Here is a 57,671-nt window from a genome sequence, read left to right as displayed (position 1 = left end):
ATATTTATGCGCGTACATCGTTTGCTCCGAACCTGTTAACCATCAGGAACTGCTGGAATTCGCAGCGCTTCACCTTCCGGATTATATGGTTCCGCAGATCTTGGTGGAACTGCCAGCTATGCTGCTGTCTCCAAACGGCAAAATCGACCGCAAGGAGCTGCCGGAACCGGAGTGGACAGCGGATAACGGCACCCCCATTGTCGAGGCGGAGAGTGATATCGAACTGGAGATTACAGCCGTATGGCGCGATATCCTGCAAAGAGATGACTTCGGCATTCATCATCGTTTCTTCGATGTGGGAGGAGAATCGCTGCTGCTGGTACGAGCGCATCAACAGCTAGAGGAGTTGTATCCTGGCGCTCTCAGCGTAACGGATTTGTTCACCTATCCTACGATCGCATCGCTTGCGGCTTACCTGGAGTCGAGAAATCGTGAGCTCGCGAGCTGGAGCTGGTGCGGTCTGCCTGTGGCAGACGACTGCCTCAGTAACAGTTATGTTGCGGAGCGTATGGGTAGTATTCAGTTCCAACTAGACACGGCGGTTGCAAAAGGGCTTGCGGAACTTGCGGCATCTTGCGCGGTGGCCGTTGAAGCAGCCGCGTATGCCGTATATATGTACTTCTGGCGCGGCGAATCCGGCATAAGCCGGCTTGTTCTACCGGCGTTGACGGACATCGGGCTGATTGCTCCGAAGGAAATCGACTTTGCGGAGGTTCGCGATTTCGATACGCTGCTGCAGCATGCTGCTAAACGGGTGAGCGCGGGAGATAGCTATACCATACGGCAAATCAGAAAGCAGCAGCAAGCTGAAGCGGGATTTACCTTGTTCCCGTTATTTGCAGGCGCAGCGCAGCACGACTTCAAGGAACGGGAGGCGCTATTCGAACGATTCGATGTTGTGCTGTATATGAATTGCGATGCCGCACCAAGTGAGGCAGAGGTGTCTGAGCTTGGCGGGTTATGGATATACGATGCCCGGCGCATTAGCAAAGAAGCGGTGCTCAATTGGGCTTCCACGTACCTGGAGCTGCTGTCGAGCGTGGTCGAGCAATATCGCGCTGTAGTCGATAACACTGACTCGGGGACGTAGCACGGACAAGCGGGGTTGTCCAAAACCTGAACATCATCGGACAGAGGTTGTTTAAATAAGTTCTCATTGATAAGAAAACCCCTCGAAGCCAAATTCAATGCTGAACAACCGCGATTCTGAGATAGATGACAGAAGGAAGAAAGGAGTTTTTCTGTGAAAAAAGTGTTGTCCATGATAGGGAATATCGCACTATATCTCGGAGTTTTTTATGCGCTGCTCTATCTGCTTCGCTCTACTTACAACTATGAAGTGACGCTGTCCTTCGCCAAGTTTCTGGATCGCAACCCGGCCATGTTTATGGCCGTTCTCTTCACACTGATTACGCTCGTGTACATGCTCATCTTTCGAATCAAAGGATGGATCTGGCCCCATGCAGAGAAAAGTCTGTTTCGCGCGTCGGGCTTCAAACGGCTGAGGGCCTCGCGCGTAATGCTGATGATTGGCCTGGGCCTTGCCGGAAGCTTGTTTAGCATCGGCCTTATCGTCATTGACGATATTGCACGGCAATTTCCGTCCATACCCGCGCTGGTCGACGATTCGATCAGGGGGGATTCGATCTGGTACGTCATTCTGGGTGCCGGTCTGATTGGTCCGGCATATGAAGAAATATTGTTCAGGGGCCTCATTTTCAACGAGCTTCGCAGGGTTATGCCGGTTTATATTGCCTTGTTGCTGCAAGCCGCGGCTTACGCTTACTTCCAACCAAGCATGGCGCTTTCGGTCATCAGTATCGGTTCGGGTCTGATTTACGGAGCGCTGTATCTGCGCACTGGGTCGCTGTGGGCGCCTATTTTGGTACAGAATACGACCATGGGGACAATCTTTTTATTTAAATACATCGGTTTCTACGAATGGTTTGGCAAGCTGGGCGATGTTTGGCTGTATATCATCACTGTGCTTTGTCTAGCTGCGTTGATTGGAGGTACCGTCTATGTCTGGCGGACCTCCGGCAACGGCGGCATTGGTGTACGCGCAGGTCAAGGATTGCCGGATGACGCTCAGTCCGATAGCACAAAAGGGGGGCTGACCGTATGAAGGCATGGGGAATGATGCTGGCTCGCGTGGCTGTTGTTATCGGCCTCTATTTTGCATGGTTTATTGCCGCACAGAAATTATTTTTTAATTATGTTTATCCCAGAAGCACGTGGTTTGAGCAGAATACGGTAACCGTCATTATTTTGAACGATATGGTGGGTTTGCCGCTCATGCTGCTGGCCTGGAAATTTATATTCAAAGAAAATCTGTTTAAGGCGGCTAAGTTCCGTGTGATGGACGGCAAATCGGTAGCAATAGCTTTATGGATCGGGCTTGGAGCCGGCCTGTTTACGGTCGCATTCTCCCGCCTTCCTGCCATTGCATCGGACAAGTACAAGTTCTTTGAATTGTTTGATTACCTGAACCGTGCAGAATGGTATGTGTTTCTGGTCTTTCTGATTCTCGGAAATATTTACAAAGAGACGTTGTTTAGAGGCATTCTGATGAATGAGTTCAGACGGGTACTCCCGGTATGGATGGCGATTGTGATTCAGGGTGTGCTGTACGGGGCGTTGTTCTTTCTCGGAGATATTCCACTGTCATTGTACGGCTTTCTTGGCGCAGTTATTTTTGCACTCTTGTATGTCTGGTTTAAATCCATCTGGGCGCCGATTGCTGCGCAGATCGCCTGTCAGGGCAGCCAGTATCTGCTATGGCATTACGGGCCAAAGACGACGGACGTAACTCTCATGTCCATCGTGATGGCTGTGGCAGCTGCGATGATAGCAGTTGGCATATTCCTTGCGGTCAAGCATCGATCATCGATTACCGTTCCGCCGTCTTCCGAGGCGGTGACGCCGACGTGAAGGGATTGCGGATAGCTGGAAATACCGTCTTATATTTGGTCATTTATGCGGTAATTGTGATGCTTGTCAATCAAGTCCTTTACAACTGGGTCAGCGATCCGGGGCTGAAAGACTGGATTAGAGCCAATTCCGGCATTGTGCTGATCGTATCCAATATAATCGTGCTTGCGATCTATCTTCCACTTCTTCGCTGGCAAAAGATTACGCTAAAGGATTTGGGATTTGTTCCTACGCATGGCAGATCGCTTCTGCTGTCCGCAGGGACAGGCATCTGGCTCGGCTTGTTTATCGCCGTTTTTACTCGCCTTCCATGGGTAAAAGCGACCTTTCCGGCCATTTCGGATCTGGTCGCTTTTGTTGCTGGCGGCAGCCTGATCATTTTTGTGATCGGCAGCCTGCTGCTGGGGTCTTTACTTGAAGAATGGCTGTTCAGAGGAATGCTGTTCCATACGCTCAGTCAACGTCTTTCGGTTCTGTGGACAGTTCTGCTCCAGGCCGTATTGTTCGGCGCGGTATTTATGAATGTGACGGTTGGCGCATTTGCAGCGCTAGGTGCGATTATTTACGGCGTCGTCCGCGCAGGCTCGAATTCGCTTTGGGGGTCGCTGGCGGCTCATGTGTGCAGCACAGGCACCTTGTATATCGTACTGCGATGGGCGGACGATTGGCAGTCCGGTATGCTTGGATTATTAGCCCTGATCAGCGGACTCGGCATCGCGGCGCATGTATTGCTTCTGCTTCGCGGCAGCAGCGGCAGAGCGGTAAAAGAACAGAACGTCAGTGATTTCATTACTAGCTAGGAGGGAAGGACGCCATGTTTCAACTGGATTTGCTGGACACCAAAAAGGACACATCCACGCGGAAGCGCCCGAGCGGGGGCTCCATCTCCAAAGTTTCCCTCAAGGATATTGCTATTGTCGGAATATCCGCCAAGCTGCCGCGCGCGGAATCACACGAAGCCTTCTGGGAGCTTCTACGAAGTGGCAAGGACCTGGTAGGCGAGTTTCCGGATTCGCGTAAAGAGGAATTAAAGCCGTATTTGCGCCGCATGAAGGCTCAATACGGTTCTATTTCCTTTTTTGACGGCGCGTATATCGAGGATATCTCAAGTTTTGACTATTCATTTTTCCGACTTTCGCCCAAGGAAGCATCACTGATGAGTCCGGCTCAGCGTCTGTTCCTGCAGACCGCCTGGGGCGCGCTTGAGAATGCGGGATACGGTGGAGATGCACTGAATGGTTCGCGCACCGGCGTCTTTATCGGTTATAACGGCGATTCGCTTCATGATTACAAGCGAATTATCGAAACGCTGAACCCGGACGCCTTGTCCATGGCAGCGCCCGGCAATCTGAGCTCCATCATTCCAAGCCGAATTTCATATCTGCTTAATTTACGTGGACCGGCGATCAGCGTGGACACAGCTTGTTCCTCCTCCCTGGTTGCGGTCCATCTGGCATGCCAATCGATCCGGAGCGGCGAATGCGAGGCGGCGATTGCCGGCAGCGTCAAAATTAATGTGCTACCGCTGGATACCGGCATACGTCTTGGCATCGAGTCAAGCGACAACCGGGCCAGAACGTTCGACGCCTCGGCGGACGGCACGGGCATCGGCGATGGTGTAGTTGCGCTGCTCTTGAAGCCGCTCTCCCGTGCACAGGAGGACGGCGACCCTATTTATGCCGTCATCAAAGGCAGCGCGATGAATCAGGACGGCAGCTCGGTTGGCATCACCGCCCCAAACGCCCTCGCACAGGAAGACGTCATTGCACGCGCCTGGCAGGATGCGGATATTGATCCTGAAACGGTGACGTATATGGAGGCGCACGGTACAGGGACCTCGCTGGGCGATCCGATCGAAATCGATGGACTGACGCGCGCTTTCAGAAGATATACCGATAAACGACAATTTTGTGCTATCGGTTCTTTGAAAACAAACATCGGCCATCTCGACCATGCCGCCGGCATTGCAGGGCTGCTCAAGGCGATCCTGTCGCTTGTCCACAAGCAGCTTCCGCCCACGCTGCATTACCGCTCTCCGAACCGCAATATTTCGTTTGTAGAATCGCCCGTTTATGTCAATGATGAATTGACACCTTGGGAGACGGACGGCGAAATAAGAAGATGTGGCGTAAGCGCGTTCGGCATGAGCGGGACCAATTGCCATGTTGTGCTGGAGGAGGCTCCTGCCCCGGTACCTTCGGATCATTCAGACAGGGTGGAGTTGTTCTGCTTATCCGCCCACAGCATGACCGCACTGGAGCAGCTCGTTCTGCTGATGCGGAATTGTGCTATGCAGCATCGGGACGATGCGAGCTGTAATCTGGCCGACCTTTGCTACACCTTGGCCGTGGGCCGGGGAGACCATCGGTATCGACTGGCGATTGTGGTAAGCAGCTGGGAAGAATTAGCTCAGACCTTGCAAGCCGCGGCTGCAAGCGGTCTTACCGGCCTTACGCAGCCGAACGTCCTCTTTGGAACGGCTGATTCAGCTACGGCCAGTAATATACGGCAGCAGACCGTTTCTAACGGGCGGGAATTGGAAGCGTTGGAGCTGGGTCAATGTTACGTGGGCGGATACGAAATCGACTGGAAGGCAATCTACTTAGGGCAGCGCCGAAAGCGATTGTCGCTTCCTACATATCCCTTCGATTCTCTCCATTGCTGGGTGGAAGAGGGGAGCGCTGGATCGGTACTTCATACGCCATTTGCAGCCTGGAGTGGATACACCCTTGGTGAAGATATCCCAGAGGAGCTCCAGCAGGAAATGAACGAAACCTTCGCCAGGTGGCAGACCGAGCTGGAGCGAGGCGGCGGGGTGAACAGTCAGCGCCGCCGCAGCGTTGCGTTAACTGGGGAGCCTTCCGGCCTGGAATGGGAGCAGCGTGTAGCAGATGTCTGGGGAGAGCTGCTAGGTTATGACCAATTGACCGCGGATGTCGGTTTTTATGAGCTGGGCGGAGATTCCATTATCGCGCTCAAAATTGTAAACCGGCTCAGCGAGCTTGCAGGCGTTCGCATTCAAGCGGCCGATTTGCTGAGCCATGCTGATCTGCCTTCATTTACAGCGCTGATTGAGCGACGGGTCAAGGAGAGCAGCGCGGTGACAGCGCAAGAAACGACCGCCCAGCACGATGGACAAGGTGCTGATATTGGAACCAGCGAACACGTGGCGAACGTCAATCATGACAGACCAGCGATGAACGGCGGACGTGAAGGACAAGCTCCAGCAGGTACTCTTGACAGGGAAATGGGTGTCAGTGCTGACGAGCAATCCGTTGACGGGGGGCATCGCGGGCAAGCGATTGTCGGTAACCATGACGGGAAAATGGCTGACGGTGCTGGTGACAAGCGTGCTGCAGGTGATCTTAATGGCGTATTAGGGGTGGACAGCGAGCAAGACGGTCTTTTGACGGGCCAAGCGGCAGCTGGCGCTCATGACAGTCAAGCGGCGACCAGCGTGAATGAGGGTTCAGGAGCTTCAAGCTCTTTGTCCGGTGAAAAGCTGGAGCCAATTCCAAAAGCGGCCCCGCAAGATCATTATCCGGTATCATCGCCGCAAAAACGTATGTACTTGCAGCAGCAGGCGATCCCGGATGATCGAAGCTACAATTTGCCCGAATTGCTGCACTTGGATGGGGCTATTAATGCAGACCGACTGGAGGCTGTCCTGCAAGCCATCGTGGAACGTCATGAGACACTTCGCACCACCTTTCACGTCATCGACGGAGAGATCAGGCAGCGTATTCACGAGGCTATTCCTTTTCGCTTGGTACGCATGGAAGTCGATGAGACGGAAGTGGACAGCGTGCTGCAAAGCTTATTTCGGCCTTTCCTGCTTGATACAGCTCCGCTGCTCCGCGCAGCCTTGCTCACGATAGGGCCGGAGCGGAATGTTCTGTTTCTTGATATGCATCATATTGCATCTGATGGCATGTCTGCGGGCATTCTCCTATCCGATATGATGACTTTATATCAGGGCGGTTCGTTGCCGCCGCTGACGCTGCAATATAAGGATTATGCGGTATGGCAGGAGAGAAGGCCGCAATCCGGAGATGCCGAACGATATTGGCGCGAGCAATGCCGGGGAGACTGGCCGCTGCTTACGCTCCCGACCGATGCCCCGCGACCTTCCGTCAAAGGCAGTCGCGGCGAAACGTTCGATGTGTACGTTGAGGCGGGTTTGTTGACGGCAGTGCGCAGCTTAGCGGCTGAGTCGGACACGACTCTGTTTAACGTACTGTTGTCGGTATATTACACTTTCCTCGCCCACTATACAGGGGCCGAGGACATTGCCGTCGGCACACCGATTGCGGGACGGAACAGGCGCGAGCTTGAAGCAATCGCAGGCATGTTCACAGGCACGCTGGCGCTGCGCGCATATCCGTGCACGGACAAGCCATTTAGAACCTTTTTGTCCGAAGTAAAAGAGATAACGACTGGGGCTTACGCTCACGCCGATTATCCATTTGAGGAAATCGCACAGTGGATCGACAGAAGGGACGCCAGCCGGAGTCCGCTGTTTGACACGATGTTCATCATGCAAAATCTGGGTATTCCAAACGCTTCGTCAGAGGGATTGTCATATCGCCATGAGCGCTTTGAGCATGGCACGGCTAAATACGATTTGATGATTCAGGCGGTGGAGATTGGCGCGGAACTGCGGCTTGTCGTGGAATATAATGCCGATTTGTTTCACCGGGCGACAGCCGAGCGGTTCATGAAGCATTATGTGCAGCTGCTGCGCAGCGTCACACTCCGTCCAAAAGTCACGCTCGGCGAAGCGGAAATGCTGACAGAGGAGGAGCGCCGGCACATACTCGCACTGGGGAGACGCGAAGCGGACTTTCCGCCGCCTCACTGTCTGCACGATTGCTTCAAGGAACAGGCGGCGGCCGTTCCTGATCTGCCGGCCATATCTTGCGGCGGTGAATCCATGACCTACATAGAGCTGGATCGCCGCACCGATGCGCTGGCGCGAACTTTGTGCACCAAAGGTGTAGGACGCGGCAGCGTAGTCGGCATCATGGCAGAACGCTCCATCCCTATGCTGACCGCTATGCTCGCCGTTATGAAAGCGGGAGGCGCTTATATGCCTGTAGATCCGCATTATCCCGAGGAGCGCATCCGCTATATGCTCCAGGATAGCGGTGCGGAGCTGGTATTTACGGACGGCGCGCGTTGCGGAGCAGCGGACGTCTTGCCTGCCTCCTTGGAGGTGCTGGATATTGCGGATAAGGCACTGTTTGCCGGTGGAGAGGATGCCTTTGTCCCATTACCGCAGGATGCAACCGATCCAATGTATATCATCTATACCTCGGGTTCTACGGGTCAGCCGAAGGGCGTCATTGTGCCGCACACCAGTTTCTACAATTTCGGACACTCGCTCAGGACATTTTTTGAGGGGCAATACGGCCAGGGAGACCGCTGCCTCAGTCTCACCAATATTTCTTTTGACGTCAGCGTAGCAGAACTGTTTATGCCGCTTATGTTCGGCGCTTGCACAGTGCTTTACCCGGAACCGAAATTGCTTGATCCGCGGCGAATTGCCGAAGTGATTACGGAAGAGCGAATTACATTTGCTTATTTGCCGCCGTCCTTGCTGAAAGAGGTTGCTCGGCTGCTGGAGCAATCGGTTTCCGAGATAACGCTCGACAAAATGCTCGTAGGGGTAGAGCCGATCCAAGATGAAACGCTAGAGCTGTATACGAAGCTTAATCCTGAGATCCGGATTATGAACGGCTACGGCCCGACGGAGGCGACGGTTTGCTCCAATATGTACGTTTATAAGCCGGGCGCTTATCGTGGCGGCTATGTGCCGATTGGCGGGCCGATGCATAATGTCGAAATTTATATATTCGGCTATGGCGGTCAGCTTGCCCCTATCGGTTCAGTCGGAGAGTTATATATTGCCGGCAGCGGACTTGCCGACGGTTATGTGAACAAGCCGGATATGACAGCTGAGCGTTTCTTACCGCATCTGTACCATGAGGGCCGCTTCATGTATCGTACTGGCGATATTGCAAAATGGCTGCCGGACGGCAACGTGATGTATGTGGAACGGGCCGACCAACAGGTCAAAATCAGAGGCGTGCGGATTGAAATGAACGAGATTCAATCACAACTGATGTCCCTTCCGGACGTGGAGGATGTGGTTGTGGTCGTCCGCGAGCAGGCAAGCGGCGATAAGGAGCTGTGCGCGTACGTGGTTACTTCGGATAAACTCCCTTCGCGAGAATGGCGAAGAAAGCTGAAAGACAAGCTGCCGGAGGCGATGATTCCCGCCTATATCACAGCAATTGATTCGATACCGCTAACGCCGAACGGGAAAGTGGACCGGCGCGCCTTGCCGGAGCCGGCATTCGATTTTCGGGAGCGGGGACAGCCGGAGCTGCCGCGTGATGAGATGGAACAGCGTGTCGCCGTTGTTTGGGAGGAAGTACTGGGTAATACGGCCGGGCCAATCGGCATTCACGATGACTTTTTTGAGCTTGGCGGCCACTCCTTGAAAGCTGCCGTACTGGCTGGCAAGCTGCAGCAGATGACGGGGGCCATGGTTCCGCTCAGCGTTATATTCGAGCTTCCCTCCATTGCGGAATTGGCTGCCTCGCTGAAGGAGCGGGACGGCGCCACAGCGACGGCCGAACCGATCCCGAAGGCAGAGCGCCGCGAGTGGTATCCGATGTCGCACGCCCAGCATCGCCAATATATGATGCAGATGCTGGCCGGAGACGCCACCATGTATCATGTTCCGTTTGCGCTCCGCCTACAGGGCAGGCTGGATGTGGCGAGACTGGAACACGCGTTTACGGCACTGATCGGCCGCCACGAAAGCTTGCGGACGACCTTCCATATGACAAATGAAGAATTCAGCCAAGTGATTCATCCACCGTATTCGTTCAAGCTGGACGTACTGGACCTTGCAGTGTTGACAGGCGATGAAGTGGTACCGGAAGCAACAATGGACGCTACCGAAGTAACAAGGCTAATGGAAGTCTTCCAGCACCCGTTTCATCTGGACAAGCTGCCATTACTGCGGGCGGGGCTTCTGCGGGTGAATGAGGAAAATCATCTGCTGCTGCTGGATGTTCATCACATTATTACGGACGGAGTATCCTCCAGCTTGCTGGTGAATGAGCTGTCACAGCTGTATGCCGGACAATCGCTGCCGGAGCTGCGTGTGCAATACAGCGATTATGCGGTGTGGCAGGAAGCCGGGTTTGCAAATGCTGCTTATGCTGAGCATGAGCGGTACTGGATGGATATCTTCGAAGGCAAGCTTCCTGTGCTGGAGCTGCCGACAGATTGGCCGCGGCCATCTCTGCCGAGCTATAAGGGCCGGCGAATATCATTCCAGCTGGACGCGCAGACAACAGCCGCTGCGCGAAAACTGACGAGGGAAGCGAAAACAACGCTGTATACGGTGCTGCTGGGAGCTTTTGCCGCTATGTTGGCCAAATACAGCGGACAGGCCGAAGTGATTGTGGGTACACCCGCCGCCGGCAGAGATCATGCCGATACACATGGAATGATCGGCATGTTCGTCAATACACTGGCGCTGAGAACGAGGCCGGAGAGAGACAAGACGGTACAAACCTATATGGCGGAGCTGCATAACCATGTTGTAGATGCACTTTCGCGCCAGACATACCCTTTCGAGGAGCTGGTCGAAGGGCTGAAGGCAGACAGGGATAGAAGCCGTAATCCATTGTTTGATGTCATGTTTGTCTTGCAAAATATGGACCAGGCGGGAATGGAAGCAGGCGGTTTAGTCTTTGACGAGATACCGTTCGAGACGGGAACAAGCAAGTTCGACCTGACTTTGGAAGCGGTGGAGCGGCAAGAGATAATCGAGCTTCAACTGGAATACGCAACGGATTTATTTCAAGAGGAAACCGCGCGCCGCATGGCGGAGAGCTATACCGTACTCGTGCGGGAGATGTGCAAATCACAGGATCGCACGATCGGCGAGCTTGAGCTGATGAGTGAAAGCGAGCGGGACCAATTGCTGGCTCTGTTGGCCGGAGGAAGCATGCCGGTACAGGCTGCGAGCAGAGAGGGGAGCGAAGACAGGATGGAATTTCGAGCTGAGAAAGGCATGACTCAACGGCAAGGAGACGCGGTGGCGGCTTCCGTGCAAACAACAGTGGAATGGACAGGGTTTGTCCAGGAAGTGGAGCGCCAGGCGGCACGCACGCCGGATGCGGCAGCGATTCAATTCGGCGCGGAGACGGTAACGTACGCTGAGTTGAACGAACGTGCGAATCGGCTTGCCCATTCCTTGCGAGCGAAGGGTGTAGGGCCTGAGCGTATTGTCGCGCTGATGGCGTCCCGCAGCCCACTGCTGCTAGTTGCCATTTTGGGTATTCTGAAAGCCGGAGGGGCATATGTCGCTATTGATCCCGCTTACCCGAAAGAGAGGATCGACTGGATGCTTGAGGATTGCGGTGAAGCGCTACTGCTGACGGAGAAGGCATATGCAGGAGTTGTAACGCGAGCCGTTGCCGAGTGGTATCTGGACGATCCAGAGCTGTATGCGGCGGACAGAGGCAATCCGGAGTGTGTCCATAAGCCTGACCATTTGGCGTATGTGCTGTATACGTCGGGCTCGACCGGGCGTCCCAAAGGGGTGATGATTGAGCACCGCGGGCTGGCGCATTTCATCAGCGGCTTCCGAAGCCGAATTCCGTTTGGGAAAGGCCTAGGCATCCTGGCGATGGCATCAGTATCCTTTGATATTTTTGTCGTTGAAAATCTGCTTCCGCTCACGCAGGGCATGCGGATTGTACTCGCGAGCGAAGAGGAACGAGGCGACGCTGCCCTGCTGCAAGGCCTGATCGATACGCATAACGTCGATGTACTGCAAATTACGCCATCGCGCTTTAAATGGTGGATGAATCAGCAAGGCGAAACGGACGGTTTGCAAAAGCTTCGCATATTGATGATCGGGGCAGAACCGCTGACGGCCGATGTGCTCGGCAGGCTGCGCGCCGCTACCGGAGCCAGATTGTTTAATTTGTACGGTCCGACGGAGACGACGGTGTGGACCTCCATCCGGGAAGTGACCGAAGGCGAGGACATTTCGATTGGAACACCGATCGAGGGTTCCGTCATGATGGTGCTTGACGAAGGATTGAAGCTGCAGCCGACAGGCGTGACGGGCGAAATATGCATCGGCGGGCCGGGCGTCGGGCGAGGGTATCTGAGCCATCCTGAATGGGATGTCGCTTATGTGCCCAATCCGTATGCACCGGGCGAGCGGATGTATCGCACAGGCGACCTTGGACGCAGGCTTGAAAATGGGGAGTTTGCCTATGCGGGACGCCGCGATTTTCAGGTGAAAATCAGAGGCCACCGGATTGAGATCGGTGAAATTGAGCAGCAGCTGCTTCGTCATGAGCAGGTGAAGGAAACGGTTGTCACCGCGTTTCAGGAAGAGGATGGCGAATATGCGCTATGCGCGTATGTCGTAATGCCGAACGCCGCGACAGAGGATGCAGAGCAAGACGGCGCCGCGCCATCCGGCCAATTGACCGCGCAGCTGCGCGAATATCTTGGAGGCAAGCTGCCTTCTTATATGGTTCCGTCCTTCATGGTCATCTTGGATGCGATTCCGCTTACGCCAACGGGAAAAATCGACAGAAGAGCGCTGCCGAAGCCGGAACTGGCCGACACGGGTATACGCGAACTTGTTCCGTTGTCAACAGATACAGAGCGCAAGCTGGCCGAGATTTGGAAAGAGCTGCTCGGTACAGATTCAATTAGCGCTAAGGACAGCTTTTTCGAGCTTGGCGGTCATTCCCTAAAGGCCGCGGGCATGGTCAGCCGCATTGCAGAACGCTTTGGCATCCAAATGCCGCTGCGCGATATTTTTATGAATCCCACACTTGAGGGCTTGGCTGCCCATCTGGACACTAATGGAACTATGGCGGTCACGAGCATTCCGAAACAGCCGGAGCGCGAGCATTACCCGATGTCTAGGGCACAGCGCCGCCAATATATGATGGGATTGATCTCGGGCGAGGCAACGATGTACCATGTACCGTTCGCCGTGCATATGCAAGGCAAGCTCGATATAGAGCGGTTGGAGGAAGCTATCCTTGAGATGATACGCCGTCATGAATCGCTCAGAACGACGTTCCATCAAGAGGAAGACGAGTTCCGCCAGTGCGTACATGCGGAGCCGGTGTTTACGCTGGAGCATGGTGCCAGGCTGAGAATGGCGGCGGGCAAGCTGCTCTCAAAAGGCGGAGACGAAGGATTATTCAGCGGCATCAGTGGGTTAATGAAGCGATTTATCCGCCCGTTTGATCTCGGCAGCCTCCCGCTCTTCCGCGCCGGATTGATTCCGCTTGGCGAGGAACGCCACCTACTTCTGCTGGATCTTCATCATATTATTACCGACGGCGTCTCCGTCAGTGTCCTGCTGCAGGAACTGACCACTTTGTACGGCGGTGGCGAGCTTCCCGAGCTGAGTATCCAATATCGGGATTACACGGTATGGCAAGAGGAACAAGTCGGCAGCGAGATCTATAAAGAGCATGAGCGCTACTGGCTGGAGGCGTTTGAAGGAGAACTTCCGACGCTTACGCTCAAGACGGCCTTACCAAGGCCGGAGCTGCAAAGCTTCGAGGGTAGTCTGATCAACTTCAGACTGGACGAGGAGCTGACACTTAAGGTCAAAGCCTTTGCACGCGAGCGTGGCACGACGTTGTATACGGTTCTGCTCGGGGTTTATTCAATACTGCTGAGCAAATGGAGTGGTGAGGAGGATATCATTATCGGCACGCCAGTAGCGGGCCGCAATCATTCTCAGCTGGAAGGGCTGATCGGAATGTTCATCAATACAGTCGCGATTCGCAGCTTCCCGGAATCATACCGGACCATTGGCGATTATTTGTCTGAGCTGCACGAGGATGTACTGCGGGCGCTGGAGCATCAAAGTTATCCGTTCGAAGATTTGATGCAAAAGCTCGGAATCGAACAGGACCGCAGTCGCAATCCGCTGTTCGATACGATGTTTATTTTGCAAAATATCGACCGCGTCGCTTACCGTTCGGGCGGCATTGAATTCGACCCCAAGGAGTTTGATCCGGGCGTCAGCAAATTTGATTTGACGCTTGAAGCGGCAGAGCGGGACGGCAAGATCGGCTTTACGTTGGAATATGCGACAAGCCTTTTCCGCGAAGAGACCGCCTGGGCGCTGGCGGAGGATTATACGGCGATCATTCACGCCTTAGTCGAAGACGGAGCTAAGAAAAAAATCAGTGCTGTGCTTGACTCAAGCAAGCTTTCTTGAACTAACATTCTGAGCTTAAGGAGGCGGCGAACAATGAAGCTGTCGATGGAAAGAAAACCGTTTAACGAGTTTTGGATGAACTGCATGCTGAACCAGGCATTTTCCATTGCGGTATCGGTGGAACCAAGCTACAAGGATGCCGCGTATTTGAACATCTACCGTTACTTTCCTTGGGAGGCGGCAACGGACAAGGACTTCCGCTATCCAACAATTGATACGCTGTATTATTTGGACGATCCTGCCAGATTCCCGCTGTCGCAGGTGATTCGCTTAATCGAACCCGGTCATTTCCGAAGCAAAGAGACGGTGCTGGAGGAAATCAGGGGAATGCTTACGGGCGGACGCAACTTGAGTGTCAATGTTGATCTGTATGACTGGCTCCCGGGCAGCATGGCCTGGAAAAAATTCCATTGGTATCATTATTCGCTGTTTAACGGATATGACAAGGAGCGCGGCGTCTTTTATGTCATTGACGACACACTTGCGGGCTACGAGGAACATGAGGTGCCAGAAGAAAGGCTGCTCAAGGCGTATGGCAACTCGGAATACAATGTGAATCCGGACTATTTGGGGCCAGCCTACTACGTATATAACCTGCAGGAGAAAATTGAGCCCTACGAGCTCAAGCTCGGTGAAGTGGTAGAAAATGCGGAGCGGCTGACGAGGGAGCTGGGGAAATTCTCGGTAGAGGGCATGTGGAATGTAGATTCCGACCCGGAGAAGAAGCAAGCTCACTTAACCTATGGCCTAGTGGGAGTTAATATCATCTGCAATCGGCATATTGCCAATATGTCGCTGCTTCGCTCCATGCAAGAGAAGGAGCTGATAGACGCAGCACTGTATGATTCTCTGTCCAGTCAGCTTGATGCAGTGCGGGACGGTTGGGATCTACTAAAAGATCGCTTTGTGACGGGTGACTTCGATCGCGGAAGAGAGCTGGCACTCGCGGACGATTTGTTCGCCAAAGAAAAAAAGTTCTGGACGACACTTGTCGCTGGCGCGTAAAGACAGCTTACACCAACATGTTACTCGGGAGGCGGGTGTTATGACGGTATCTTTGATTTGTTTGCCATATGCAGGAGGCTCTGCACAAGTGTACAAGCGCTGGTCGAACAGGCTGCATTCTGCCGTTCGTCTGGTGCCTGCCGAATTGGCGGGCAGAGGAAGCCGTATGAGTGAGCGGTTCTATGCGAACGTGATAGAAGCTGTGGAGGATTTGCTGCCGCTGGTGAAGGAGACAGCTCTTGCCTCCGATTCATATGCTTTATTTGGTCACAGCATGGGCAGCCTGCTCGGATATGAGCTGCTGCATGCGCTTTACGAGGAAGGATTCCCACTGCCTTCAGCAGTCTTCCTCTCCGGCAGAGGGGCGCCGCATTGCGAGCAGGAGAAGGCTCGCCGAATCCATATGCTTGCAGATGACGAGTTTCTCGATGAACTGAAGAAGTATGGCGGCATCTCAGATGAGTTGTTCCAACATCGGGAGCTGGTGGATATGTTTATGCCGATACTAAGAGCCGACTTCAACCTTATCGGTGAATACGAGCATCGGATGCGGCCGCCGCTGCCGCTCCGGCTCACTATCTTGTGTGGCAAGGATGACGACTGCGTCAAGGGCCCGCTCAGTGAATGGGAGTATTACGCTACGGGAGGCAGTGAGACGGTGCTGTTTGAAGGTGGACATTTTTTTCTACATGAGCGAGAAAGTGAGATTGTAGAAATGATAAACAAAATGCTGACCGAGGCGCCTGCCCCGATCTGACCAGTAAGGAGCGTGAATGAATATGCTAAATAAACATGCGATATGGTTTCCGGGTCAGGGTTCGCAGCGAGTCGGTATGGGAAAAGCGCTCAGCGAAAGGCATGCGGTTGCCAAAGTGACAATAGAAGAAGCGAACGAAGTGCTGGGCATGCGCCTTGACAGCCTGATGTTTGAGGGTCCGTTGACCGAGCTGACGCGGACGGACAACGCCCAGCCCGCTATCCTTGCGCTTGGCGTGGCGATGTACCGCGTCTACAGCCAAGAATGGGGGTACACTCCGGCGTTGGCTGCCGGGCACAGCTTGGGCGAAATTACCGCTCTAACCTGCGCGGGAGCCATAACATTCCCTGATGCGCTTCGGCTCGTACGCCGACGCGGCGAATTGATGCAGGAAGCTGCTGCTGCGGGAATCGGAGCAATGGCCGCCGTTAATGGTCCGAGTTCTGATGTCGTCGCCAGCGTATGCTTGGAAACCAACGCAGGCTACGCAGAGGAGAGTCGCATTGTTGTAATATCGAATATAAATTCAGAGCGGCAAACGGTGATATCGGGCCATAAAGAGGCAGTCCAAGAAGCGTCTGAAAGACTATCAGCACTTGGGGCCTCAGTCATTCAGCTTCAGGTAAGTGCGCCGTTTCATAGCCCGTTAATGTTACCCGTAGCGGAGCGTTTTGCCGAAGTGCTAAGTCATGTCTCATTTGGAGAGTTGGATTTTCCCGTAGTTTCCTCATTGACAGGCCATCCATATGAAAACACAGATGAGATCACCGTTATGCTGGAAAGGGGATTGACGGACCCCGTCAATTGGCCAGCGGTCCTTGCATTTCAGAAAAGCATGGGCATTGCCACTGCCGTCGAACTTGGCCCGGGTAATGTGTTGAAACGGCTGGCTCCTCCAGACGGACTGCGAGTATACGCTTTTGACGACGAGGGGGATGAGGCACAACTGGTTGCTTCGAGTCAGCAGGCGGGCGTTTACTCCATTGAATTGCTTAATCGTTGTCTGGCTATCGTCACTTGCCTCCGCAACCGCAACTGGAACCCAGCGGAATATGAACAAGGCGTCGTTTTGCCTTACCGCGGCGTACAGACTTTGGTTGATCGACTGCGGGAGACGGGAGAGCAAGTAGCGGAGGCGCATGTTCTGCAAGCGTTGGAGATGCTGAAATCGGTGTTTCGTACCAAAGGCACATCTCCCCAAGAGCAACAGCGTCGACTTGAAAGACTACAAGGTGAGTTCGACCTGCGCGGCTTGCAAGGCGTAGTTACAGAAGACCAGCTATACTCGGGCAGTCTACTATAGTGCGTGTTTAAAATGATCGGTTTTCAGCACTTAAGCTTATTCTTCCGCTGTGTGTTTTTTCCAAAACGCAGTTAATGAACATCCTCTTATAGGAAGGAGCGGGGTCATGGGTATCGGGCTGGCCAATGATGAGTTGGAACAAGATGGAGCCCAGTGTTATGAGGAGCTGCCGTCTCCCGTGGAGATTTTGCAGGCATTGATCCGCTTCAACACAACAAATCCGCCTGGCGAGGAAGCCGCATGTATTATGTATATCCGGCAACTGCTTGATGAGGCGGGCATTGAGACGCAGATTGAAGCGCTTGATCCGGCCCGGCCCAATTTGTTGGCCAGAATCAAGGGCAGCGGAGATGCACCGCCGCTGCTGCTGTATGGTCATGTCGATGTCGTCGGTGTCGACAAACAAGCATGGAGCCGAGATCCCTTCGGGGGTGACGTCCACGACGGCTTCGTCTGGGGACGAGGCACGCTTGATATGAAAGGCGGCGTGGCGATGCTCGTATCAGCTTTCCTCCGCGCGCATGTCCGTAAGCTGCCCTTGCGAGGTGATCTCATTCTGGCGATTGTCAGTGATGAGGAAGCAGGGGGCGAATTCGGGGCTTCCTTCTTGGTAGAGCGGCATGCTGATTATTTTGCGGGCGTAAAGTATGCGCTCGGAGAATTTGGCGGCTTCTCGTTTCATGCACTCGGAAAAACCTTTTATCCGATTATGGTAGCGGAGAAGCAATTATGTTGGCTCAAAGCGACGATTCGAGGGGACGGAGGCCATGGTTCCATGGGCAAACAGGGGGCTGACTGCATGGGGCAATTGGGGAATATGCTGCAATCGCTTAGCAAGAATACCCTGCCGATACGTGCGACCCCAGCGGCCCGGTTAATGATTGAAGGCATGGCCGCCGCGCTGCCGCTGTTGCCGGCGCTGCTGCTGAGAGGGCTGCTGCGTCCACGGTTCAGCGCCCTCCTCCTGAAGCTGCTTGGGGAAAAGGGCGAGATGTTCACCCCGCTTCTACGTAATACGGTCAGCGCGACCGTCGTCCGCGGCGGCGAGAAAATCAACGTTCATCCAAGCGAAATTACGGTCGAGCTGGACGGTCGAACGCTGCCGGGCATCACTCCTCAGCAATTTATAGACGAGCTCCGCCGGTTCGCGATTGATGATTCGATTGGATTGGAAGTGCTGCGCCATGACCCATGCGCCGCAGCTCCCGACATGGGGATGTTCGATTTGTTATCCGATGTGCTGAAAGAAGCGGATAAGGAAGCCGTTCCGGTGCCGATGCTGCTGCCCGGAGGGACGGATGGAAGATTGTTTGCGAGGCTTGGCATCCAAACCTATGGTTTCCTGCCAATGCCGCTGCCCAAGGACATGCAGTTTACTAAACTGATTCATGCGGCGGATGAACGCATTCCCGTAGAAGCGATCGGGTTCGGCACTGATGCGATTTACCAGGTGCTGGAGAGGTACGGAGCGTAGTCGCTGTCATCGGATGGATAGGGCATCTTGCCATGCACATGCCGTGACCATTGACCAATGCAAGAAACATGTAAGTTGTGCGTAGAACAAGAACACAAGCTCACTAAGACTCTCGCTGGGACTAAGCCTATAACATGAGTATAATCACCAGCAGGAGAAAGCCTCCATGTCGTAAGATGCGGAAGATAATTTTGAGGTGTCTAAACAAATAAAAGTACAATCGTATAAGACGACAGGAAGTTGTATATTCAAATGATGCCGCGAAAGCGGCTTTTTTTTATTTAGAGATACAATATCTTGTCTTGCGAAAGGACGAAGACTTGTATCGCTAGCCGAAAGAGACAGAACATACCATGGTCATCCATAATTAATATATAGCTAATGGCTCTCACATGAAAGGTTCGAGTAATTTACCATGTACACATATCTCGTCTTTCCATTGCTAACACAGTAAGGTTCGGCTCCTTAATACCATCCTTCCTATAGTTGCTGTTGTTTACATTCTTATCAAGCTTTATTTCCGCTTAAAACCTAAAGCAGTTTCCTTTGATATGATAATTGGTGCGTTGGACTTTTATCGAATATATCTCATAATCTTATGGTTGATTCAATAACGAAATTTAGAAGCGACTTGGGATATACGCCTATTATATTTTTTTAGAATGATATAAAAAACCGAACTTTTTTTCCATCGAGCGACAATATAGGGTGTAGCTGCTTACACAGGAGGGCCCTCTGAATGCAAAGTGAATCTATGTACCACGAGCTCATAAAAATGATCGAAGGAGATCAGCAGGCGTTTCACACGTTATATGATGCCACCTATCGAGATATCTACCGGACTGTTTCTTTTCTGGTGGATCATCCACAGGATCGCGAAGATATCATGAATGAGATTTACATGCAAATGTGGACCTCGCTTCCCAACTACGACCTAGATCGTCCATTCCATTTCTGGCTGCACGGCTTGGTTATCCGACAAGTGCAGAGATTTCGAGTGAAAAGCTGGAGGAGATTTCGAATTTTTGATCGCATCCGTGTCTTTTCTCGGGAAGAGCTATATTGGGATCAGCCCAAGGAGACAACAGATGGGATAGACCCCGAAATATCAAAAGCGATGCAAAAGCTGACCGACAAACAGCGAACGGTGATCATCCTCCGCTTTTACCACGACTATACGCTGGAGGAGATTGCGACATTGCTAGATATTCCAGTGGGTACGGTCAAATCCAGATATCATGCCGGCATGCAATCGCTTCGAAAACACATGGGAAATCATTCTCTGGAAAGGATGGAAAAGAACAATGCCTATTGAAAGCCAAATCCGCGAGCACCTGCATCAAGAGGCAGAAACCTTGGAATGCCCCCAGGCCGTTTCCAAACGGATCGAACAATCCTATTCTCAATACTTAAAACAACAAAGGAGCAAAAATATTATGAAAAAACGACTAATCGGCGGCATCGTTGCTGCAGTAATTATGATTCCAACCGCAGCTTTCGCTGCTCCTCCCCTGATTGAAATGATGACAAGAACACCGATGACGGCTGAACAAATTAGGATGGATTCGGTTGGCCAAGCAGCGCTTGAGAAACTCTATCATTCTTATCCGGAAACCAAATCGTTTGTAATTACCGACGCCAGCCAGCTTGGAGTAGACCCCACAAATGTGAGTATGGGGAAAGCCATTCAAACAAGCATCGTGCTGGAGGAAAAAGGAGCTTACGGAAAAAAGGTCAGACTTGATTTAAATGGTATCACGGGTGAGATCGAACATGTAAACCAGGAGAATTGGGAGCCTCTAGGGAAGCCAGTTATCTCCTTAACCGATGAAGAGATCAAATTAAAAGTAGATGAGCTCATTAACAAACTGTTCGGAAGCAGTGAAAAGTACGAATACAGCATGGAACCAATTCAGAATCCAGACCAAAAAACGCTTATATTGAACTATGCCGAAAAGGGATCGACAACGCCGTATTATCAGGCATTAGTTCAAGGGAATACGATCAGTGTTTCTCTGATCGGAGGCGGATCTGCTCCGTCAGTGGAAGGCTATTTCACTACAAACGGTAAGCCTGACTATACTGCGGATGCCTTTTTAAACGATGAAAATCTCTTTTCTTTGCTTCAAATGAGTCCGGCTGAATTGAAACAAGAACTGGCAAAGGGTATATCTGTCGTCGAGATCGCGGCATCTAAGAAGATTTCTAAACAACAAGTATTAGATGTGATCGCAAGTACGCAGGCCAAAAAACAAATCCAAGCCGATCTGCATGGAAAAGCTTCTGATGACGAAACCTTGGAACAATTAAAACAAATATTAGCACCCAAAGTATCTCAAGTGATTGAACACAAAACGGAAACGTCATGGTAGGATAGCAGAACTGATCGTTATAAACAAAACAGCTTGTCGAGAAAATAAAACCGTTCCCCCACAAAGGAGGAGCGGTTTTATTCTTTACACTTCGATCACAAGCTCTGTGCCGTTCCTTATAAAACAACGTGAAAGGTTTTAATGGTTCCCCAAAATCTCAGTATTAAGAGTATCCTAGATAGTTGTACAAGGGACCGTTAATTCAATTCTTTAATATACCAAGCATCCATAGCAGAATGATCAGAACCTGGTAGTGGCTCTTGTAACAGAGTGAAACCAAATTTTTTATATAATCTGCAAGCAGCAATTAATTCATGCGTTGTTTCCAAATAACACTTTGCATAATACGCTGAGGCAAATGACAGTGCTGTTTCCATTAGCTTCTTTCCGAGTCCTAACCCTTGTGCTTTTGGACTTAAATATAGTTTTTGTAATTCGCAAACTTCCTCTTGTTCGTTAAACGGTGCTATGCCGACTCCACCAACAACTTCTCCGTCCATTTCTACGACCCAGTAGTTCGCATGTTGTAAATGCTTGTAATAGTGATGAAGATTGTTAAGTTGAGGATCAAAATACGCCGTTCCAGGGATTGCTAATCCAAGGGATTTTAGTGAATCTTGTATAATTTCTTTTACCTTTGCATTGTCTTCTTTTTTAATTTCTCGAATAATCATATACGATCTCCCTCAATTAGGTCTGAATAAAGCATACGAAATGGCATCTCTAGAGTGTTAGCTTAGTCCACATTATAGAGATACAGCAATGTTAATATCTAACTTATACGAAGTCAAAATCAAAATACAGCTTTAAACTGTTAAGGGATATCGGAAAATCTAACCTTCTCGCATTAGAAATGGAAGTGCAGGCGCAAAGCGATGCAAGCTGGGTGTGCAGAATCAAAAACTACCTCATTCAAATTCTGGAATAGATTTCAATATGATTGTCCTAGCCGAAAGAGCCAGTTTGTCTACCTAATTTGCAGTATACTATTATAATAAGTAAGTTCAATAAATAAGCAGGAAGTTTAAATTACATCATAAAGAAGGAATGTATAATGAGTAATATGAATCTATTAATAGTTCAACACAGTCAGATGGAAAGTGACCGTATCATCTTACGACCGGTTATCCTTGAGGATGCTGAAGATATGTATGAATATACATCGGATGAGGAAACTACTCGTTTCATTTATGACCAACATACCGATATAAACCGAACCAAGAACTTAATAGCTAACTATTTCATCAAAGAGCCTATAGGTAAATACGCAATCTTGTTAAAAGAAAACAACAAAATGATTGGCACGATCGAGTTCAGAGTACATGAATATAATAAAAGCGGTGAACTGGGTTATACATTAAACAGGCATTTTTGGGGTAATGGCTACATGACAGAGGCAGGGAAATTAATACTCGAACTAGCCTTCAACATACTAGGTTTAGAACGCGTATTTGCGGAATATGATGTTAGGAATAGCGCTTCTGGAAAAGTATTGGATCGCTTAGGTATGACATATGAAGGTACCCGTCGTAGAAACCATATGGTAAAAGGTATCCTAACAGATAGCGTACATTATTCGATATTAAAAGAAGAGTATGGTCAAAAATCATGGTGAATAAATCCCATTGAAAGTCGCTATTTGGCGGCTTTTTTTGTTTTGCTGTAGCGATTATCGATAAGAACAAGAGAGGTAATAAATGAGTAAATCTATAGTTAACCTTCATCGTGGTCTTCTTTTCATTTATGATGGTGATGTATCACGAACCCAAAAACCCAAAAATGCCTATTCAAACTCTATGATCAATTAATACTTACATAAAAATGACGACTAGCATATCAGATACAGTTGGAGGAATGCAAATGAGTGAAATAAAAGCTGAAACACTGACAGAGGTTATAAGTAAAATGCTCGGTACCACAATAATCAGCGTCGATTTCCAAAGCAAACCCTTACAAGGCGGTACACTGGGGGATGTACAGCTTGTAACGGGCCATGCTACAACTAGTGCTGGCGTGGAGCTGCCCTATAAAATCGTATCAAAAACGCAGAAGAAATTTGAGCGTTACGGCGATCCCGATTCATGGCGTAGGGAATATGATTTTTATAAATCCAATTTCGGAGCTCTGTTCTCTGAATCTTTTCGTTGGCCTGAATGTTATCATGCCGAAATGAACGATGAACAAAACGAAACACAGATATGGATGGAATATATCGACGGCATATCGGGTTTAGACTTGACCGGCGATATGTATGAACGTGTAGCCGAGGAATTAGGAAGATTCCAAGGCAAGTTATATGCCGAACAGCCAGTTGTTTTACAGAACTTGACCAACTTGAGCAAAGTGGATTATATGAAGAACTTCTATCTTCATTATCGGTCATGGAATAGAGTGTACGATTATATACGCTCTGAAGATTGCGAGATTCCGAAACACCTATGTAAAATGCTCATCGACATTGATGAGAACGCAGACGAGATATTTAATCGTCTTGAGAAGCTGCCTATCGTGCTGTGCCACAGGGATTTTTGGGTGACAAACATATTCTATTCAAAAGGTAAAACCATCATTATCGACTGGGATACCACAGGGTGGGGCTATCTAGGTGAAGATATGGCAAGTCTTATTGCGGACGAAGCCGATGTTGAAGACATGGTTGAATACTACCGTAGATGTATCCCGGCGTATTACAAGGGCTTCTCTGAATACACGGATATTTCACACATTACGGATAACTGTGTTTATGAGTTGATTCTTCTAATGTTCGGATACAGGCTTGTAGAGTGGTATATGGACGCAGGTTCAGGAAACAAACTCCAAGAATCGGATGATGAAAGAACACTGCACCTCAGCACCCTGCAAAAAATCAATGAGATCGGGAATGCACGATGATTTATTGATGAATTATTTAAACACCCCAGCTTGGGATGAGAGCAATCTAAGGCTGGGGCATTTTTATTTACACTAGAGAATTTGAGCTTATAAGGTGAAGTTGGATTTTGTGTTTGTGGATTTGGAGAATAATCTCAGGTATACTTCCATAAGAAATTTTGCTAGAGGCTTTAAATATTCTTGTAATTACATAATGTAGGTCATATTGGAGGGAAAAATAATGACTCAAGAAGAAAACACGGCAGGATGGGATGCAATTGAAGAAGCAGTAACAAAGCTATATGGGGAACAGGAACCGAAGCATTATGGTACCGCTATTCCATATATTCTTGGTGGTCAAGACCCGTTAGATGGGCTTAGCGCTTATAAAGCGGAATCACCGTCACCACACTGGCATATTGTAACTTTTGGTTTCTCAGAGCTATATGAGAAGGAATCGGAAGATCCTGAGTATAGTGGCTATGGATTTGAGCTTACTTTTCGGGTAGCCCGTGAAAAGGACGAGGTGGAGCCTCCGGCATGGGCATTAAACCTGCTCCAAAATATGGCGCGATATGTGTTTAACAGCGGTAATGTATTCACTGCAGGTGATTATTTGGATGCGAATGGCCCAATTTGTCTAGGAGCCGATACACAGCTAACTGCTCTTGCCTTTATACCGGATCCAGAACTAGATATCATCCACACGCCTAACGGACGCGTTGAGTTTCTTCAAATGGTAGGGATCACGGATGATGAACTGGAAGCTATGAAAATATGGAATACACGCGGACTACTAGAAGCCGGAAAAGAAGAAATTCCAGGTTATATTACAGATTTATCCCGAAATTCTATGCTGCGAGTCCCTGCAATTCAGGAAAGTGTTCAATTAGGCATAGATCGTGACGGTTCGAGCACTGGATTTTTATATGTGGATCAATTGGCCTGGGAACCCGGTAAGAATAGTTTGTTCAGTAAGAAGCCGTCTGTGCTCACATTAGGAGCGAAGCAAGCTGAAACGATCCAAAAGCTGCTGCGAGGCCGACTGCTTAAGGGTAAAGAATTAATGTTAATGAGTAAAGAGATAAGCGTAACATTGGAGCCCTCTTCAACGACCGGATTCGAAATCAATGAGCATAAGGTACAATTGAAACTGGATGAAGCGATTGTTAACGAGCTCATGCACAAACTTTTACCCATAGAAGGAGAAATTCGTTTGTCTTCGTACAAGCACTTAATCATACAAGTCGTAAAAACATACATCAAGGATCAGGATGGAAATGTAGTATCGACCATCGGATAAAATTAAAAAGACGATTTATGGGTTGACTTAGATTCAAGAATAGCTGCCTCGAATTGGTCGGATTGTAACAATATAAAATAGATAATGGTCCCAATGTAAATTAAATGCAACTTTTATCTTCTTGTAAGTGTCTTATTGTCATATGGACAAAGAACCTAAACAAGAGGAAGGATGAACGTCATATGATCATCAAAAGGAAACGATCGAATGAATATTTTTTTCAACGTTTAGCTGTAGGTGTACTTGCGGGTTTGCTAGTAACTTCTTCACTGTCTTTGCAGGTGAATGCAGAAAAGGCTGATGTTTCGATTAACAACGGATCTGCAATGTCAGAGATTAAAGCGAACGAACTGAAGCCTTCCTGGACGATAAAAGTTGACAACAAGTTAGACAGAAACGAAATGTACTTTTCAGATTACAATGCTGCTGCGGAGGATGGCAAAGTATTTACTTTTGTTGGAAAAAAGTTAGTTGCCTTGGATGCGAAAACAGGTAAGCAGTTGTGGAGTTATGGGAAAAACCTGATACCTTACGTTATCTATGAGAAGGGCGTGATTTATGGACTTTCAGAAGATCATAAGCCATATGCTCTAGATGCTAAAACGGGAAAGAAGAAATGGCAGTCGAGTTCATCCACATATATCGATACACGGCTGCGTACGGAGGCAATCGTGCCTACATCTGATTCGCTATATGTAATCAAAGGCAGTAAAACCTTCGCTTTTGATAAAACAACAGGTAAGTTACGCTGGGAGACAGACGAGCCCATGGCAGATGGGAGCGGTACCGAGTACCTTGAGGAATCGAATGGAGTCATTCTTCGGACGTTCTTGGTACAAGGGGCACTAACATCTCTACAACTCGACGCTTTTGATAAAAAAACTGGCAAGAAGCTATGGGGAGTCTTCGGTCAAGGTGAGGCGATTCGCATTAAAGATGGCCTTGTGTATTCTGTTGACTACCATTCACAGTTAATGTCCGATTACCAGTCACTGCCGGAACGCAAAGTCATCGTCAATATATACAATTTGAAGACTGGGGTAAAGAAAGGCACCCGGGAATACAACTGGAAACGGTCCGGGGAACCGCCGTATCCGTATGGACAAGGAAATCTATTAGTACACGGAGACAAGATTTACGTTCAAGAGGAAAATAAGGTGGCTGAGTACGATTTCGACACATATAAATCTAACCAGACTCCACTTCGAACGTTTAAGATTCCTAACGGAGATAACTGGATATTACTCGGTATTGTGCAGGACCGGCTGATGTTCGAGAATGTTACAACGCATGAATTGGCTGGTATTAAAATGGTGAACAATCGACAGGTCGGTTGGTATGGGGATGCAAATTTGGAGCAGGTTGATGTATATGGAAAAGGAGTTTACCTGGCACAGCGTAACGGTTCGCTTCTTGGAATCAATTTATTAACAACCAAACCCGTGTTTAAAGTAAAGACGGGGTCAGTTTTGCATGGGGCTACGCTCAAGACAGATGATATGATCATCATTCAAGCAAAAGGCAAACTCATTGGAGTGAAGCTACCCGCTTCGCTGAAGTGAGTAAGATAACAAACGCTGGGGAACGTTGCAGGAATTTAATTCATCTTATATGCGAGTCTATTATGAGCGTCTCTCGGGGGACGCTTTTTTCACTTTGATAACCTGAAGAAGCTTATTATGAATCGAAGTTTGACAGCTAAATATCCTAACGCGCTCCCCTTTATCAAATATTGAGGAATGTTGTCGGCATAGGATATGATTAGACATGATTCATTACGCTGCTCATAAGCGAAAAGAGGAGAGATACATATGGATAAACAGACTTATGCAAGGTATTTGCTTAAACTTATAGATGAAGAGACAGACCCTGATGAATCAGAAATGGATGAAGCTCTGTTTTATGGGTATTTTCAAATGTACATGCCAACCGGAAAAGGGGTAGAGGCTACCTTTGAACCTCTTGAGGATGGAGATGCTTATTTGCAGAGGATTTTGGAAATTTATGAAATGCTTGATCCTGAGGATTTCGGTGGGAACGAAGTACCAGGCTATTTTAATAGTAAAGTTGCGGATGAACCCAACGAGAAATTAATAGATTATGGCAAACAATTTATTCAAGGCTTGAAAGAGCTAACGAGCGAATGTTCTGAAAAAATGGATACGACAGATGCGGTGGCATACCTGTCTGGAATCGAAGGGATTAGAATTGTACCCCATGGATCGATCAATGATATTCGGCAGCAATATGATGCTGAAATTTATGAGGCGATATTCGATATCATCAGCGATCATAAGGATTATGATGAACCGATTGAAGTATTGGACGAGGCGTACTACTCGATTGCCTGTGATTACTGGATCTCCTATTATCTCCAGTGGCACCGCTATGGGCTGAAAGGTGATCCATTCGCACCGTATTTTGAGCTGTATCGACTCGGATTCTCAACGATCTTTGCAGAAAACAAGTTGTATATCGGTTCGTAATAACCATTTAGAGACGCATGGTCAGGCACTAAGGGAAAGATTGGGACAAAACCACCGCTGAACCATTGGATGGTGGAGATCAAGATGAGATCACAATAATGAGAGCCCGCTTTGGAAGCGGACTCTTACACATTTCTAAGCATGAACTTGATCTGCAGCTGATCTGAAATCAGGCTTCTTTTAACTTATTAATTATTTCCTCTGTATACTCAGCAGTTAACCTAATAGTACCGTGATCCTGTACAATCCGTCCTTCCTTGATGCGGACATCAAGCCAATCTGTAATGAAGGCGGGGGCATATCCGCCTGTGCCGAATTCTCCGTCAAAAGCGATTATGTTCTGATAGGCTGCCACATATTGATCACGACTGGTGTCGGGATTTGACTTCGTATATAACCAGAACTGCACATCATACATGAGATACGATAATTCATCGGCATGAAAAGAAAAATGGCCTTTTTCTTCTACAACTTGTGTACATATACTGCGGATTTTCTGTTCACTTTGCTCCACTTCAGTTACCCGCGAGCACAGCTCCTCCAGCAGAGGAGAAAATTTGCCGTGTGCTACTTTATCAAGGTCGCGTTCTTTGTCTTCCTCCGAAGTGTCATATTCATCATCGTTCACTAGGCCTTTAATAAACACCTCAAAATTATCTGCGAGGAACGTAATTTCATAGTCATCTTCTTGATCGACGTGAACGACTTCAGGTTCACCATCTCTGCCGCAAGCTCGATAGTCTAACATGACAACATCATGACCGGCTGAAGGACAATCACAGATCACCACACCAATGTCAGGATATCCCCATTCCTCAATCATAAATTGACTACCCATGTCCCCGCACAGTGAATAGCTTTTCTCTCGCCCAATACCTAAAATGCCCGAAATGGCAATATGATCCTCGGCCCAGGAAGTGGGTTCGTCTGTCGGAAAGTTTGTATTCTTCGGTACTCCGCCATTCTGCTGCTTCATAAACTGAATATATGAGGAGGGAAGGTTGTAACCAAGCTCTTTCTCTATAGAAGTGATTAGCTCATCCGTGGGTGGCTCAGATTGATAGGACTCTCTTGCATAATCACTGTCATCCCAAAAATCACTTAGAAACATATCTGATAAATCAGCCTTGTACTCTACAGAACCACCATGCATCAGGGAAGCTTTCTTCTTGGCGAGCCGGAGTTCTTCTTTTTTCTGCTTCTTCGCTTTATGGGTACTCTCACTCAAAAAATATTCCGTACTTTCAACACCAGGCTCTAATTGATCGGACCTGCTGAAAGCTTGAACTGCTTCCTCATATCGCTTTAAATGATAAAAAGCAAAGCCTACCCGATAATGCCATAGGGGATCCTGTTTGCCAGCCTCAGAGATTATACCAAATTGATAGAGCGCCTCTTCGTAATGCCCCAAATTGTTATACGCTCTGGCCAATAGGCTGATCAATTCATAGTCTCGTTCTTCATCCGGCATTGCTGAAAGCGAATCGACAATCTGCTGATGTTCGTCTTCTTCATGCCATTCTTTCAATTGATCAATAAGCCTCTGTTCCATTTCTACCTCCAAATGATTATTTATAAAATTACTCCATATGTAACTGGTAGCCACTCCCTTAAAATAGTAACATCTCTAAATGAGGGATTCTAGAATATTCCTTTAAGATCAAACTGAATTGTTTTAGCCCTCAGTGGTTTTCTGAAAAAGTTTGAGTTAGAGATAAAAGGGAAAAAGGAGTTTAACATGATATACAAATTTAACGAAGTGCTGAATGATCTTATAAACTATTTCATTCTCGGGGATATTTTGCTACTCGAGAGCTGGAAACAGTCCAATAATTATTCAGATAACTTAGCAATGGAGTTCACAACAAACGAGAGCGGCGATCATGTGGTGCTTGATGGTATCATACTTCCTATGGTGGGGATTGAAAACTATCCCTATACCATCATATTTAATCTTTCTGATGATACTCCCGAATTGTTGAAGTCAGATAGCCGTTTACAATTCAGACGTGAAGGCTATTCGCTTAAAGTTGAAAACAACATACTGATGCTGTTTACTTGGAGAATATTAGAGCAATTCACTAACGAAAGAGTCAGCGCTTTACTTAATCATTACCGGCAATACAACAAGCCAATGATTGAAATTGAAAACGGATGGTATAGCATAGAGGTATTAGGCGGAGAAACCTTGCAGGATTCATATTACGAACCCACATTTGAGTTTGTTTTGCGAAAGACAGGTAAGAAGGGGCCAGCGGAATTTGATATCCATTCAGATTTTAAGATTGAAAGTTCGACCTACTAAAATAGAGTTTTATACATAAAGGAAGGTATAAGGATGCTAAGTGAAAACAATCAAAATAAGCTCGGACGTATCGTCCATGAATTCCAGTTCGAACATGCGATGGACTATTTGAAAAAATCTGTACGTCAAGGCATTCGCTTGTCCAAGAAAGAGATCGAATCATACAACGAAATAGGCTCATCACGTATCGGGGGAGATCCAGATCTTCCTACCATGATAGAATGGCCTGTGGATTCTGATGGAACACCGATGACGTTCTTGGCCCAGCTGAGTTTAAGAGAATTGGTACCTCATGAAGCATCAGAACTGCTGCCTGTAAAAGGGATGTTGTACTTTTTCGTAGGAGTGGATGAACCTGCATATGGAATCGAGCACAAGGTAATCTATCTATCAGAAGATAAACTTCAGGAAGCTAATCGTTACCATTCACCTGAAGTAACTGCCCTTGAGGGTGAGTTTACCGGTTATCGGGTAAGCGCTAGATCCACAATGGAACCTCCCAATTATGGTTATGTAGATTACGAGATTGTGGAAGACGATGAACATGATTATGAACAGTATGAAGAGTTATGTTTCAAATTGAACGATGAGAACTCCAATGATCTGGCTGTGATGTTCGGGTATCCCTCTACCCAGCATGGGGATTGTGAATACGAAGCAGCTCTTCATCTGTTGACCGGCCAACAGTATAACTATTCGATGGAGTCTGCAATGGAGAAGATCACGGATCATTTTAAAGGTAATGCTGATAGGGCGAAGCAGGAAGTGCAGGATACACTATTGCTGCTCGCGCTAGACTCCGATCAGGATGTGGGATTCTGCTGGTGGGACGCTGGAGAATTACAGTTTTATATTCGAAAGGAAGATCTGCTCGCAGGGAACTTCGCTAACACGTATTGTTCCCTATATTCGAGTTAAGCCAGAAGTATTTTCATCTGATTGGAGTGTCTGGGTTGAAATATTTAAAAGATATACAAGAGCCGGGAATGGGAACCTGGTATTTCGAAATTGATAACGACGGTATGGCATACAGACAGATGGTTTATCATGACGACGCCAACTGTATCACATCGAATCGCAAGCATGAGCACTATCATTTCATGTTAGCAGAACAGCCACTAGATGCGCAGGAATCGTATTACGAGGAAATTAGTCAGGCGGAATTCGAGGAACTCTGGCACGAGCAGCTTCAGCTCGGTATGGAAGATTGGAATCGGACCCAAAGACTATTCCCTATCGGGACTCGAGTGGAAGGGTATATAGAAGCTTTTTTCCCACAGGGTACTTTGGTTAACTTACAGGAACCTCATGCCGTAGGAATAACGGACACATCCGCTTTGAAATCTGAAACCCCTACTGAATGGATGTACCCGGGCTTTCGTGTGATCGCCGAAGTATCCGCATACGATGAAGTTAATCAGTGGGTACTCCTTACCCGTGCTGAAGTTGTAGGAAGTCCAGTTTGAACAGAGTGAGGGATTGGAATGGACAATAAGTTAATGGACAGCATCAAGGGCGGAATGTATGGCGTGGCTGTAGGTGACGCGCTTGGCGGAACAACTGAGTTTATGACTGAGCGGGAGATTAAGGAAAAGTATGGTTATTTGACGGAAATCATCGGCGGCGGGGTATGGAACCTGGAGCCGGGAGAAGTAACCGACGATACAATGATGACGCTTTGCGTAGCTGATGGGATTCTCGAGAATACGGTGGAGCCTATGGAAGCGATCGGGCGTTATTTTATGGAATGGTACCAATCACGGCCTAAAGATATCGGAAACATCATTCGTCATGTTTTTGAAAAATATGAAGGAGACTGGTTTGAAGCAGCTTTTGTGGCTCACATGGACATGGGGCAAAGCGGTGGGAACGGCTCACTCATGCGGTGCTTGCCTGTGGCGCTGGCTTATAAGGAACAAGCTGATATCGATCGAGTGACGATCATGCAGTCCCGAATGACGCATTATGATCCTAGGTGTGCCGAAGTCTGCGTCATGTACAACCGCATTGCTTACCGTCTGCTGCAGGGGGAAGGTTTAGAAAAGTCTATTAAAGCCGAGGTTGCAGGAAGTGAATACGAAGAATATATAGAAGCGCTTCCGGATTGTCCACCAAGTGGTTTTATCGTACATACCTTCCGATGGGTATTACATATTTTGCTTCATACATCCAATTTTGAAGAAGTCGTACAGAAGGCAGCCAATCTAGGTTGTGACTCTGATACGATTGGTGCCATTGCCGGAGGGTTGGCAGGTATTTATTATGGCTATGAAGGTATTCCAGCTCAATATGCAAATGCGATTCTCATTAAAGAAAGACTTGACCATACGATTTCGCAAATATATGTAATTAAGACTTCATTATGAAAAACAGTTGGGTAGCATCTTCATATAGCGCGATGAAAACTGGCTCAAATTTCTATTTTGAAAGAAGTATTTTTAGCATAGAGGAGGAGCGGTATGGACGCAGCTGTACAGAGGTTTTTAGACGATGTGTGGAACGAGCTGATGATCATATACAACAAAGAGAGCGTAAGAATAAATGAGTTCATAGGCCAAAGTCCGCTTCAGGTTGGAGTAAAGGATTATCTCCAGGTAGCTTGGCGTGACGGAAAAATACATATTGATGTTGAAGAACCGCTTGATTGGATTGATAGCTCTTATACGATCGAAGCAGGTCCTTATATTGCCGAACTCACGGATGAACTGATTAGATCTGAGCTTTATCCTGCATTACACAAGCGAATGGAGGAGTTCTTTCTATCGGATAAACTGGGACCTCGTTTCTTTGATTACCGATTCCAGATCGTACTTTCCTTTGAAATGGAAGACGAGGACATAAAGATTTGCGATCAGCTCGTAAATAATGAGAAGCTGAACCAACTCCGCCAATCAATAGAGAAGTTTATATCATCCGACATCATGCCTGATCTTCCAGTATTGCCGAGTGTGAGTGACCAGTTTTTCTTTTCTCGTCATTTGATGAACCCTGATCTTATGAAGCAGGAAGAAGAAGTGGTTGACCCCTTAATCCGGCATTTATCCGACAAGCTCAGAAGTAACAGGGAACGCTTGAATGAATGGATTGGTCAGTATACTTCAGCTATGGATGATTGGATACAGAATGTTTATCTTCCTCGCTATTTTATGCGTGCAGACAGCTATGATATGGACTGGACACCCAAAGAGGGTATGTCTCTTATGAATCCGAATGAAGATCAACTTTCATTTTTTGTCTATGCTGCTCTGCAAATAGGAAAGTCGAAACCGGATACTCGGGAGCGCTATTTGAAATTAGCAGTCCAGCTTGGTTCAAAACAGGCAGCAGATTATATCCGACGGGGGAGCGGTAAATTCGCTCCAGTATATAAAGGGAGCCGTGCAGAAATTCATAATAATGATATTACTCAAACCATTGAAGTGCGGATTTTGGCTGAGGAGGAAGCAGCATATGGAGAAGCGTTGGATCAAATTACGGAATTGCTGCAGAAAGGATTCCCAAAGGAATATAATCTGAAGCTGAAAAGCAAACAAAAGAACTATCTACCTCTTAAAAAAATGGCTAAATCAGGTCTTCATCAGTTTTTCGCAGTAGCCCTTACATATCCCGCCCTTTATCCTAAGTTAGCTGTGTACGCGAACACCACTATGGAACGCTATGCGTGGTACAAGGACACAGAACCGAGTGAAAAGTCAGTTATGCCTGGCACCTATGCGGTACTCGGCCTGGGACTTTATAGCAGGGAATATTTGTCACTCCTCTCTCGTTATATGGAGATGGTAGATACGGAGCACCAAATGATACAGGATAGTTATGCTGAGGTCTTTATTGATGCACACGGTGTAGAGCCGGAGCTCATGACGGTCTTGGTGGACATTCTGCTTGCAGGAAATGATGAAGCTAGACCCGTGAACAACTTCGTAATCGATCGGGTCGAGGTAGCTGAAGCACTACTTCAAGCGCTGCTGTCTAAAGAAATATATGAACGGGAACAGGTTCTATACCGCATTTTCGGAAGCCGTACAAAGCTGGGAAAAGCCGTTAAATCAGGGCAGACGGAGCTCGAACTAAGGGTTATTTTTTCGAAACTGCTGGCTCTTGTAAGTTGATTGAGTCTATAGTGAGAGAGGAGTAAGTAAGTGTCAATATTACTAAAAACCTCATTTGTTTATTTTGGTGTTGAGGACGAGACGTTGTTAATTGGATTTGCAGATGAGGAATTTGAGACCCATGAATATGTGTTATTTCAAAAGTCCTTATATAATGAAGACATACCTATGCTGAATAAGGTTCATATAACTCTTAATAGTGAAAATAGGTCTGAGTATGGTGGGATATTAAGGATAACACTTAGTCAAAAGTTAATTTCCATCTATTTATCTGAAGAGACGGCAAGATCACTTGGCGTAGATGATTCTATAAACATTGAATATGATATAGATGAAGAAAGGTATAACGCCTTAATAAGTCATTTTAATAAGCTTAATGTAGATCAAGAGATAGAAATTACTTCCGTACCATATTCATAAAAAACCTTAAAAGTATTCATTCATTATGAGTATTTATGGTAGATATGCTAGTTATAGACCCGCAAAGTGGCCAAGAACACGAGAATTCAACTCATTTGATGACTGGGTAAATGAAGTTATGTTAGTAGATCATAAAGAATATGAAGAATAGTTTAAAAAAGAAAGGATGACGGAAGTGCCAAATGATAACCAAGCCCGCACCTCTGCTTCTATTAAAGAAAATGGCTCTTATCCCATTGACTTGACGGGTCCTCACAGTCACACTCTTGTCATTCGGCCCGGTGTGGGCAGCCTATCGATCGGACCGTCGCACTTTGGGAAAAAGGTGGACCTACACGTCTCGCCTGATGCGAGCATTGATTGGAGTGTATTCGAGGACTTTGCTACGCCAGCGGGCTCGCCCTGGCCGAGATTTTTGTACTATTCGGGCAGTGACACAGGCTTCATAGATTGGGCGAAGACACGTCCAATTGAAGAGATGACGTGGGCTCCGGCCCTGACTGCCGATACGCTGGTGGATGCTACCCAGTCCATTATACATAGTTTGCATGTCGAGTTGAACCCGTCCGCTGGGCACTTAAACTTGATACTTCCGAAGGAACCTACCCGCCTGAACGTATCCGGCGATCTATTACGCTTCTCGGCCACTGGCGATATGCCGTATTCACTGACACTAGCTCCGCGTACCAGTAGGCGCAAGAATGATCCCCCTTTTACACTGCCCGAACTTGGTGAATTGCACCAGGTGACGTGCCTGACACTGCAAAATACGCCACTGGGACAGCCCATCTCACTGGATTGTCTAGATCGGTTCCCCAGTCTTGACTCACTGAGGTTATGGGGAAACTTCTGCGACTTAAACTTATTGGCTCGTCAAACCCGGTTAACGAATCTGGAGCTGCGCTTCATGCCTGATTTGGAGGACTTGCCCTCCTTGGACATATGGCCGCTGCTTGACAGATTTATCGCATACAATGTGGAAGAGACAACGGGCAAGCGCCTGAGGCAGCAACTGAAATCACGCGCCAAAACCCGCCCGTGGACCGGTCATGCATCAGTGAGCCAATTGCGAAAGCCTGAGTGGTGGATGACTGAATATGGCCGCCCATTCTCGTCTTGGCCTAAAGGTCTTGCCAAGCTCGCTAATGAAGCTTACAACGATGCACAGAATTCCCTGGCTCAGGCCCGTAGCCTTGCTGATGCCGAGGCAGCCATTACCGCTTTCACCATACGCTTCAACAATCTCAAGGGCATCGAAACCACCGAAAGAGAAGATCTTGGTGAGGCAGTGTGGCAACTCAGCCAATCCGATCACCTGATAGGTCAGCCTATAACGGAAGAGATGGCTCAATCGTGGTTCGACGAAGCTCGAGAATACTGATTAAAAGACCGTTGAGTTAACGCTGATACTAGGACATGAAACTGCTCGCAATCCGTGGATTACATACTTTGCCTATATCCCATACCATAACGAGCATCACCCATTAATAAGAACCGTCCTGCATTAAGAGGAAGAATACACTTGCTCTTCGCAGGCTTTTCTGTTAAATTTGATAGTAACAATTTGTTATTAACAAAATGATACTAAGTGGTGATTGTGTTTTTTACTCTGCAAATGAGTGGAGAAAGTCGAGGGGATGCAAAGTGAAGAAGGTTGCGGGCAGCTGGAATCTGTTCGAAATCGCGTGGTTAGTACTGTTTACCTCGATCGCTGTTGGATTCACGGTGATATCTAGGGACTCTTTATTCGGATTTACGGTTTTTATTACTGGAGTGCTATGCGTCGTGCTTGCTGCGAAGGGCAACCTGATGAGCTATGTTTTCGGCATGTATAATACCGTTGGTTATGCATATTTGGCCTATATTAACGGTTTGTTTGGAGAGGTCATGCTGAATTTGCTATTCTTCGTTCCTATGAATGTTATTGGCTTTTACATGTGGAAAAATAACCGCCAAGAAGACGGTAAGCTGACCATGCGCCAGATGGATCTAAGAAGACTGTTCCTAGTTGGGATGGTCTGTGTAATAGGATGTTTGCTGCTGGGATTTGGGCTTTCGTTCATTCCGGGACAGAACTCGCCTTACATTGATGCCACTACTACCGTACTATCCATTGTGGCGACTTTCTTAATGGTACGAAGATTCAAGGAACAATGGTTGGTCTATATTGTGTTGAATTTGTTTACGGTGCTGCTGTGGGTGATTCGGATGCTCGAGGGGAGCAGTGAAGGCTTAATGATGATCGTGATGTGGAGCGCGTACCTGGTCAACGCAGTATATGGATATTACATTTGGAATAAAGGAGCCAAGGAGGTAACGGCATGAAAACACTTGGACTAACACTTGGAAAGTTTGCTCCGCTGCACAAAGGGCATCAGTTTATGATCGAAACGGCGCTGCAAGAGGTCGATGAGTTGATCGTAGTCATATACGAGACGACGGTCACCCCGATCCCGCTTCATGTCCGGGCGAACTGGATCCGCAAGCTTTATCCGACAGTCAGGGTAATTGAAGCTTGGGACGGCCCCGATGGGTATTCGGATGACAGAGAGCATGAGATTCGGGAAGAACAGTATATACTTGGTTTGCTGAACGGCGAGCAAGTCACACATTTTTACTCGAGCGAGTTTTATGGACAGCATATGGGCCTAGCTTTGGGTGCAATAGACCGGCGGGTAGATGAAGCCCGCGTGCGGGTTCCGATCTCAGCGACGATGGTCCGTTCGGATCCATATAAGTACAGGGAGTTCATAAGTGATATCGTGTACCGGGACTTGATCACGAAAGTGGTCTTCGTTGGAGCGATGTCGACGGGAAAATCGACGATCACCGAAGCGCTGGCACAGCGGTATGGCACGACCTTCGCGAGCGAATACGGTCGCGATTATTGGACCGAGCATCAGGTGGACCGCAGAATCGGCCTCGAAGCATTCGATGAAATCGCGGTAGGTCATATTGAGCGTGAAGAGCAAGCAATGCTTGCGGCGAAGCGGTATCTGTTCGTCGATACCAATGCGATTACAACGTATATGTTCGCCTTGGATTACCACGGCCGGGTTCCTGATTTATTAACCCGAATCGCTCTGGAGAACGCGCAGCGCTACGATCTGTTCTTCCTGTGCGATGATGATATTCCATACGACGATACGTGGGACCGCAGTGGGGATCAGAAGCGGCATGTTTTTCATAAGCAGATTATTGCGGATCTAAAGACACGGCGAATTCCCTACATTACATTGCGGGGAAGCCTGGAAGAGCGCATGCGAAAGGTAGATGAAGTATTAGCCAAGTTCGAGCCTTACGGAAACTACTTTGGAGAGCTGAACGGTTAATTCAAAATCAAGGGGGCAACTCACGTGGATTTATTGGATAAGGATGGACTTACGGAACGCGAATTTTTGGAGCAGTACCGTGTAGGTGATTACGAGCGACCTTCGGTGGCGACAGATATGGTGATCTTCACCGTGACGAAAGCAGAGGCAGACAGCTACCGCAGACTGCCGGAGAAAGAGATCCGGGTCCTGCTCATTCGCCGGGGAGGTCATCCCTTCCTCGGCAAATGGGCGCTGCCTGGCGGATTTGTTCTGCCGACCGAAACGACGGATCAGGCCGCGGCTAGGGAACTGCGTGAGGAAACCGGCGTGGAGGATGTCTATCTGGAGCAATTATATACGTTCAGTGATATCGGGCGCGACCCCCGAACCTGGGTGATAAGCTGTAGCTATATGGCTTTGATCAACAGCGATAAGTTGGAGCTTAAGTCAGGAGACGATGCGGCTGACGCCGCCTGGTTCAAGGTATCCTATCGGCTTCTGCGGGAGCAGAAAGAGCTGTTTGAGGACGGATACGTCAAGACGCTGGAGTACGAGCTGAAGCTAAGCAGTGAAACAGAAGAACTTTCGGCAGTCGTCGCGAGGAAGATGACAGCGAAGACAACATCAGCTAGCACGGAGTACGAGATTGTTTCCAATGAAGGATTAGCGTTTGACCATGCGAAGATCATAGCATGCGCTATCGAGCGGCTGCGGGGAAAAGTGAATTATACCGATATTGCGCTGCACTTGATGCCAAAGCTTTTTTCCTTGACGGAACTGCAGCAGGTTTATGAGGTCATTATGGATAAAGAGCTGTTAAAGGCAGCTTTCCGTCGCAAAGTTTCTGAGCTCGTGACGGAAACCGATCATTACACCGAGAATGCGGGACATCGGCCATCCCGTTTGTATCGGAGAAATTTGGAGGATACACAATGATTTACAGTCTTGATGAGTTAAGAAAAGCGTATAACGAGGGAGAAACGTTCAAATTCGTATTCTTTTGGGGCCATACGCCGCCTAAAGACGGAAGCATCGACAAAAGCTGCTTCAGCCAATGGTGGATATGCCCTTTTACAGTAGAGGGAACGGAGTACTCCTGCGCCGAGCAGTTTATGATGGCTGAGAAGGCTAGGCTGTTCGATGATGACGAAATGCTAAAGTCGGTTCTTAAAGCGAAGCATCCTAAGGAGATGAAAGCTTATGGGCGTGCGGTACGAAATTTTGATAATGATATTTGGGACAAAGAATGTTACGGTATCGTCAAAAGAGCCAGCTTAGCCAAATTTTCGCAGAATCCGAAGCTGGGCGAATATCTCAAGTCGACGAAGAAGCGCATCCTTGTCGAAGCCAGCCCGCAGGACCGGGATATGGGGAATCGGCTTGACCCAGTCCAATCAGGACGTGGAGAATCCCATGAAATGGCGGGGGAGAAATCTGCTGGGGTTTGCGTTGACTGAAGCGCGGGACGAGCTACTGCGGAGTTAGTTTTTTTAAGGATAATCCAGCTCACAGGAACGATCAGAGGTGTTTAATAAAAAATAAATCCGGCATGTGATAAGTTCTCTCAGGGAGCTTATCACATGCCGGATATGATATTAATTGGACTTCTTTTTTGTTTTCGGAATCCGGACCCTGTCCTGTTACTGTATCCCTTTCATAAACCCCTGGATTTTCGAGGAGAACAAGAAGAGCACAATACTGAGCAGGATTGCCGCCCCTCCGATGACACCAAAGTATAGCATCTCTGTGGTAGGTGAATAGAATTTAACAATTTGTGCATTAATCGCTTGGGCAGCCGCATTGGATAAGAACCATAAGCTCATGGTCTGCGATGAGAAAGCAGTGGGTGCCAATTTTGTCGTAGCGGACAGTCCTACAGGGGACAGGCATAATTCCCCCAGAACAACGATGAAATAACTAAGAACGAGCCACAAAGGATTAACCAAGGCATCCTCGCCGCCCAAATAAGCCGGTAAGAGGATTACCAGGAAAGATAAACCGGCAAACAATAATCCCAAGGCGAATTTCTTCGGTATCGTAGGTTGTCGTTTGCCAAGCTTCACCCATAACCAGGCAAATACAGGAGCAAAAATGATAATAAATAAAGGATTCAAAGACTGAAACCAGGTTGGAGATATACGAATACCGGCAAAATCCAGTTGCGTCCGTTTATCCGCATAATTGGCAAGGATCGTTGACCCTTGCTCTTGAATCGCCCAGAACATAATCGCTGCAATAAATAACGGAATATATGCGATAAGTCTAGAGCGTTCAGCGCTTGTGGTTCGTGGACTGCGGAACATAACAACGAAATATATGGTTGGAATCAGAATTCCCAGAATGCCTATGATCACGATAAGCGAATTAAATGTTAACCAACCTAATGGAATGGTAATTGCTATGATAATCGCCAGAAGCAAGGATCCGGCACCGATGATACGGAACACTTTTTTTCGTTCCTCAGGTGATAGCGGACTTGCTACGTAAGTACCTGCAAGGCCGAGGTTTCGCTTCTTGGTGAAGACAAACATGATCAATCCTAGCAACATACCAACGGCTGCGAGGCCGAAGCCCAGGTGGAAATTATACTTCATGCCGATGGTTCCCACGGTGAGCGGAGCGATGAATGACCCCAGGTTGATGCCCATATAGAATATACTGAATCCTGCATCCCGGCGCTGATCTTGCTCACTATATAGTTCTCCTACCACACTAGATACATTAGGCTTGAGCAAACCTGTACCGAGCACGATCAGGACCATGGAAACAAAAAATAAAGTCAAACTGCCGGGGACGGCCAAGGTAATATGCCCGAGCATGATTAATATCCCGCCGTAGAACACAGCTTTGGACTCACCGAATATTCGATCCGCTAACCATCCACCAATAATTCCGGACATATAGACGAGTGAGCCATAGACGGACACAATGGCAAGAGCCGTGTTATCATCCAGGCCAAGTCCGCCCTTACTCACTTCGTAATACATATAATAAAGAAGGATTGCTTTCATTCCATAGTAGGAAAATCGTTCCCAAAACTCGGTGAAGAATAGCGTAAACAACCCTTTGGGATGTCCAAAAAAACCCTGTTGCGGAACGCTCTCAACAATTTTTTGTTTGTTTAAATCTGACATGCTGTTAACTTCCTCCTTGGTGCAAACAATGTTCTGCTAAAAGCATTATTCCTTAGTAATGTAATCAATTATAAGTAATTTCAAACTTTTCATACCTTTATAAGACTCGAGGGCGGATAAAAAGTATATCACAAATAACAATCTTTACTATTACAATGGTTCCTGCTTGTTCTTTTCCAAGCTTAAAGGGGCTGCTTTAGTATAAGTATTGAATAATTGGAGGAGTTGTCTTGATTAAGGGCATTGCGATTTATGATACGGAGAATATTAACGCGCACGAGGCTTTGGACATTGGATTATCGTTTTTTGATGCCATAGGCGTTTGCGTGAACGCCGCTACGTATTACAAGTTTCTGAGTGATGGAGATCATAATGAGGACCACGAACTGATCGATATTTCTCTCGACCGTTTAAAAGAGAATGTGTTAACCGGAGCTTGTGATGCGTTCTGGCTATACCGCGAGCGAAAGGAAATTTGTTGTTTTTTGTGATATGAACCATAAGTTTGCCAAAACGGGAAGCTTATGGTTCTTTTGTTTACGGCAAAGATATGCGTCCTTTTAACACTAAAGAGGAAATCGACAAAGTCTTGCCGTGGTCAACGGATTTACCATCTAGATGCAAGGTACCCATAAAAGCAACTCTAAAATCAACCTTTATTTTATATTTTGGAGTTAATTCACATTCAAAAAATACCTAAAATAAGTTGGTTGCAAGCTCTTTAAAGTTGTGTGCGGCTTTAGACATATATTTATTGTCTATCCAAATAAGTGCAGTATCAGATTTTATTTTAGGAACGATTTCAAAATAAGATAGCGATTCCGGTTGTAGTAGATGTATAGCTACCTTAGGTACAATTGCTATACCTACACCTAATTCTGTTAATTTCATAAGTGTAGAAACGTCCGAGCTTTCACAAATGATGTTTGGAGTAAATCCATGGGTTTTACATGTCTCAACAAATTTATGAAAGATATATATATCACCTTGACTATGTAGTATTAAAAGAGGAGAGTTTTTAAGCTCCTCTATAGTAATTACATCGCTCTCAAACTTATCCCAATCTTTTGGTTGGATAGCTACAAGTGGTTCTGAATGCATAGGATAAATGGAAAGGCTATTTATATTTTTAACATCTTGAGATTGCAATGGTAATCTTACAATACCGAGTTCAATTTTTCTACTCAACAGTAGTTCCTCTAGCCTTTGAGAGTCTTCCTCCCAGAGTTGAAAAGTAACATCAGGATACTTTTCTTTAAATTTGTTTAACAAGGGGAGAAGATAAGGTACACAAGACTTCACTGTACCAATAGATAGCTTACCTCTCAATCCTTCCTGCTCCTCTTTTACTTCTGTTATCATCCCATCAATAGAATCTAAGACTTCTTTGGCTCTTCTATAAAAAGTAGTTCCTGAACGAGTTAATTCAAACTCCTTTTTATCACGGTTAATTAAAATTACTCCTAGCTCCTCCTCCAAAGCCTTTAATTGCATACTTAGGGGTGGCTGAGCAATGTGCAAACGATTTGCTGCACGTGTAATTTGTCCTTCCTCAACAATTGTTACAAAATAAATTATTTTTTTTAAATCCATAATCTCAACCTTTCTTCCTTATGCATATATATTATATATGACACTATAATATTATATATATTTTACGTATGATTATTCGTAAATGTAAAATTAAATTAAGAGCTAGGAAGTTTTGAAACCAATTCTCCCTAACCCTAATATAAGTTTAAGGGGTGTTTAGTAATGAATAATGTAGAGAGCAAGGATCTGCAAAAAACAGATATCCAACCTTCCTTCAGCTTTGATCTTGCAAAAAGAAATCTCGCTGATATACAAGGTGTCATAGATTTTTTAAAAAAAGAGGATATGCTTGTACGGGTTAAATCTTCAGTTGATAAAAAGCATGAAGTAGCTGGAATTGCAAAGCTTTATGACGGTGGTAAGCCCGTTTTATTTGAAAACTTACACGATTCGGATACTCCTTTATTTACAGGATTATACTGGAGTCGTAAAGTATTGGCAAAAATCTTCAATGTTAATGAAAAAGATCTACCTGAATTAATATCTAAGGCTATAGAGAAGTGGCGTGAAACTCCTCTTAATCCAATAGTAGTTGATAATGGGCCAGCAAATGAAGTAATTGTACAAAACAAAAATGATTTATTAGCCGACATTCCTATTCCAACACATGGTTTAAAGGATGGGGGTCCTTATTTGACTTCCTCTGTATTAATTGCAAAAGACCCTGAAACTGGGATAAGAAACGCATCCATTCATCGTTGTATGGTGGCAGGACCAAATCGTATGACCATGCAGCTGGATTTGGGTAGACATTTACGTGAATATTATGAAAAGGTAGAAAAACTAGGAAAACCATTAGAAATAACGATAAATGTTGGCGTAGGATTACCTGTACATTTTGCAGCAACGAGCCCAAGTAACGTTGCTGTAATCGATCATGATGAATTAGGAATTGCTTCAGCACTGTTAGGGGAACCATTAAAGTTAATTCGTTCTCAAAGTGTCGATGTAGAAGGTATTGCTGATGCTCAATACGTAATAGAAGCAGAAATAATACCAAACGTAAGAGAACATGAAGGACCATTTGGAGAGGTTGCTGGCTATTATGCTTCTGCGGATGATCGCTGGGTAGTCAATGTCAAAGCTGTAACACGTCGAAAGCAACCAGTATTTCATACTATTGTAGCCGGCAAAGAAGTATTTAATGCTGTAGGACTCATGGCTGAGACTAGCATATATCAAAAAGTTTCAAGTATGATACCCGATGTCTTGGACGTTCATTTATCACATGGTGGTTGTGGATTTTATCATGCGAATATTCAGATTAAAAAAAGTAGCGAAGGTGTACAAATGAATGCCATAATGGCAACGTTCGCTGCGTTTCCTCCTTTACGTCGTGTAACTGTAGTGGATGAGGATGTAGATATTTACAATCCAGAAGATATGGAATGGGCACTTGCTACACGGCATGATCCAGATAGAGATATGATCCTTATACCAGATGCACGTGGTCACGAGCTTAATCCCATAACAGACGAAGGTTTAGGGACAAAAATTGGTATTGACGCTACAGCGCCATACCCACGAAATTGGGAGTTTGAACGTCTTGACATCCAGGATGTAGATTTGGAGAAATACGAGATTGAGGATTGATTTCGAACTGTATTGAAATACTGTGACTCACACATAATATTAAGGGAAGCGAGTATATGAGCGTAAAAAAACGAATGATTGTCGCTATAAGTGGTGCAACAGGTATTGTCTATGGAATCCGCCTTTTAGAAGTTCTTAGACGTTTAGATATTGAAACTCATCTTGTTGTTTCCCAATCAGCTAAAATGACTCTTAATTATGAAACGGACATGAATATTAAAGAATTAAGGGAACTAGCTGATGTTACCTATTCTCATAAGGATATTGGAGCAGCTATTTCGAGTGGATCTTTTCAAACTATGGGTATGATCATTGCTCCATGTTCAATTAAAACGTTATCCCAAATAGCGTATAGTATGACTGATAATTTAGTCGCTCGAGCAGCGGATGTTGTTTTAAAAGAACGAAAAAGATTAGTCCTAATGTTGCGCGAAACACCTTTATCACTATCTCATATTCGACATATGGAAGCTGTCACAGAAAATGGCGGAATTATATTCCCACCTGTTCCTGCATTTTACACAAGACCTAATACATTAGATGATATTGTTAACCAAACGGTTGGAAGAGTACTAGACCTTTTTGATATAGATACTGGTGAATTTGAACGTTGGGGCGAAGAAACTATACTAAAAAACTAGTGGACGAGCTTTGGCTTTGGGAAGTGGAGACGGCACATCTCGATCTGATCAATCAAGCTTGTGGAGAAGCAGAGCTTTTGCTGGCTTGGAAACCTAGGAAGGGATACGTGATGACCGTGAGATATACCGATTATATCCGACTGAAAACTGGTAGATACCAATCAGTAGGAATGTTTGGCGACAATATTTATGCATATGAGGTTCTAACAGGGGTAACCGACTCCCCGGAGTACCACCAAATTTCTAAAGAAGAATTCGATTCGTTTGAAACATGGACCCAGGAGTACATATCGGATCTTAAAAAATTGTATGAAATCATTAACCGCCCTGTCATCTGTAGCGGCTATTTAGGAAAAGAGATGTTAGGTACATCGCTGCTTCGTGATATTTAGGCGAATCGATAATTTATTCATCGACTTCTGCAACCAATAGACTGAAAAAACATATTTACAAATCTATAAAAGTAGATATAATATTGGTTATGGAACCTTCACTAATCTATAAAGCATTATCAAATGAAACGAGACAGCAAATTTTATTATGGCTGAAAGAGCCAGAGAATCATTTTGATGAGGAGCCTTATTTACAGCAAGGGATTAGTTTTAAAGTTGGAGTATGCGTTGGAGAAATCCAAGTGAAAACGGGACTGGCGCAGTCGGTTATTTCTAGTTATTTATTAACGATGAAAAATGCAGGATTATTAGAATCCGAACGTATTGGAAAATGGACGTATTATCGCCGCAATGAAAAGACAATAAAAGAGTTCGCCGACTATGTACAAAAGAAATTATAAATAGAGAGGAGGGACTTTTTTTGAAATAACATATCTATATATCTAGATATTAATATATTATACATAAAAAGAATGGAGTTTTCACATATGAAAAAGGTAAGCCCTTTGCTTATTATTATCCTGGCATTAGGTATATTCGGAATTATCACAACAGAAATGAGTGTTGTCGGGGTATTACCACAAATAGCACAAAAATTTACTATTTCAACTTCACAAGCGGGCTTATTAGTAAGTGTATTCGCTCTTGTAGTTGCGATCTCTGGGCCATTTCTAATCATACTAGTATCTGGGATTAACCGTAAGGTACTATTACTAACAGCAATATTCATGTTCGTTATTTCTAATATTATTTATGCTTTTACAACACAGTTTGAAGTCATGCTTATTTTTCGTATCCTTCCTGCAGCGCTTCATCCGCTTTTCTTCTCAATAGCGCTTGTAACTGCAGCTTCACTTGTCCCGCCAGAGAAAAGCGGCCAAGCCATTACGAAGGTATTCTCTGGAGTTACCGTAGGATTTGCTCTAGGTGTACCATTGACTTCTTATCTTGCAGAACAGTTTTCCTTGGAAGTTGCTTTCTTGTTTGGAGCGATGGTAAACACACTTGCTTTTATAGGGATCCTTACTTTGCTTCCGTCTATGCCCGTAAAAGAAAAATTGTCCTTTGGAAAACAGATTGGTATCTTACGTAAGCCGGGGTTATGGTTAAATATTGCAGCGGTTGTGTTTATTTTTGCAGCCATGTTTTCGGTTTATAGTTACTTTTCTGAGTACCTTGCAAGAGTAACCAACATGAATGGCTCACTCATCAGTATCATGTTACTCATATTCGGCGTCATTATGATTGCAGGTAATCATTTGTTTGGAGCCTTTTTGCAAAAAAATATCGTAAATACCGTTATATCATTTCTAATTGCATACTTATTAGCTTATTTATTGATTTACTATTTAGGGTCTTATTTCGCTCCCATGATTTTTATGGTATTTATTTGGGGAATCATTCATTCAGGTGGATTAATCGTAGGTCAGGCGTGGTTAATGAGTGAGGCAAAAGAATCCCCTGAATTCGGCAACAGTTTATTCGTTTCGTTTTCAAATCTCGGAATTACTTTAGGAACTTCTATTGGCGGCTGGTTTATTTCTCAATTAGGAATTCACCAGCTGATCTGGAGTGGCATCTTATTCACACTGCTTTCAATATTATTGATCATAATAAAAGTGAAACATTTCAAATCTAGTAGTCAACCATCTTGATGCCGGGCACTTCACCTATCTTGTTATTATCTGTATAATCAGGGTTAAAGCTCAGACAACATAAGCCCCAGCCTAGGATAAGAGCAATCTAAGGCTGGGGTTTTTTATTTGCAAGAAAGACAAAAAGAAAAAAAACTGAGCTGAAAGGTGGGTAAAAAGGTGGGAGCAGAAAAAAGAAGAAGCATGAGGGTTTTCGTGTTTTTCAGTGTTTTGTTAGTAATCATTATTACGGGATGTTTTGCATCACAAGACAGTAATCAAATTGCGAAAGAAAAGGAGCTTTTATTAGATACGGGAAGTGAAATGAAATTATCCAACCTTTCTGAGCAAAAGATCATGGATCTGGCTAAGCTCGGTAAGGTATGGGGAGTTGTGAAATATTATCATCCCAAGGTTGTATCTGGAGAAATAAATTGGGATGAGGAGCTTTTTCGGATCATGCCCTCTATTTTAGCAGAAGACTCGGATGTAAACTCCATTCTCTATAAGTGGGTTCATTCTTTAGGCAGCGAATCCATTCCTGGAAAGCTTACAACAGAATATCACTATCCCGAAGATTCCATACAGCTGAGTCCAACGACAGATTGGTGTAACGACGAGAAATATCTAGGTAAGGATTTGAGTCTTGAATTATCCAAGCTGTTGGAATCTAATATTGTAAAACGAGAACATGCATATGTTAGTTTTAAGGATGACTCACCTTATCCTTCTATGGCAAATGAAAATTTATATTATGGTATGAAATTTGATGACACAAGCTATAGACTACTTGGTTTATTCCGTTATTGGAATATTATCGAATATTATTATCCTTATAAAGATGTGATTGGAGAGGATTGGGATCATGTACTTATGGAATTTATTCCCAAATTTTTTAATGGGTCGGATTATGATTCCTATTTCATGACTATAGCAGAACTAACAACTCGAATACATGATTCTCATGTTTATTTGTTGGGCAAAAATAGAGGGGCAATAACTACCGTTGCTGATTATTTTGGAACGTATTCGCTTCCCGTAAACATTATCGAAATTAACAATCAGATTGTTATAAGTAAAGTAATAAATAATTGTGGACTTGAAGTCGGAGACATTGTATTAAAAGTTAGTGGCAAAAGTATCGATGAGGTGTTAGAAGATCGAAGAAAATACATCTCTCAGTCTCGAGAAGACACGTCCGGCTTATTCTTTTCTGCATCAGTAAGAACTCATCAGAAGAATACAGACGTTACCGTCATTCGACGGGGAAATAAGATGAACATTAGTGCAGTAGGCAGTCCACAAAACATTGTTTTCATGATTGACACAAAATCACAGGAATTGGAGAATGGAGAAATCTACTATATCAATGCCGGTCTCTTGAAAGATGGAGAGATTGATAAAATTATGAATGATTGGTGGAACACTAAAGGTTTGATTCTTGACCTAAGAAACTACCCTGCTAGCGAAATAGCCCATACGTTAGCTCAATATCTGATTCCTTCCAAAAAAGAGTTTGCCTGGATGTCATTCCCTAATCCTGTTATACCTGGTGAATTTTATTATCTGATGCCTAATGTCTCAGGGAAGCATCAAGATAATAAAGATGAAGAACTTTATAAAGGGAAACTAGTGATGTTAATCAATGAACATACGATTAGTCATGGTGAGCTTACAACCATGTCGCTCAGAAATGCAGAAAATTCAATAGTTCTTGGGCGACCAACTGCCGGAGCTGATGGTGATGCAGTTAGTTTTTATCTTCCTGGAAATATCAAAACAGGTATAAGCGGATTCGGTGTATTTGATCCAGAAAAAAAACCAACGCAAAGAGTAGGAGTGCAGCCTGATATTCGTCTTGATCCAACCATTGAAGGCCTTATGGAAGGCAGAGACGAGTATATTGAGAAAGCTGTAGAATTGATTAAACAGGGAAATTAAACTATTTCTTAACAGTTCTATATCAAAAATAGCAAACACTATAAGAGAAGATTGCATTAGATATGAAAATTTATTTGTGTGTACAAGCCCTATGTGCTTCCGAGACCTAATTATAAGGGAGGAAGGATGAGGAGTAGACGGGTTCTATTAATCAGTTTCGTGTTGGTGGGCAATCGAGATTCATGAATTTGTGCCATTGAAAGTCGCTATTTTAGCGACTTTTTTCTTTTATCGATACATTTGTTGTGCTAGCGTTGTGACAAGAAATTGAAACCATTATCGATCAGATTCTATATAAGAACTCCCGTTGTTGAGACATAAAAATGCTACTATTTCTGGACTGTTTCGAACACTGGCTACAAGATTTGTTATCGAGACACACTAGTCAAAAGAACCTTTAAAGACGTTAGCGTATTGGAACATTTAAGGTTAATATATCTCGGTTTGTAAATTTATGTTATAGTTAATTAACCGCTGATTAATTCTTCATACTATCCAGAAATGTAATTTTTGGGGTGAATTAAATGAATGAGCAGATTTCTATAGTAAGGACCGCGTTGGAGAATTATCTAAGAGATTCGAATATATCACTTTCCAATTTCGCAACGATTTCTGGGATTAATTCAGGTTCCCTGAGCCGTATAATGAATGGTACAAGACCGATGTCGATGAGAGAATTGGATAATATCACAGCAGCTATGGGGTTGCCTGAAGACTACTTTTTCAGCGCATATGTTGAAATATGTTTATATCAATCTAAAGTGACTTGGCGTAGAATAAGGCCTTTTTTATATCGCTGTGCTGACTTGGATAGGGTCGACTGCATTGAGAGGATCGTCAATAATATTCTTGAGGATCTTAACTACATCCCCATGTTGTTTGACGTTGCGGAAGATTTATTTACCCAGAAAAGATACCTGGCAGCTAGCGTCATGTACAGAGGGATTAGTGTGAGTGAGAAGTTTCAACATTCTGAGAGGTTAGCCCTTTGCCAGTACCGAATATTCTATATTTCACTGAATGAGGATTTGGACTCCAACTATAGAGCAGCAACCCTATTCGAAGATTATGTGGATCGTCTGGAGTTGATTGATCGACTCGGTGCTATTGTAGATTTGGCACATGTTTATGGTGCGTTAGGTCGTTGGAATAAGGTTGATGTGCTCGCGCAAGATTTATTTCGCAACGCTAAAATCCAGTATGAGCTCGAGAAAGAAAATAGCTACCTACGCCAAAAGAACAACCGCCCGGCTTATTTCTACATTCTTTATTCCCATCTGATGCGGGCAAATGTGTGCAAAGAACACGAACAGTTTGATCAGGCCTTATTTTATGTATCATTATATGAGGATACAGAGTGGATTGAGGAGAACACAGCTGAAGCTAATCAGATAAGCAATCAATTCAAAGAATGGGCATATGTGAATCGGCTTCTGTATCGCTTGAAGTCAGGAGAATTACAAGTATTACCTGATTACATTAACTGGGTCGCGGAAAAAGATAGAGAGATACCGTTAGCAATTCACACAATACTTACTGTCGCAAATCAATACGAGACAAATATTGATGAAGCATTGTCTCGCTTTTCGAATTATATTATATACAGAAAATTACCAAACTTCAGTGAGTCCATCCTTTTGGAACAGCACTCAAGAATATTGACCGAGTTAGGCATCTATTATCTGAGACATAAACCGGAGATGGGCATAGAAACCATACTGCAAGGATTGGAATTTTCCGTGAATTGTAATAACGACAAAAACATAATCAGGTGCATGACTATTTTTGAGCAAAATAGAGGATTGTCTACTTCAGATGAAGAAAACAAATACAAATACTTAGTAAACGAGGTGAAAAATCTCCATGAAAAAAATAACCGCTACTCTTCTTATAGTGTGTTGTCTTAATCTTATATTTCTACAAATAGAAGGACCAATAGTAGTAACTAATCCAAAACCTGGTTCCGGAATAACGACATTAAGCCATGGATGGGGAGAAGGCGGTACCTAGAGATCAAACCTTCTATATAAAAGCTTTAAATGAACCATTTCAATTGAAGGGAAATGGTTCATTGCTTTCTAAGAATCATCGCGAAGCTAAAGAACCAATTGATCCGACACGTGCACCGAAAACTTACCCATCCAGCAGTTAAGTGTAGAATGAGATAGACAAATATTATTGATACAGGGTTATCACCTTTATGAATACCATCTGAATAACCAGAATTAAAGCTCAGACAACATACGCCCTAGCCTAGGATAAGTAATATATCTAAGGCTGGGGCTTTTTATTTGCAAGAAAGAAAATGTATAAATTATTGAGCTGAAAGGTGGGGAAAATGGTGGGAGAAGAAACAAGGAGAAGTTGGAAGTCCCTTGTACTTTTCACTGTATTGTTTATTTTCATTTTCGCAGGATGTTCTACATCACAAGAGAGCAATCAACTCGAGAGAGAGAAGGATCGCAAATTTGATACAGGAAGTGGAGTGAAATTCTCCAGCCTTTCTGAGCAAAAGATCGAGGACCTGGCTAAGCCCAGTAAGGTATGGGGAGTGGTGAAATATTATCATCCCAAGGTTGTATCTGGAGAAATAAATTGGGATGATGAGCTTTTTCGGATTATACCATCTATTTTAGCAGAAGACTCGGATGTTAACTCCATTCTCTATGGGTGGGTTCATTCATTAGGTAGCGAATCTATTCCTGGAGAGCTTGCAACAGAATATCAATTTTCTGAAGATTCCATACAGCTTAGTCCATCCACAGATTGTTGCAAAGATGAGAAATATCTCGGAACAGAACTGAGTCTTGAATTGTCCAAGCTATTGGATTCTAATATATCAAAACGTGAACATGCATATGTTCGTTTTGTGGATAAAGAAAACCCATACTCGAATATGATTTTCGATGATACAGGCTACAGGTTGATGAGTTTATTCCGCTATTGGAACATTATTGAATATTACTATCCCTATAAAGATGTCATCGGTGAGGATTGGGAGCAAGTACTTCTCGTTTTCATCCCCAAAATGATTGATGGGTCGGATTATGATTCTTATTTCATGACCTTAGTGGAACTGACAACTAAAATACATGATTGACATGCTATTTTGGTGGGCAAAAATAGAGAGGTAATTACTGATTACTACGGTACATATCGGCTGCCCGTAAACTTTATTGAGATTAATGATCAAATTGTTATAAGTAAAGTGATTCGCAAATGTGGACTTGAAGTCGGAGACATTATATTAACTGTAGGCGACAAAAGTATCGATGAATTATTAGACGATAGAAGGAAATATATTTCACAGTCGCGAGAAGATACAGCCAGTTTGTTTTTTCTGGATCTATTCCGAATAGAGCAGAAGAATACGGACGTTACCGTCGTTCGGCGCGGTAATACGATGAATATTAGTTCAGTAGGCAGTCAAGAAGATATTAGTTTCATGATTGACACAAAATCACAGGAATTGGAGAATGGAGAAATCTACTATATCAATGCCGGTCTCTTGAAATATGGAGAGATTGATAAAATCATGAAGAAGTGGTGGAACACGAAAGGTCTTATTGTAGACCTAAGAAACTACCCATCTAGCTCACTTACTTATGAATTAGCCAAATATCTCATTCCATCAGAAAAAATATTTGCCACAGCATCAGCCCCCAATCGTGCAATCCCCGGTGAATTTTATTATATTGAACCCATGATCTCAGGGAAACCTCAAGAAACAAATGATGAGGTTTATAAAGGAAAAGTAGTGATCTTAATCAATGAACATACCGCGAGTCAAGGGGAGTTTGCAACAATGTCCCTTAGAAATGCTGATAATTCCATAGTTCTCGGAAGGCCGTCAGCCGGGCCGGATGGTGATATCCGTATCTTCATGCTTCCAGGAAAAATAAAAACCGCTATCAGCGGATTCGGTGTATTTGATCCAGAAAAAAAACCAACGCAAAGAGTAGGCTTGCAGCCAGATATTCGCCTTGATCCAACCATTGAAGGCCTTATGGAAGGCAGAGACGAGTACATTGAAAGAGCTGTTGAATTGATTATAGATGGGATATGACAAAATATTAGGTTAGAAAAAATGACGAAAGAAGAGTGGATCCATGATCATTAACAGTTTTTCACCTTTTATAGGCCAACACTGTGAGACTACGGCTACCGGAACCTTGCTAAAAAGTTTAGGAATTGAAATGTCTGAGGCCATGTTGTTCGGAGTTGGTGAAGGACTAGGCTATATCTATTGGGACATGAAAAGTATGGACTTTCCGTTTATCGGGGGAAGAGTGAAACCAGATCTGCTTACCCAAAAGATTGTCAGTAACTTAAATTTACAGATGGATGTTAAGGAGACTTCCTCCTGTAAGAAGGCATGGGAAAATGTTAAGCAGAACATCGATAAAGGAATTATTGTAGGTTTGAAGCTTGACAGTTATCATCTTGATTATTTCACAAACAAGGTACATTTTGCAGGTCATTATGTGGCCATGTATGGATATGACGATTGCTATGCCTACTTAGTAGATACAAAACAACAGGGCGGTATGGTAAAAACGAGTCTTCGTAATTTAGCACTGGCGAGAAACGAAAAAGGTCCGATGTCCTCAAAAAATCTATCTTACACAATTAAGAAAGAAGGGGATGTTTCAAATTTAAGGGATGTCATTATTAAAGCAATCAAAGGTAATGCCATCGATTATCTAAATCCTCCTATAAAAAACTTGGGCTATAAAGGCATTAAGAAAACAAGTGTAGAGATTAAAAATTGGTTTGAGCGAAGTGAAAAAATCGAAGATGATTTAGTCCTTACAGCGACTCTAATGGAGCGTGGGGGAACCGGAGGTTCTCTCTTTAGAAATATGTACAGAGATTTCTTAAAAGAGTGTTTGATTATGCTTGAACATGCTCCTCTACAAAATGCCTATAATCTCTTTACCAAAATTGCTCCGATGTGGGAGGAAGTATCTAATCTTATCAGAAATGCGGGCGAAACTCATGAAATACGATTCTTAAATCAGGCTTCAGATCTTCTTATGGAGTTATCTAGCAAAGAATATGAAGCAATGAGCCAACTATCAAAGATCTGATGACAATAACCAGGACCCCCACGGTCTCTGGTTTTTTTATGTGTATATAAGCTCGTTTTTGATACCACCACACAAATAATTTTACTTTTTTGGTTAACTATACTACATAAGGAGCGTAACATCGACCGCATGAATGACCTGTTAGGATGTCATTTCGAGAGTGGCAATATTCCTTTTGCATAAATCATCATATTTCCTTGAGGGGGACATCTGTTTTGGATGCACAATTTCTAGATTTATTGGCCCAGCAATATGATACGGAAGAAAAAGTCGTAACAGAGATCATCAACCTTGAAGCGATTTGTAATCTTCCTAAGGGTACTGAGCATTTTGTCAGTGATTTGCATGGGGAATTCCAGGCTTTTCAGCATGTATTAAGAAACGGATCGGGTATGGTTAAAGAAAAAATCAAAGATTTGTTCCGTGAGGATTGGACGGATAAAGAAATCAATGAATTTGCGGCGTTAGTTTATTATCCAGAAGAAAAAATACAGCTGGTTAAAGGTGACCTGTGCAATAAACAAGCTTTGAACCGATGGTATAGACAAACGATTGAACACCTGCTTAAGCTCATTATTTATGCCTCTTCCAAGTATACACGTTCGAAGCTGCGTAAAGCTCTTCCGGAGCGGTTTGTATATATTGTAGAAGAGCTACTTTACAAAACCGATTCGACCAACAATAAGGATCCGTATTATGAGGAAATATACCGGCAAGTTATCTCCTTGGGCCAGGCAGACAAGCTCATTATTGGCCTTGCTTATACGACCCAGCGCCTGGTGGTTGATCATCTTCATGTGGTCGGAGATATCTATGACCGCGGGCCGGACCCCGATAAAATTATGGACACGCTGATCAACTACCATTCTGTAGACATTCAGTGGGGGAACCATGATGTCCTGTGGATAGGTGCCTATGCGGGATCCCTAGTCTGCCTTGCAAATATTATCCGGATCTGCGCCAGATACGACAATCTGGACATCATTGAAGATGTTTACGGGATCAATCTTCGCCCATTGCTAAACTTGGCGGAGAAATACTATGATGACAATCCGGCCTTCAGACCGAAACTGCAAGCTGGACATAACGTATCGGAGCAGGAAATCCTGCAGATTACCAAAATTCATCAAGCCATTGCCATGATCCAGTTTAAGCTTGAAATCCCGATCGTCAAGAGACGCCCATACTTTAATATGTCTGACAGGCTTATGCTGGAGCAGATCGATTACGGCAAAAATGAGATCAAGATCCGCGGAAAAACTTACCCACTGGAAAACACCTGTTTCAGAGCTGTAAATCCACAGCAGCCTGAACAATTGCTGGAGGAAGAACAGCAGGTGATGGAAAAGCTGCTGTTCTCCGTTCAGCATTCCGAAAAGCTGGCGAGACATATGAATTTCCTTATGAAAAAGGGCAGCTTTTATTTAAAATACAACGGGAATTTGTTAATCCATGGTTGTATTCCTTTGGATGAAAAAGGAAACATGGAAGAAATGCAAATTGAAGACAAGACGTATTCGGGACGTCGCCTTATCGATGTTTTTGAATATTATTTGCGTTACGCCTTTGCACATCCGGAAGAGACGTATGATTTGGCTACGGATATGGTATGGTACATCTGGACAGGAGAATGTTCCTCGCTCTTTGGAAAGAGAGAAATGACCACATTTGAACGATACTTTATCCAAGATAAAGAAACCCATAAGGAAAGAAAGAACCCTTACTACCATTTGCGTGAAAATGAGGAAATCTGCCGGAAAATCCTGATGGAGTTTGGTTTGAATCCGGATCAAGGACATATCATTAACGGCCACACGCCAGTTAGAGAAATCCGTGGAGAGAATCCCGTTAAAGCAAACGGGAAAATGGTCGTCATTGACGGCGGTTTTTCCAAAGCCTATCAATCCACAACGGGAATCGCCGGATATACCTTGTTGTATAATTCCTTTGGCATGCAGCTCGTCGCCCATCAGAAATTTAATTCAAAAGAAGACGTGTTATGTAACGGAACGGACGTATTGTCTGTAAAAAGACTGGTGGACAAAGAACTGGAGCGGAAGCTGGTGAGGGAAACCAATGTCGGGAAGAAGCTGCTGCATAAAATCTCTAATTTGATGAATCTTCTGGAATATCGCAACATGGTTTGAACTTGTATAGGAAATCCCCATGAGAGATGATAAACTCAAATACGGCACAACATACATATCATCTCAACTAACAGGGGGAAAACGAAGGATGATTCAGAACATTCGCAACAAAACATGGTTGTGCACTTTTCTGCTGACAATTATTTTGGCAGGAGTTTGCATATTCGTGTCAGCAGATTTTGCACAAGCACAAGGAAAGAGCATGCCTGTAGAAAAATTAAAAAAGATAAGCCGATTGTCTTTTATTCTACGGGATGCGTATCAGAACTCTTACACGGTTTATATTTTCGCTCAAGATGAAAAATCATCAACCTTGACCGAAAAGGACAATTGGACCGGAAATAAGCCGGGGGACAAGCATTACACAGGTACATATAAAGCAGCACTCGTCAAAAAAGGAGCGTCGTATGGTACGATACAATCCGTGAACCTTGACCTGCATTCGGTTACGATGCCTCAGAAATGGCATTATACCGTTCAAAGCAAAGAAAAGGGGACACCGGATATTCTGATGATCACGGAATGGGGAACATCCAATTTTAATCTGGCTAAACCCTTTATTATTCGTTCGGGATCGCTGATGCCCGTGAAGTTCGTCAATCACAATGGCAAAAAAATGGATGACTACTATCCTGCAGGACGGGGAGACGGTGTGCGCATGCTGTCAGATGCGCGGGTACAGTTCAAGTTTTACAATAACGCTGTTACCAAGTATGCCGTAAATACATTCAAACTTAACGTGAACAAGCTGGAACTGCGTTTGGCGGACACACGGTACATGGATTATAATCATCCCTCCTGGCCTAACTCGGGAATGGGTGACCGTGCTTATCTTGAAAGCCTGAAGGCTGCTGCAAAGAAAGGGACTCTTCCCGACCAGCCAGGGATCAAGCTTGGCATGACTCATAAATCGCTTCAAAGTACGCTTAAAAAAGCCAAGCTGCGGGAGAACGGTGAATGGGGTGCCTTCTATGTTTATCCAAACTATGCGATTGGCTTCGATTACTATCTCCATGAGCTGGATTCCAATGCAAGAGTTATGGTATTCAACCTTTTTGCTGAAAAACGAAATTTGTATCCGTCTACAGTAAAATTGTGGCTTGGAAAACCAAATGATGAGTATCTCAATGAAGCCGATGGCGTGTATGATATGATCTACAACTTCGGTTCAGGCAAACTGTCATTTCATTATGAGGAAGAGGATGGACAAATCTTCTTGGCCACGATTTATAGATAACTAGTTAATTACGTATAATTAGGTTAGCCAGAAACNCTTAAAAACAAAATCATCAGTATTCCATATCCCCTCGGGTTATCAAGACTGAGGGGATATTTTTCTTAATTAAGCTGCTCGTCGATATTCGTTAGGGGATAAGCCGTTTAGTCGTTCGGTGTATCGAAAATTATTGTAATAATGGATATAAATTCTTACACTACGAAGGAGACTGTCGTACGTATCGTACTTCTCCAGATAAAAGCTTTCTCTGCTTTAAAGGTACCCCAGAATCGTTCAATGGGTTGGTTGTCCAAACACCGGCTTACACGAGACATACTTTTTGT

At 45.4% G+C, this 57,671-nt stretch carries 43 protein-coding genes and 2 pseudogenes (1 of these 45 only partly in view); 40 read left to right on the top strand and 5 right to left on the bottom strand.

Features of this window, described 5'->3' with window-relative positions:
- The 11 genes from AM231_RS09910 to AM231_RS09860 form a co-directional block, all read left to right on the top strand.
- Positions 1-1,090 carry the final stretch of a non-ribosomal peptide synthetase gene (locus AM231_RS09910; RefSeq protein WP_242615109.1) on the top strand. The gene continues 11,102 nt to the left of window position 1, outside the view, so the window shows 1,090 of its 12,192 coding nt (coding positions 11,103-12,192); its start codon lies beyond the left edge, outside the window; it ends in the stop codon at positions 1,088-1,090.
- A gap of 153 nt (positions 1,091-1,243) precedes the next feature.
- Complete coding sequence (locus AM231_RS09905; RefSeq protein WP_054402462.1) at positions 1,244-2,125, top strand: CPBP family intramembrane glutamic endopeptidase; 882 nt, start codon at positions 1,244-1,246, stop codon at positions 2,123-2,125.
- Positions 2,122-2,931: a CPBP family intramembrane glutamic endopeptidase gene (locus AM231_RS09900; protein WP_054402461.1), complete on the top strand. Its 810-nt coding sequence runs from the start codon at positions 2,122-2,124 to the stop codon at positions 2,929-2,931. Before AM231_RS09905 ends, AM231_RS09900 begins: the two co-directional genes overlap by 4 nt.
- Positions 2,928-3,731 carry a CPBP family intramembrane glutamic endopeptidase gene (locus AM231_RS09895; protein WP_054402460.1) on the top strand — a complete coding sequence of 268 codons (804 nt, stop codon included), beginning with the start codon at positions 2,928-2,930 and terminating at the stop codon, positions 3,729-3,731. The genes AM231_RS09900 and AM231_RS09895 overlap by 4 nt, the downstream gene beginning before the upstream one ends.
- Before the next feature lie 14 nt (positions 3,732-3,745).
- On the top strand, positions 3,746-14,227 hold the full coding sequence (locus AM231_RS09890; protein ID WP_054402459.1) for a non-ribosomal peptide synthetase: 10,482 nt from the start codon (positions 3,746-3,748) through the stop codon (positions 14,225-14,227).
- Positions 14,228-14,260: 33 nt separating this feature from the next.
- Entirely contained in the window at positions 14,261-15,232 is a 972-nt protein-coding gene (locus tag AM231_RS09885) for a hypothetical protein (protein WP_054402458.1), read from the top strand.
- A 40-nt stretch (positions 15,233-15,272) separates the two neighbouring features.
- Positions 15,273-15,989: a thioesterase II family protein gene (locus tag AM231_RS09880; protein WP_082341590.1), complete on the top strand. Its 717-nt coding sequence runs from the start codon at positions 15,273-15,275 to the stop codon at positions 15,987-15,989.
- A 22-nt stretch (positions 15,990-16,011) separates the two neighbouring features.
- A complete protein-coding gene (fabD, locus tag AM231_RS09875) occupies positions 16,012-17,292 on the top strand; it encodes an ACP S-malonyltransferase (RefSeq protein WP_054402457.1) in 1,281 nt (426 codons plus the stop codon).
- A 106-nt stretch (positions 17,293-17,398) separates the two neighbouring features.
- Positions 17,399-18,766 (top strand): M20/M25/M40 family metallo-hydrolase, encoded by a 1,368-nt coding sequence (locus AM231_RS09870; protein ID WP_053493270.1) that lies wholly within the window; start codon positions 17,399-17,401, stop codon positions 18,764-18,766.
- Positions 18,767-19,505: 739 nt separating this feature from the next.
- Positions 19,506-20,081: a sigma-70 family RNA polymerase sigma factor gene (locus tag AM231_RS09865; RefSeq protein ID WP_054402456.1), complete on the top strand. Its 576-nt coding sequence runs from the start codon at positions 19,506-19,508 to the stop codon at positions 20,079-20,081.
- On the top strand, positions 20,071-21,138 hold the full coding sequence (locus AM231_RS09860) for a hypothetical protein (protein ID WP_082341589.1): 1,068 nt from the start codon (positions 20,071-20,073) through the stop codon (positions 21,136-21,138). Before AM231_RS09865 ends, AM231_RS09860 begins: the two co-directional genes overlap by 11 nt.
- A 197-nt stretch (positions 21,139-21,335) precedes the next feature.
- Here the strand turns inward: AM231_RS09860 and AM231_RS09855 are convergent, their stop codons facing one another.
- Positions 21,336-21,812: a GNAT family N-acetyltransferase gene (locus AM231_RS09855; RefSeq protein ID WP_053493272.1), complete on the bottom strand. Its 477-nt coding sequence runs from the start codon at positions 21,810-21,812 to the stop codon at positions 21,336-21,338.
- Positions 21,813-22,192: 380 nt separating this feature from the next.
- Between AM231_RS09855 and AM231_RS09850 the strand changes: the two genes are divergently transcribed.
- The 5 genes from AM231_RS09850 to AM231_RS09830 all read left to right on the top strand — a co-directional run bounded on the left by AM231_RS09850 (position 22,193) and on the right by AM231_RS09830 (position 27,798).
- Entirely contained in the window at positions 22,193-22,753 is a 561-nt protein-coding gene (locus tag AM231_RS09850; protein WP_054402455.1) for a GNAT family N-acetyltransferase, read from the top strand.
- Between the two features lie 245 nt (positions 22,754-22,998).
- The gene (locus tag AM231_RS09845; RefSeq protein ID WP_054402454.1) at positions 22,999-24,030 is read left to right on the top strand and encodes an aminoglycoside phosphotransferase family protein; all 1,032 of its coding nucleotides are present in this window, start codon (positions 22,999-23,001) and stop codon (positions 24,028-24,030) included.
- A 220-nt stretch (positions 24,031-24,250) separates the two neighbouring features.
- A complete protein-coding gene (locus AM231_RS09840) occupies positions 24,251-25,312 on the top strand; it encodes a suppressor of fused domain protein (RefSeq protein ID WP_054402453.1) in 1,062 nt (353 codons plus the stop codon).
- Positions 25,313-25,494: 182 nt separating this feature from the next.
- Positions 25,495-26,874, top strand: a complete 1,380-nt coding sequence (locus AM231_RS09835) for a PQQ-binding-like beta-propeller repeat protein (protein ID WP_053493276.1) — start codon at positions 25,495-25,497, stop codon at positions 26,872-26,874.
- A gap of 249 nt (positions 26,875-27,123) precedes the next feature.
- The gene (locus AM231_RS09830) at positions 27,124-27,798 is read left to right on the top strand and encodes a hypothetical protein (RefSeq protein ID WP_054402452.1); all 675 of its coding nucleotides are present in this window, start codon (positions 27,124-27,126) and stop codon (positions 27,796-27,798) included.
- A gap of 169 nt (positions 27,799-27,967) precedes the next feature.
- Here AM231_RS09830 and AM231_RS09825 read toward each other — a convergent pair whose 3' ends face one another.
- Positions 27,968-29,350: an SMI1/KNR4 family protein gene (locus AM231_RS09825; protein WP_054402451.1), complete on the bottom strand. Its 1,383-nt coding sequence runs from the start codon at positions 29,348-29,350 to the stop codon at positions 27,968-27,970.
- A 186-nt stretch (positions 29,351-29,536) separates the two neighbouring features.
- On the opposite strand from AM231_RS09825, the gene AM231_RS09820 reads away from it, so the two are divergent.
- The 11 genes and pseudogenes from AM231_RS09820 (at position 29,537) to AM231_RS09770 (ending at position 39,431) form a co-directional block, all read left to right on the top strand.
- The gene (locus AM231_RS09820; protein WP_054402450.1) at positions 29,537-30,103 is read left to right on the top strand and encodes a hypothetical protein; all 567 of its coding nucleotides are present in this window, start codon (positions 29,537-29,539) and stop codon (positions 30,101-30,103) included.
- Positions 30,104-30,136: 33 nt separating this feature from the next.
- Positions 30,137-31,021 carry a YwqG family protein gene (locus AM231_RS09815; protein ID WP_054402449.1) on the top strand — a complete coding sequence of 295 codons (885 nt, stop codon included), beginning with the start codon at positions 30,137-30,139 and terminating at the stop codon, positions 31,019-31,021.
- A gap of 35 nt (positions 31,022-31,056) precedes the next feature.
- A complete protein-coding gene (locus AM231_RS09810; protein WP_053493281.1) occupies positions 31,057-31,569 on the top strand; it encodes a hypothetical protein in 513 nt (170 codons plus the stop codon).
- A gap of 18 nt (positions 31,570-31,587) precedes the next feature.
- Positions 31,588-32,469: an ADP-ribosylglycohydrolase family protein gene (locus tag AM231_RS09805; protein ID WP_054402448.1), complete on the top strand. Its 882-nt coding sequence runs from the start codon at positions 31,588-31,590 to the stop codon at positions 32,467-32,469.
- A gap of 93 nt (positions 32,470-32,562) precedes the next feature.
- Positions 32,563-34,212, top strand: coding sequence for a DUF6138 family protein (locus AM231_RS09800; RefSeq protein WP_054402447.1), 1,650 nt, complete (start codon positions 32,563-32,565; stop codon positions 34,210-34,212).
- Between the two features lie 30 nt (positions 34,213-34,242).
- A complete protein-coding gene (locus AM231_RS09795; protein ID WP_054402446.1) occupies positions 34,243-34,632 on the top strand; it encodes an Imm10 family immunity protein in 390 nt (129 codons plus the stop codon).
- Between the two features lie 166 nt (positions 34,633-34,798).
- Positions 34,799-36,013 carry a hypothetical protein gene (locus AM231_RS09790; RefSeq protein ID WP_054402445.1) on the top strand — a complete coding sequence of 405 codons (1,215 nt, stop codon included), beginning with the start codon at positions 34,799-34,801 and terminating at the stop codon, positions 36,011-36,013.
- Positions 36,014-36,276: 263 nt separating this feature from the next.
- The gene (pnuC, locus tag AM231_RS09785) at positions 36,277-36,957 is read left to right on the top strand and encodes a nicotinamide riboside transporter PnuC (RefSeq protein WP_053493285.1); all 681 of its coding nucleotides are present in this window, start codon (positions 36,277-36,279) and stop codon (positions 36,955-36,957) included.
- Complete coding sequence (locus AM231_RS09780; RefSeq protein WP_054402444.1) at positions 36,954-37,964, top strand: AAA family ATPase; 1,011 nt, start codon at positions 36,954-36,956, stop codon at positions 37,962-37,964. Before pnuC ends, AM231_RS09780 begins: the two co-directional genes overlap by 4 nt.
- A gap of 24 nt (positions 37,965-37,988) precedes the next feature.
- On the top strand, positions 37,989-38,882 hold the full coding sequence (locus AM231_RS09775) for an NUDIX hydrolase (protein WP_054402443.1): 894 nt from the start codon (positions 37,989-37,991) through the stop codon (positions 38,880-38,882).
- Positions 38,879-39,431: pseudogene (locus AM231_RS09770) on the top strand (NADAR family protein). Before AM231_RS09775 ends, AM231_RS09770 begins: the two are co-directional and overlap by 4 nt.
- Before the next feature lie 155 nt (positions 39,432-39,586).
- Here AM231_RS09770 and AM231_RS09765 read toward each other — a convergent pair.
- A complete protein-coding gene (locus AM231_RS09765) occupies positions 39,587-41,080 on the bottom strand; it encodes a peptide MFS transporter (protein ID WP_054402442.1) in 1,494 nt (497 codons plus the stop codon).
- A 230-nt stretch (positions 41,081-41,310) separates the two neighbouring features.
- On the opposite strand from AM231_RS09765, the gene AM231_RS09760 reads away from it, so the two are divergent.
- Positions 41,311-41,571, top strand: coding sequence for a hypothetical protein (locus tag AM231_RS09760; protein ID WP_054402441.1), 261 nt, complete (start codon positions 41,311-41,313; stop codon positions 41,569-41,571).
- A 205-nt stretch (positions 41,572-41,776) separates the two neighbouring features.
- On the opposite strand, the gene AM231_RS09755 is transcribed toward AM231_RS09760, so the two are convergent.
- The gene (locus AM231_RS09755) at positions 41,777-42,673 is read right to left on the bottom strand and encodes a LysR family transcriptional regulator (RefSeq protein ID WP_054402440.1); all 897 of its coding nucleotides are present in this window, start codon (positions 42,671-42,673) and stop codon (positions 41,777-41,779) included.
- Positions 42,674-42,835: 162 nt separating this feature from the next.
- On the opposite strand from AM231_RS09755, the gene AM231_RS09750 reads away from it, so the two are divergent.
- The 12 genes from AM231_RS09750 (at position 42,836) to AM231_RS09695 (ending at position 57,348) form a co-directional block, all read left to right on the top strand.
- Positions 42,836-44,266, top strand: coding sequence for a UbiD family decarboxylase (locus AM231_RS09750; protein ID WP_082341587.1), 1,431 nt, complete (start codon positions 42,836-42,838; stop codon positions 44,264-44,266).
- Between the two features lie 56 nt (positions 44,267-44,322).
- Positions 44,323-44,907 carry a UbiX family flavin prenyltransferase gene (locus AM231_RS09745; RefSeq protein ID WP_054402439.1) on the top strand — a complete coding sequence of 195 codons (585 nt, stop codon included), beginning with the start codon at positions 44,323-44,325 and terminating at the stop codon, positions 44,905-44,907.
- Positions 44,907-45,299 (top strand): hypothetical protein, encoded by a 393-nt coding sequence (locus AM231_RS09740; RefSeq protein ID WP_054402438.1) that lies wholly within the window; start codon positions 44,907-44,909, stop codon positions 45,297-45,299. The genes AM231_RS09745 and AM231_RS09740 overlap by 1 nt, the downstream gene beginning before the upstream one ends.
- Before the next feature lie 89 nt (positions 45,300-45,388).
- Positions 45,389-45,700, top strand: a complete 312-nt coding sequence (locus tag AM231_RS09735; RefSeq protein WP_054403600.1) for an ArsR/SmtB family transcription factor — start codon at positions 45,389-45,391, stop codon at positions 45,698-45,700.
- A gap of 87 nt (positions 45,701-45,787) precedes the next feature.
- Positions 45,788-46,954 carry an MFS transporter gene (locus AM231_RS09730; RefSeq protein WP_054402437.1) on the top strand — a complete coding sequence of 389 codons (1,167 nt, stop codon included), beginning with the start codon at positions 45,788-45,790 and terminating at the stop codon, positions 46,952-46,954.
- Positions 46,955-47,113: 159 nt separating this feature from the next.
- The gene (locus AM231_RS09725; protein WP_054402436.1) at positions 47,114-48,874 is read left to right on the top strand and encodes a S41 family peptidase; all 1,761 of its coding nucleotides are present in this window, start codon (positions 47,114-47,116) and stop codon (positions 48,872-48,874) included.
- A gap of 524 nt (positions 48,875-49,398) precedes the next feature.
- Entirely contained in the window at positions 49,399-50,781 is a 1,383-nt protein-coding gene (locus AM231_RS09720; RefSeq protein ID WP_054402435.1) for a helix-turn-helix domain-containing protein, read from the top strand.
- Between the two features lie 431 nt (positions 50,782-51,212).
- Positions 51,213-51,974 carry a hypothetical protein gene (locus AM231_RS29910; RefSeq protein WP_054402434.1) on the top strand — a complete coding sequence of 254 codons (762 nt, stop codon included), beginning with the start codon at positions 51,213-51,215 and terminating at the stop codon, positions 51,972-51,974.
- Between the two features lie 12 nt (positions 51,975-51,986).
- Positions 51,987-52,940: a S41 family peptidase gene (locus AM231_RS29905; protein WP_242615193.1), complete on the top strand. Its 954-nt coding sequence runs from the start codon at positions 51,987-51,989 to the stop codon at positions 52,938-52,940.
- A 43-nt stretch (positions 52,941-52,983) separates the two neighbouring features.
- Complete coding sequence (locus AM231_RS09705) at positions 52,984-53,964, top strand: BtrH N-terminal domain-containing protein (RefSeq protein ID WP_054402432.1); 981 nt, start codon at positions 52,984-52,986, stop codon at positions 53,962-53,964.
- Positions 53,965-54,179: 215 nt separating this feature from the next.
- Positions 54,180-56,111, top strand: a complete 1,932-nt coding sequence (locus tag AM231_RS09700; protein WP_054402431.1) for a fructose-bisphosphatase class III — start codon at positions 54,180-54,182, stop codon at positions 56,109-56,111.
- Between the two features lie 88 nt (positions 56,112-56,199).
- Positions 56,200-57,348, top strand: a complete 1,149-nt coding sequence (locus AM231_RS09695; RefSeq protein ID WP_054402430.1) for a hypothetical protein — start codon at positions 56,200-56,202, stop codon at positions 57,346-57,348.
- Between the two features lie 105 nt (positions 57,349-57,453).
- On the opposite strand, the pseudogene AM231_RS30435 reads toward AM231_RS09695, so the two are convergent.
- Positions 57,454-57,585, bottom strand: a pseudogene (locus AM231_RS30435) (IS3 family transposase); the annotation flags it as partial.
- Positions 57,586-57,671 lie beyond the last annotated feature (86 nt).

It is taken from the genome of Paenibacillus solani (assembly GCF_001277345.1).
In the GTDB taxonomy this organism is placed as follows: Bacteria; Bacillota; Bacilli; order Paenibacillales; family Paenibacillaceae; genus Paenibacillus_AQ; species Paenibacillus_AQ solani.
Note: the sequence above shows the minus strand (reverse complement) of the source record. Positions and strands in the feature narration are given on the sequence as shown.

Bases quoted from the DNA above. Each gene is read 5' to 3' on its own strand.
- AM231_RS09890 (WP_054402459.1), top strand. From the start codon at position 3,746: ATGTTTCAACTGGATTTGCTGGACACCAAAAAGGACACATCCACGCGG.
- AM231_RS09695 (WP_054402430.1), top strand. From the start codon at position 56,200: ATGATTCAGAACATTCGCAACAAAACATGGTTGTGCACTTTTCTGCTG.
- AM231_RS09840 (WP_054402453.1), top strand. From the start codon at position 24,251: ATGACTCAAGAAGAAAACACGGCAGGATGGGATGCAATTGAAGAAGCA.
- AM231_RS09780 (WP_054402444.1), top strand. From the start codon at position 36,954: ATGAAAACACTTGGACTAACACTTGGAAAGTTTGCTCCGCTGCACAAA.
- AM231_RS09790 (WP_054402445.1), top strand. From the start codon at position 34,799: ATGACGGAAGTGCCAAATGATAACCAAGCCCGCACCTCTGCTTCTATT.
- AM231_RS09720 (WP_054402435.1), top strand. From the start codon at position 49,399: ATGAATGAGCAGATTTCTATAGTAAGGACCGCGTTGGAGAATTATCTA.
- AM231_RS09825 (WP_054402451.1), bottom strand. From the start codon at position 29,350: ATGGAACAGAGGCTTATTGATCAATTGAAAGAATGGCATGAAGAAGAC.
- AM231_RS09815 (WP_054402449.1), top strand. From the start codon at position 30,137: ATGCTAAGTGAAAACAATCAAAATAAGCTCGGACGTATCGTCCATGAA.
- AM231_RS29910 (WP_054402434.1), top strand. From the start codon at position 51,213: ATGGTGGGAGAAGAAACAAGGAGAAGTTGGAAGTCCCTTGTACTTTTC.
- AM231_RS09735 (WP_054403600.1), top strand. From the start codon at position 45,389: ATGGAACCTTCACTAATCTATAAAGCATTATCAAATGAAACGAGACAG.
- AM231_RS09835 (WP_053493276.1), top strand. From the start codon at position 25,495: ATGATCATCAAAAGGAAACGATCGAATGAATATTTTTTTCAACGTTTA.
- AM231_RS09820 (WP_054402450.1), top strand. From the start codon at position 29,537: ATGATATACAAATTTAACGAAGTGCTGAATGATCTTATAAACTATTTC.
- AM231_RS09860 (WP_082341589.1), top strand. From the start codon at position 20,071: ATGCCTATTGAAAGCCAAATCCGCGAGCACCTGCATCAAGAGGCAGAA.
- AM231_RS09885 (WP_054402458.1), top strand. From the start codon at position 14,261: ATGAAGCTGTCGATGGAAAGAAAACCGTTTAACGAGTTTTGGATGAAC.
- AM231_RS09830 (WP_054402452.1), top strand. From the start codon at position 27,124: ATGGATAAACAGACTTATGCAAGGTATTTGCTTAAACTTATAGATGAA.
- AM231_RS09865 (WP_054402456.1), top strand. From the start codon at position 19,506: ATGCAAAGTGAATCTATGTACCACGAGCTCATAAAAATGATCGAAGGA.
- AM231_RS09765 (WP_054402442.1), bottom strand. From the start codon at position 41,080: ATGTCAGATTTAAACAAACAAAAAATTGTTGAGAGCGTTCCGCAACAG.
- AM231_RS09745 (WP_054402439.1), top strand. From the start codon at position 44,323: ATGAGCGTAAAAAAACGAATGATTGTCGCTATAAGTGGTGCAACAGGT.
- AM231_RS09845 (WP_054402454.1), top strand. From the start codon at position 22,999: ATGAGTGAAATAAAAGCTGAAACACTGACAGAGGTTATAAGTAAAATG.
- fabD (WP_054402457.1), top strand. From the start codon at position 16,012: ATGCTAAATAAACATGCGATATGGTTTCCGGGTCAGGGTTCGCAGCGA.
- AM231_RS09855 (WP_053493272.1), bottom strand. From the start codon at position 21,812: ATGATTATTCGAGAAATTAAAAAAGAAGACAATGCAAAGGTAAAAGAA.
- AM231_RS09805 (WP_054402448.1), top strand. From the start codon at position 31,588: ATGGACAATAAGTTAATGGACAGCATCAAGGGCGGAATGTATGGCGTG.
- AM231_RS09750 (WP_082341587.1), top strand. From the start codon at position 42,836: ATGAATAATGTAGAGAGCAAGGATCTGCAAAAAACAGATATCCAACCT.
- AM231_RS09730 (WP_054402437.1), top strand. From the start codon at position 45,788: ATGAAAAAGGTAAGCCCTTTGCTTATTATTATCCTGGCATTAGGTATA.
- AM231_RS09850 (WP_054402455.1), top strand. From the start codon at position 22,193: ATGAGTAATATGAATCTATTAATAGTTCAACACAGTCAGATGGAAAGT.
- AM231_RS09800 (WP_054402447.1), top strand. From the start codon at position 32,563: ATGGACGCAGCTGTACAGAGGTTTTTAGACGATGTGTGGAACGAGCTG.
- AM231_RS09705 (WP_054402432.1), top strand. From the start codon at position 52,984: ATGATCATTAACAGTTTTTCACCTTTTATAGGCCAACACTGTGAGACT.
- AM231_RS09755 (WP_054402440.1), bottom strand. From the start codon at position 42,673: ATGGATTTAAAAAAAATAATTTATTTTGTAACAATTGTTGAGGAAGGA.
- AM231_RS09870 (WP_053493270.1), top strand. From the start codon at position 17,399: ATGGGTATCGGGCTGGCCAATGATGAGTTGGAACAAGATGGAGCCCAG.
- AM231_RS09900 (WP_054402461.1), top strand. From the start codon at position 2,122: ATGAAGGCATGGGGAATGATGCTGGCTCGCGTGGCTGTTGTTATCGGC.
- AM231_RS09880 (WP_082341590.1), top strand. From the start codon at position 15,273: ATGACGGTATCTTTGATTTGTTTGCCATATGCAGGAGGCTCTGCACAA.